Source organism: Rhizobium sp. BK181, assembly GCF_014193305.1.
Lineage (GTDB): Bacteria > Pseudomonadota > Alphaproteobacteria > Rhizobiales > Rhizobiaceae > Rhizobium.
Genome location: NZ_JACHZA010000002.1, coordinates 1 through 57671, shown reverse-complemented (window position 1 = coordinate 57671; position 57671 = coordinate 1). Strand labels below are relative to the sequence as shown.

At 60.1% G+C, this 57671-nt stretch carries 49 protein-coding genes and 1 tRNA gene (1 of these 50 running past the window's edge); 27 read left to right on the top strand and 23 right to left on the bottom strand.

Going from position 1 to position 57671, the window contains the following annotated elements; translation table 11 throughout:
* On the bottom strand, positions 1-2838 hold the 5' portion of the coding sequence (locus tag FHT77_RS07715; RefSeq protein WP_183754008.1) for a response regulator. The gene continues 18 nt to the left of window position 1, outside the view; 2838 of the gene's 2856 nt are visible here — the first part of the coding sequence; its start codon is at positions 2836-2838; its stop codon lies off the left edge, out of view.
* Positions 2839-3124: 286 nt separating this feature from the next.
* Between FHT77_RS07715 and FHT77_RS07710 the strand changes: the two genes are divergently transcribed.
* The 3 genes from FHT77_RS07710 (at position 3125) to FHT77_RS07700 (ending at position 6393) form a co-directional block, all read left to right on the top strand.
* Positions 3125-3541: a hypothetical protein gene (locus tag FHT77_RS07710; RefSeq protein WP_183754006.1), complete on the top strand. Its 417-nt coding sequence runs from the start codon at positions 3125-3127 to the stop codon at positions 3539-3541.
* Positions 3542-3873: 332 nt separating this feature from the next.
* Positions 3874-5556 (top strand): DEAD/DEAH box helicase, encoded by a 1683-nt coding sequence (locus tag FHT77_RS07705; protein WP_183754005.1) that lies wholly within the window; start codon positions 3874-3876, stop codon positions 5554-5556.
* A gap of 195 nt (positions 5557-5751) precedes the next feature.
* Positions 5752-6393, top strand: coding sequence for a bleomycin resistance protein (locus FHT77_RS07700; RefSeq protein ID WP_183754003.1), 642 nt, complete (start codon positions 5752-5754; stop codon positions 6391-6393).
* Here the strand turns inward: FHT77_RS07700 and FHT77_RS07695 are convergent.
* The gene (locus FHT77_RS07695; protein WP_183754001.1) at positions 6390-7301 is read right to left on the bottom strand and encodes a DMT family transporter; all 912 of its coding nucleotides are present in this window, start codon (positions 7299-7301) and stop codon (positions 6390-6392) included. The genes FHT77_RS07700 and FHT77_RS07695 overlap by 4 nt on opposite strands.
* 355 nt (positions 7302-7656) lie before the next feature.
* Here FHT77_RS07695 and FHT77_RS07690 point away from each other — a divergent pair, with 355 nt between their 5' ends.
* From FHT77_RS07690 to FHT77_RS07680, 3 genes are read left to right on the top strand one after another with little or no spacing between them, the layout of a single operon-like run.
* The gene (locus FHT77_RS07690; RefSeq protein ID WP_183754000.1) at positions 7657-9066 is read left to right on the top strand and encodes a circularly permuted type 2 ATP-grasp protein; all 1410 of its coding nucleotides are present in this window, start codon (positions 7657-7659) and stop codon (positions 9064-9066) included.
* Complete coding sequence (locus FHT77_RS07685) at positions 9066-10007, top strand: alpha-E domain-containing protein (RefSeq protein ID WP_183753997.1); 942 nt, start codon at positions 9066-9068, stop codon at positions 10005-10007. The genes FHT77_RS07690 and FHT77_RS07685 overlap by 1 nt, the downstream gene beginning before the upstream one ends.
* An 11-nt stretch (positions 10008-10018) precedes the next feature.
* On the top strand, positions 10019-10843 hold the full coding sequence (locus tag FHT77_RS07680) for a transglutaminase family protein (RefSeq protein ID WP_183753994.1): 825 nt from the start codon (positions 10019-10021) through the stop codon (positions 10841-10843).
* A gap of 66 nt (positions 10844-10909) precedes the next feature.
* Here the strand turns inward: FHT77_RS07680 and FHT77_RS07675 are convergent, their stop codons facing one another.
* The 5 genes from FHT77_RS07675 to chvE form a co-directional block, all read right to left on the bottom strand.
* On the bottom strand, positions 10910-12343 hold the full coding sequence (locus FHT77_RS07675; protein ID WP_183753991.1) for an aldehyde dehydrogenase family protein: 1434 nt from the start codon (positions 12341-12343) through the stop codon (positions 10910-10912).
* 73 nt (positions 12344-12416) lie between these two features.
* Positions 12417-13412: an AraD1 family protein gene (gene araD1 / locus FHT77_RS07670; RefSeq protein WP_183754751.1), complete on the bottom strand. Its 996-nt coding sequence runs from the start codon at positions 13410-13412 to the stop codon at positions 12417-12419.
* Positions 13413-13524: 112 nt separating this feature from the next.
* Positions 13525-14733, bottom strand: a complete 1209-nt coding sequence (gene mmsB, locus FHT77_RS07665; RefSeq protein WP_114713454.1) for a multiple monosaccharide ABC transporter permease — start codon at positions 14731-14733, stop codon at positions 13525-13527.
* The gene (gene mmsA / locus FHT77_RS07660; protein WP_183753989.1) at positions 14730-16268 is read right to left on the bottom strand and encodes a multiple monosaccharide ABC transporter ATP-binding protein; all 1539 of its coding nucleotides are present in this window, start codon (positions 16266-16268) and stop codon (positions 14730-14732) included. The genes mmsB and mmsA overlap by 4 nt, the downstream gene beginning before the upstream one ends.
* Before the next feature lie 99 nt (positions 16269-16367).
* Entirely contained in the window at positions 16368-17432 is a 1065-nt protein-coding gene (gene chvE, locus FHT77_RS07655; RefSeq protein WP_016554829.1) for a multiple monosaccharide ABC transporter substrate-binding protein, read from the bottom strand.
* 273 nt (positions 17433-17705) lie between these two features.
* Here chvE and FHT77_RS07650 point away from each other — a divergent pair, with 273 nt between their 5' ends.
* Both FHT77_RS07650 and FHT77_RS07645 read left to right on the top strand, forming a co-directional pair.
* Positions 17706-18713, top strand: a complete 1008-nt coding sequence (locus FHT77_RS07650; protein WP_183753987.1) for a LysR family transcriptional regulator — start codon at positions 17706-17708, stop codon at positions 18711-18713.
* Positions 18714-18767: 54 nt separating this feature from the next.
* A complete protein-coding gene (locus tag FHT77_RS07645) occupies positions 18768-19250 on the top strand; it encodes a hypothetical protein (protein WP_183753985.1) in 483 nt (160 codons plus the stop codon).
* Here the strand turns inward: FHT77_RS07645 and FHT77_RS07640 are convergent, their stop codons facing one another.
* The gene (locus FHT77_RS07640) at positions 19251-19514 is read right to left on the bottom strand and encodes a hypothetical protein (protein WP_183753983.1); all 264 of its coding nucleotides are present in this window, start codon (positions 19512-19514) and stop codon (positions 19251-19253) included.
* A 154-nt stretch (positions 19515-19668) separates the two neighbouring features.
* On the opposite strand from FHT77_RS07640, the gene iolG reads away from it, so the two are divergent.
* A complete protein-coding gene (iolG, locus tag FHT77_RS07635) occupies positions 19669-20661 on the top strand; it encodes an inositol 2-dehydrogenase (RefSeq protein ID WP_183753981.1) in 993 nt (330 codons plus the stop codon).
* 92 nt (positions 20662-20753) lie between these two features.
* Here iolG and FHT77_RS07630 read toward each other — a convergent pair whose 3' ends face one another.
* Positions 20754-21977, bottom strand: a complete 1224-nt coding sequence (locus FHT77_RS07630) for an ROK family protein (RefSeq protein WP_183753979.1) — start codon at positions 21975-21977, stop codon at positions 20754-20756.
* Positions 21978-22205: 228 nt separating this feature from the next.
* Between FHT77_RS07630 and xylF the strand changes: the two genes are divergently transcribed.
* The 4 genes from xylF (at position 22206) to FHT77_RS07610 (ending at position 25803) form a co-directional block, all read left to right on the top strand.
* Entirely contained in the window at positions 22206-23246 is a 1041-nt protein-coding gene (gene xylF, locus FHT77_RS07625; RefSeq protein WP_016554835.1) for a D-xylose ABC transporter substrate-binding protein, read from the top strand.
* 254 nt (positions 23247-23500) lie between these two features.
* Positions 23501-24811 carry a sugar ABC transporter permease gene (locus FHT77_RS07620; protein ID WP_183753977.1) on the top strand — a complete coding sequence of 437 codons (1311 nt, stop codon included), beginning with the start codon at positions 23501-23503 and terminating at the stop codon, positions 24809-24811.
* Between the two features lie 14 nt (positions 24812-24825).
* Positions 24826-25608, top strand: coding sequence for an ATP-binding cassette domain-containing protein (locus tag FHT77_RS07615; protein ID WP_016554837.1), 783 nt, complete (start codon positions 24826-24828; stop codon positions 25606-25608).
* A gap of 118 nt (positions 25609-25726) precedes the next feature.
* Positions 25727-25803, top strand: a tRNA-Arg gene (locus FHT77_RS07610).
* 165 nt (positions 25804-25968) lie between these two features.
* Here the strand turns inward: FHT77_RS07610 and FHT77_RS07605 are convergent.
* Positions 25969-27162, bottom strand: a complete 1194-nt coding sequence (locus tag FHT77_RS07605) for a succinylglutamate desuccinylase/aspartoacylase family protein (protein ID WP_183754750.1) — start codon at positions 27160-27162, stop codon at positions 25969-25971.
* A gap of 328 nt (positions 27163-27490) precedes the next feature.
* On the opposite strand from FHT77_RS07605, the gene FHT77_RS07600 reads away from it, so the two are divergent.
* Complete coding sequence (locus FHT77_RS07600) at positions 27491-27784, top strand: hypothetical protein (RefSeq protein ID WP_183753975.1); 294 nt, start codon at positions 27491-27493, stop codon at positions 27782-27784.
* Between the two features lie 56 nt (positions 27785-27840).
* Here FHT77_RS07600 and FHT77_RS07595 read toward each other — a convergent pair whose 3' ends face one another.
* From FHT77_RS07595 to FHT77_RS07570, 6 genes are all read right to left on the bottom strand, one after another.
* Entirely contained in the window at positions 27841-29160 is a 1320-nt protein-coding gene (locus FHT77_RS07595; RefSeq protein ID WP_183753973.1) for a glucoamylase family protein, read from the bottom strand.
* Positions 29161-29318: 158 nt separating this feature from the next.
* Positions 29319-31766 (bottom strand): phosphoketolase, encoded by a 2448-nt coding sequence (locus FHT77_RS07590; protein ID WP_183753971.1) that lies wholly within the window; start codon positions 31764-31766, stop codon positions 29319-29321.
* A gap of 60 nt (positions 31767-31826) precedes the next feature.
* The gene (locus FHT77_RS07585; protein WP_183753969.1) at positions 31827-33506 is read right to left on the bottom strand and encodes an ABC transporter ATP-binding protein/permease; all 1680 of its coding nucleotides are present in this window, start codon (positions 33504-33506) and stop codon (positions 31827-31829) included.
* A 31-nt stretch (positions 33507-33537) separates the two neighbouring features.
* Positions 33538-33777, bottom strand: a complete 240-nt coding sequence (locus FHT77_RS07580; protein ID WP_246719761.1) for a DUF982 domain-containing protein — start codon at positions 33775-33777, stop codon at positions 33538-33540.
* 103 nt (positions 33778-33880) lie between these two features.
* Positions 33881-34225: a hypothetical protein gene (locus FHT77_RS07575; RefSeq protein WP_183753967.1), complete on the bottom strand. Its 345-nt coding sequence runs from the start codon at positions 34223-34225 to the stop codon at positions 33881-33883.
* Between the two features lie 288 nt (positions 34226-34513).
* Positions 34514-35707, bottom strand: coding sequence for an MFS transporter (locus FHT77_RS07570; protein ID WP_183753965.1), 1194 nt, complete (start codon positions 35705-35707; stop codon positions 34514-34516).
* A gap of 435 nt (positions 35708-36142) precedes the next feature.
* On the opposite strand from FHT77_RS07570, the gene FHT77_RS07565 reads away from it, so the two are divergent.
* From FHT77_RS07565 to FHT77_RS07510, 12 genes are all read left to right on the top strand, one after another.
* The gene (locus FHT77_RS07565) at positions 36143-37285 is read left to right on the top strand and encodes an alpha/beta hydrolase (RefSeq protein ID WP_246719737.1); all 1143 of its coding nucleotides are present in this window, start codon (positions 36143-36145) and stop codon (positions 37283-37285) included.
* A 196-nt stretch (positions 37286-37481) separates the two neighbouring features.
* Positions 37482-39095: an arylsulfatase gene (locus FHT77_RS07560; protein ID WP_183753961.1), complete on the top strand. Its 1614-nt coding sequence runs from the start codon at positions 37482-37484 to the stop codon at positions 39093-39095.
* 51 nt (positions 39096-39146) lie between these two features.
* Positions 39147-40124, top strand: coding sequence for a MoxR family ATPase (locus FHT77_RS07555; protein WP_183753959.1), 978 nt, complete (start codon positions 39147-39149; stop codon positions 40122-40124).
* Positions 40125-40134: 10 nt separating this feature from the next.
* On the top strand, positions 40135-41085 hold the full coding sequence (locus tag FHT77_RS07550) for a DUF58 domain-containing protein (protein ID WP_183753957.1): 951 nt from the start codon (positions 40135-40137) through the stop codon (positions 41083-41085).
* Complete coding sequence (locus tag FHT77_RS07545; protein WP_183753955.1) at positions 41082-41612, top strand: DUF4381 domain-containing protein; 531 nt, start codon at positions 41082-41084, stop codon at positions 41610-41612. Before FHT77_RS07550 ends, FHT77_RS07545 begins: the two co-directional genes overlap by 4 nt.
* Entirely contained in the window at positions 41599-42585 is a 987-nt protein-coding gene (locus tag FHT77_RS07540) for a VWA domain-containing protein (protein ID WP_183753953.1), read from the top strand. Before FHT77_RS07545 ends, FHT77_RS07540 begins: the two co-directional genes overlap by 14 nt.
* Positions 42582-44141 carry a VWA domain-containing protein gene (locus FHT77_RS07535; RefSeq protein WP_183753951.1) on the top strand — a complete coding sequence of 520 codons (1560 nt, stop codon included), beginning with the start codon at positions 42582-42584 and terminating at the stop codon, positions 44139-44141. Before FHT77_RS07540 ends, FHT77_RS07535 begins: the two co-directional genes overlap by 4 nt.
* A complete protein-coding gene (locus tag FHT77_RS07530) occupies positions 44138-45448 on the top strand; it encodes a BatD family protein (RefSeq protein ID WP_183753950.1) in 1311 nt (436 codons plus the stop codon). The genes FHT77_RS07535 and FHT77_RS07530 overlap by 4 nt, the downstream gene beginning before the upstream one ends.
* 115 nt (positions 45449-45563) lie before the next feature.
* Positions 45564-46538 (top strand): formylglycine-generating enzyme family protein, encoded by a 975-nt coding sequence (locus tag FHT77_RS07525; RefSeq protein ID WP_183753948.1) that lies wholly within the window; start codon positions 45564-45566, stop codon positions 46536-46538.
* Positions 46539-46551: 13 nt separating this feature from the next.
* Positions 46552-47529, top strand: a complete 978-nt coding sequence (locus FHT77_RS07520) for an HAD family hydrolase (RefSeq protein WP_183753946.1) — start codon at positions 46552-46554, stop codon at positions 47527-47529.
* A 69-nt stretch (positions 47530-47598) separates the two neighbouring features.
* Positions 47599-48129 carry a DUF1269 domain-containing protein gene (locus FHT77_RS07515; RefSeq protein ID WP_183753944.1) on the top strand — a complete coding sequence of 177 codons (531 nt, stop codon included), beginning with the start codon at positions 47599-47601 and terminating at the stop codon, positions 48127-48129.
* A 123-nt stretch (positions 48130-48252) separates the two neighbouring features.
* Positions 48253-49275 carry a DUF4105 domain-containing protein gene (locus FHT77_RS07510; protein WP_183753942.1) on the top strand — a complete coding sequence of 341 codons (1023 nt, stop codon included), beginning with the start codon at positions 48253-48255 and terminating at the stop codon, positions 49273-49275.
* Between the two features lie 115 nt (positions 49276-49390).
* On the opposite strand, the gene FHT77_RS07505 is transcribed toward FHT77_RS07510, so the two are convergent.
* From FHT77_RS07505 to FHT77_RS07475, 7 genes are all read right to left on the bottom strand, one after another.
* On the bottom strand, positions 49391-51124 hold the full coding sequence (locus tag FHT77_RS07505) for a hypothetical protein (protein ID WP_183754746.1): 1734 nt from the start codon (positions 51122-51124) through the stop codon (positions 49391-49393).
* A 129-nt stretch (positions 51125-51253) separates the two neighbouring features.
* Positions 51254-51553: a hypothetical protein gene (locus FHT77_RS07500; RefSeq protein ID WP_183753940.1), complete on the bottom strand. Its 300-nt coding sequence runs from the start codon at positions 51551-51553 to the stop codon at positions 51254-51256.
* A 165-nt stretch (positions 51554-51718) separates the two neighbouring features.
* On the bottom strand, positions 51719-52927 hold the full coding sequence (locus FHT77_RS07495; protein ID WP_183753933.1) for an adenylate/guanylate cyclase domain-containing protein: 1209 nt from the start codon (positions 52925-52927) through the stop codon (positions 51719-51721).
* Positions 52928-53053: 126 nt separating this feature from the next.
* Positions 53054-53920 carry an HlyD family secretion protein gene (locus tag FHT77_RS07490; protein ID WP_183753932.1) on the bottom strand — a complete coding sequence of 289 codons (867 nt, stop codon included), beginning with the start codon at positions 53918-53920 and terminating at the stop codon, positions 53054-53056.
* Complete coding sequence (locus tag FHT77_RS07485) at positions 53917-54126, bottom strand: DUF1656 domain-containing protein (RefSeq protein ID WP_114713481.1); 210 nt, start codon at positions 54124-54126, stop codon at positions 53917-53919. Before FHT77_RS07485 ends, FHT77_RS07490 begins: the two co-directional genes overlap by 4 nt.
* Complete coding sequence (locus FHT77_RS07480) at positions 54123-56204, bottom strand: FUSC family protein (RefSeq protein ID WP_183753930.1); 2082 nt, start codon at positions 56202-56204, stop codon at positions 54123-54125. The genes FHT77_RS07485 and FHT77_RS07480 overlap by 4 nt, the downstream gene beginning before the upstream one ends.
* Positions 56194-56649 (bottom strand): MarR family winged helix-turn-helix transcriptional regulator, encoded by a 456-nt coding sequence (locus FHT77_RS07475; RefSeq protein WP_183754744.1) that lies wholly within the window; start codon positions 56647-56649, stop codon positions 56194-56196. The genes FHT77_RS07480 and FHT77_RS07475 overlap by 11 nt, the downstream gene beginning before the upstream one ends.
* A gap of 225 nt (positions 56650-56874) precedes the next feature.
* On the opposite strand from FHT77_RS07475, the gene FHT77_RS07470 reads away from it, so the two are divergent.
* On the top strand, positions 56875-57671 hold a 797-nt coding region (locus FHT77_RS07470; RefSeq protein WP_183753928.1), incomplete at its 3' end, for a TolC family protein.

The following is a 57671-nucleotide window of genomic DNA, read 5'->3' as shown; positions in this document are numbered from 1 at the left end:
CGCCGAGCCTACCTCTTGCTCGTTCCTCCCCAGCCACAATTCCAATTTCTCCTGGAGCAACTCAGGGCTGATCGGCTTCGACATGTAGTCATCCATGCCTGCCTCGATACAACGCTCGCGGTCGGCGTCCAGCGCATGCGCCGTGACCCCGATGATCGGCACGCGATGGCCATTTCCGCGCTCTCTTTCGCGTATCGCGCGCGTCGCATCATGGCCGTTCATCACGGGCATCGAAACATCCATCATGATAATCCGCGGCCTATGGCGGCCCCAGGCCTCGACGGCCTCTCGGCCGTTGCTTACGACAAGAAAGCTGAGGCCGGTTTCCTGCAATATCTGCGTGAAGACAATCTGGTTCACTTCATTGTCTTCCGCGACCAGCACGTCGATGAAGTCCGCCGGCGTTCTTCCTTCCGCCACAGGAGGCATGGACGTAGCGATCTCCTGACTCGCAGGCGAAACGGCCGCCGTCGCGGTCTTCTTCATTCTGCTTGCGCGAACGACGTCGACGATTGTGTTCCGCAGGACATTGGCCCGCGCCGGTTTCATCAGATAGGCTTGGCCGCTAAGGGCCGCGAACTCTTTCTCTGTACCGGAAATGTCCATCGAGGTCAGAAAGATGATCGACAGACGTTCGAAGCGGCTGTCGGCACGCAGCTTTCGCGCGATCTCAGCACCGTTCATACCGGGGATCTGATAGTCGAGCACGATCGCATCGATCTCGATGCCAAGCTCATCCGCCATATCGAGGATGGCAAATGCCCCTGGACCATCCTCGGCAGCCGCGCCATCGAAACCCCACAGAGCCAATTGCTCGGTCAATATCTGGCGGTTGACAGTGTTGTCGTCGACGAGGAGGACGCGCGCGCCCCTGACATTCACAGGCAGTGGTTTGGCAACCGGTCGCGCCGCAGCAACGACGAACGGCAGGTTCACCGTAAAGACCGAACCCTCCCCCGGCTGACTGTCCACTTCGAGATAGCCGCCGAACAGGTCGACCAGCCCCGCGGTGATCGCAAGTCCAAGTCCGGTTCCTTCGTGGCGTCGTGTCGAGGATGAGTCAATCTGCGAGAACTTGTCGAAAATGGACTCCAGCTTATCGCGCCGAATACCAATGCCGGTATCCTCGATCCGAACACACGCCATGATTTCGTCTTCAGCGCCCGGTGTGAAGCCTACGTCCACCAGAACGTGGCCGCGCTCGGTGAATTTCACTGCGTTGCCGACGAGATTGGTGATGATCTGGCGGAACCGGCCCGCATCGCCAATCACTGCGGAAGGCAAATCGGGGGCCGCGCGAACCAACAGCTCGATGTTTTTTTCCGCGGCCGGCGACGACAGGAGGGTCGCGACGTCCTCGATCGCCTCGACCAAATCGAACGTCGTGCGCCGGAGGGTCATCTGCCCCGCATCGATCTTCGAGAAGTCGAGAATATCATTGATGATCGTCACCAGCGCATTGCCCGATTTGACGATGATGTCGACAAAGGTTTTCTGACGGGTATCGAGATCGGTCTTCGCCAGCAATTCAGCCATGCCGAGAACGCCGTTCATCGGCGTGCGGATTTCATGGCTCATGTTGGCGAGGAACTCCGACTTGACGCGATCGGCGGCCTCAGCACGCGACAGCAGACGCTTGAGTTCCGCCTCGCGCTGCTTCGCTTCGGTGACGTCGGTGAACAGTGCGATCCAATGCTGCCGCTCGCTGATGGTAGCGTCCAGGTTGACCCACCGCTCTCCGGCGATATGGAACGGTGTTGAGATCGGCTTCTTGGCGGCGATGTTGTCGCGCCAACCGGTAAGGATCTCGTCCTCCTGACCATGGAAATCTCCTCGTTTGGCGCAGAATTGGAAGAGATCGATCCATCCCCGGCCAACGGCAAGGTATTCCGGCGGGATGGCAAGGATGTCGCTGAGCGGGTCGCTGGCGAGTAGGATAGTGCCGTCCTGAACAATCAAAAGACCCTGCGACATCGCTCGCGTCGCGTCATCCATCAAGTCACCGAGACGCGCGAGAGCCGCCCGCGTCTCATGGATTTCTTTCTCGCGCTGACGGACAGCAGTGACATCGGCATAGGACAGCAGCACGCGGCCGTTGGAAAGCCGGCGCCCCTCGAAGAGAACCCGCTTGCCATTGACCCAGCCGAGCTCCACCGGCTGCTCTTGTTCCGCAGCGACAAAATGTGCCTCGCGTCGGGCAAAAATCTGCTCCGGCGTCAGCCTGTCACCGTACCGTCCGAGCTGGTGGTTGCGACGGATGACGTCGATGAAGGCCCAGCCGTCGAATCGGTCGTCGCGCGGCAGATCCCAGACCTCGTAGAACTCGTCGTTGGCGTAGAGAACGTCACGCGCGTCGTCGAGGATCATGACGCCGACAGGAAGAGCGCGGAGAATGCTTTGCAGGTCCTCGGCCAGAGCCTGGCTGCGTGCTACCTCGGATGCCAATGGTGTCGGAATGGCGATCGACGGGTCGCCATTGTTGCGTGGAACCTTCCTTTCGAAGATGCCTAGGACATAAACGCGGCCTTCGGACGGCGAGAAGCTCTCGATCCGCGCACGCCGGTGCTCGACGCCGCCAGCGTCGAAACAAACAGCGCTTTCCTCGCTTGCGAAGACGAGAGCGCGCCTCTCCTTGTCCTCGCGAGTCTCCTCTTCCGGTGTTTCGATAAGTTCGCGGCTGCGGCGACCGATGAAATCGGAGATCGCCTTTCCGAAGAAGGACGCATAAGCCTCGTTGACTGCCACATAGCGCAGCTCGCTGTTCTTGACGTAGGCCGGGCAATCCAGATCCGCGATCCGGCGGCAGGCCAGTTCGAGAAGGTCCCCGTCCGCCGTCAACACTGTTCCCCGGTCAAGAGTGGCTTGTTCATCGAACGACAATAGACGAACCCTCTTTAACAACGCATTAACCATGATTCCCCGGCGGCGGAGAATAGGTCGCAAGCTTTCCAAACCCGGTCATCGATCGCCATCGTCCGCCGATGCGGACGGGGCAAGCAAACATCTCGGAACTGTGGTATAGTTTCACTCGTTTCTACGAGGAACTCGTTCAGTTGGCCCGTATACCCGAACGGTTTCGCCTGACGGCTTCGAGAATAGGCTTCGTCTACGAAAGGAGACGATCATGTCCGTACTTCATAAAAGCATGGCGGCGGGCTTCATGGCATTGACCCTGGCGAGTGCGCCCGTCATCCCGGCAGCGCCTGCAAACGCCAACAGCGACTTCTGGGGCGGCGTCGCCGCTGGAGCCGTCGGCGGCATCCTGTTGTCGCAAGTTGCACGCCCCTACCCGTATTACGGCGGCGGCTACTACCCCGGACCTTACTACGGCGGCGGCTATTACAGACCGTATTATCGGCCCAATTACGCATACGGGACATATTATGGTGGGTACAGGCCCTACTACCGCCCGTACTATAGGCCTTACTATCGGAGCTATTACCGGCCCTATTACTCGCGGTCCTACTACGCGCCGCGCTGCCATATCGAATGGCGTCGCAGCGGCTGGGGCGAAGCCTACAGGACAAGGGTCTGCTACTGATATCCGCACTGGGCTGGGGGCGTCACCGCCCCCTTTTGCTGATGATCCATCAGTAGGTCCCCTTGACTTTTCCCCTGAACTAGACCAAATGCAGGCCAGCTTTCACCTTCCGGCCGCCGCGTGAGCGTGCCCCTGCCAGTAAATAGGATGCAGGAAGAAGGGCAAAAGCGCATTTCGAATAGACCGCACCCCAAGACGCGGCAGAAGCGCTGGAAAGCTTTTTCCAACAAGACAAGTTCCCACTTCACGCGGGGTTCTTGACGCCAGAATGACACCGGGCCGCATTTTGCGACCCGGCCGATTTTTTTGGCGCGCCCTAAAAAGGTTATGACTTGACCAATTTTGAATCGCTTGGCATCTCCAAGCCGATCGTCGCCACACTTTTCCAGCTCGGCATCGAAACGCCGACCCCCATTCAGGAAAAGGCGATCCCGCTTCTACTCGAAGGCCGCGACCTTATCGGCCTTGCCCAGACCGGCACCGGCAAGACGGCCGCCTTCGGCCTGCCGATCATCGAAAAGATCATCCCTGAAGAGCGGCGTCCGGACAACCGGACAACCCGTACGCTGATCCTCGCCCCGACCCGCGAACTGGTGAACCAGATCGCCCAGAACCTGAAGAACTTCCTGCGCAAATCGCACCTGCGCATCAACGTCGTTGTCGGCGGCGTCTCGATCAACAAGCAGCAGCTGCAGCTTGAAAAGGGCACCGACATCCTCGTTGCCACGCCCGGCCGCCTACTTGACCTCGTCGCCCGCCGAGCCATCGGCCTGACCGCCGTACGCTACCTCGTTCTCGACGAGGCCGACCAGATGCTCGACCTCGGCTTCGTGCACGACCTGCGCAAGATCGCCAAGATGGTGCCGAAGAAGCGCCAGACGATGCTGTTTTCGGCAACCATGCCGAAGTCGATCGCCGATCTCGCCGGCGAATACCTGACGGACCCGGTCACCGTCGAAGTGACGCCTCCGGGCAAGGCCGCCGACAAGGTCGAACAGTATGTTCACTTCGTCAACGGCAAGAATGACAAGACGGACCTCCTGAAGAAGTCGCTCACCGAAAACCCTGACGGACGCGCCATCGTCTTCCTGCGCACCAAGCACGGCGCGGAGAAGCTGATGAAGCACCTCGACCACGTCGGCTATTCCGTCACCTCCATCCATGGCAACAAGAGCCAGGGCCAGCGCGAGCGCGCCCTCAAGGCCTTCCGTGACGGCGACGTCAAGACGCTGATCGCAACCGACGTCGCGGCCCGCGGCATCGACATCCCTGCTGTCAGCCACGTCTACAACTACGATCTGCCGGAAGTACCGGACGCCTATGTCCACCGCATCGGCCGTACCGCCCGCGCCGGCCGCGACGGTATCGCGATCGCCTTCTGCGCACCGGATGAAACCCGCCTCCTGCGGGATATCGAACGCCTGATGAACATCAACATCGCGGTCGCAAGCGGTGACGCGCCTGCCAACATGAACGCGACTCCCCGTCGCGGCAACGGCAATGGCGGCAATCGCGGCCAGGGTCGCGGTGGTGAGAACCGTGGTGGTGAGAACCGTGGCGGCGAGCGTCGTGGCGAAGGCCATCGTGCAGGTGGCCGCCCGGAGCGTCGCCCGCGCCCTGAAGCCGGTGACGAAGTCCGCGCCAACAACGAGGAGCGCCGCGAGCGTCGTCCCCGTCCGGAGCGCCAGACCCAGCGCAATGAAGACTTCCGCGGCCAGCGCCGTGGCGAGGCTACGCCGATGACGTCAGGCCCCGACAACGATCTGGCGGCAACGTCGGACTTCCGTCCGGCCCGCAAGCCGCAGCGCCCGCAGCATGGCAACCATGCCAACGGCGAGAACCGGCATCATCCCGGCGGTGGCGCCCGCAATGCGCACGGTCGCCCGGCCCGCAAGCACGGCGAAGATCGTGGTGCGCAGGCTCACGGTGGCGGCGAGCGTCGCGAAGGCAATAGCGGCAACCGTCGCGGCGGTCCGTCGCGCGGTGGCAACGGCCAGCGTCGCGAACGCGCCTAATTCTAAAGAAAGGGCGGGAGAAATCCCGCCCTTTGCAATACGCGTCTCACCGCGCCAAAGCGATCTCACAATCCTGCCTTGTGGCAATCGGCCCGCTGCATTAGCATGTTGGTGCTGCTGTAGGGCGCGTCGGCTTCGGGCCGGAGGGGCATTGCCCGCCTACGTACGACAAAGTCAAACGTAGGCCGCGCGCCCATGCCAAATATCGAAAACCTCAGAAAACAAGCCAAGTCGTACCTGCGATGGCATCGCGAACGGTACTATCCCGTTGCGGCCCAGATCAGGTGGATCCTGCCGAGATATCGGGATCAAAGCGATCGAGAGATATTGGACGCCGACTTCAAGCTCAGCGACGCACAGGAGCTTGTTGCCCGAAAGCATGGCTTTGCGGATTGGCCCGCACTGATCAAAGGGATCGAAACCGTGACGAAATCGACAGCATCGGACAACAGACGTCCGTTCGTCCTCTCCGCGGAGCCGCAACTCTTCGTCTCTGATATCAACGTTTCATGCCAGTTCTATGTTCGGAAACTGGGTTTTGAAGTGGCTTTCCAATACGGAGAGCCGCCATTTTATGCCCAGGTGTTTCGCGACGGCGCACGCCTGAACCTGCGAAAGGTCGGCGCGCCTGTCTTCGACACAGGCTTCAGAGCGCGAGAAGTCGACGCCCTCTCTGCAACGTTGACGATCGATGATCCGAAGCAGTTGTTCCTGGAATATCAGGCCGCCGGCGCCCCATTCCATCAGCCTCTGCGGGCCGAGCCATGGGGCGCCCGCACCTGCATCGTGCAGGACCCCGATGGAAACCTTATCGCCTTTTCAGGCGAGGCTACCTAGGCCCGCTGCAGCTCGGTCGTATCGTGTGGAGCGACCTTCGCTGGTCGGTTTGTCAAATAGACGCCCGTCACGACGACGATGGTGCCGAGGATCAGCGGAAGCGTCAGCGGCTCACCGAAGGCAATGAAGGCCTCGAGCGCCACCGTCGGCGGCATCAGATAGATGAGCGATGCCGCCCGCGACACCTGACCGCGGCGGATGAGATAGAGTAGCAGCCCAACGCCGCCCATCGACAGCCCGAAGACCGACCAGGTGAGCGCCGCGATGGCCTGTGCCGATCCGTCGAAATGCATGCGCTCGAATGTAAGCATCAGCGGCAACGTGACGATCAGCGCACCGACATATTGCAGCGTGGCGATCGGCAGGAGGTTGCCGGTCTGCAAACGCTTCTTCTGATAAAGCGTCCCGTAGGTGACGGAGCCCATGGCCATGAGGTTGATTGCCAGCGGCACGGCGGCATGCGCCAGATCGGCCGTCGCCGGATCGAGGAGCTTCGGCGATATCGCAATCGCAATGCCGAGGAAACCAAGCACTAGCCCTGCCTTCTGGATTCCCTGCAACCGCTCGCCGACAAGCAGCGGTGCGGCCATCGCCGTCAACAGCGGCTGCAGCGCAGCGATAATGCCCGATATGCCGGCCGGCACGCCGTTGGCAATCGCCCACCAGAGGCCAGCCAGATAGAAGCCGTGCAGGAAAAGGCCCGAGTAGACCGCCCTAAAGGCGACCGCCCTGCCCGGCCATGCGGCGCGCATGGCGAGGCAAAGCCCCAGGAATGCCAGCCCCGACAGCGCATAGCGTACGGCAAGAAAGGTGAAGGGCTCCGAATGGATAGCAGCATATTTCGCTACGACCCAGCCGGTCGACCAGAGCAGGACAAAGATGGCGGGAGCGAAGCGATCGAGCGACATGAAGCAATCCTGGGGCAACGGATGGGGCGCTGATAGCCGACCGACGGCCCCTTCGTCAAAAGCGAAGCGTTGATGCTTACCTGAAGTTTCGTTGATCGTCGCGCAGTCGGCCGCTGAGCGGGCGCGGGCCGAAAATGAATCGAACGCCGATCTGAAAATAGCCAGATGCTTACATTTTGAGCGACTGCCGGGCACCAATGGCGGCGGGACCTAGGTGCGACTTCCGTAAACGCCCAGTTTTTCGACTCTTTTTATCGCTTCCGAGGATTTTACGAATCTCACCTTCAAACTGTGCATGGTTCTTGCATTGCCATTTGCGTTGTATTCAAATGAAGAAAAAAGGGGAGCCACACCTTTGGCATTTGATGAAATGATCACCGGGGGCGAAAGTCCGCGAGAGCCATATGAAAAATACTTTGAGTGGTACAGTAACCAAGATCGGGCGCATCTGATCGCCAAGAGCCGGGATGCGGAGAACATCTTCCGAAAGACCGGCATTACCTTCGCTGTCTACGGACACGCAGACTCCTCCGAAAAGCTCATTCCGTTCGACATCATCCCCCGTATCATTTCCGGTCGCGAATGGCGCAAACTCGCCCAGGGCATCGAGCAGCGCGTGATCGCCCTCAACGCCTTCCTCGATGACATCTACCACAAGCAGGAAATCATCCGCGCCGGCCGTATTCCGCGCGGACTGATCGAGAGGAACGATGCCTTCCTGCCCGAGATGATCGGCTTCCGGCCGCCGGGCGGCGTTTACACCCACATCGTCGGCACCGATATCGTGCGCACCGGCGAGGATGAATTCTATGTGCTGGAAGACAATGCCCGCACGCCGTCCGGTGTCAGCTATATGCTGGAAAACCGGGAAACGATGATGCAGATGTTTCCGGACCTGTTTCATGCCAACAAGGTTCGGCCGGTCGAGGACTATCCCTATCTGCTGCGCCAGAGCCTGGCATCGCTTGCGCCTCCTGGCTGCAAGGGCAAGCCGCGCGTCGCTGTGCTGACGCCCGGCATCTACAACTCCGCCTATTACGAGCACTCGTTCCTGGCTGACACAATGGGAGTCGAGCTTGTCGAAGGCTCGGATCTGCGTGTCATCGATGGCAAGGTGAAGATGCGCACGACCCGGGGCTACGAGGCGATCGACGTGCTCTATCGCCGCGTCGACGACGACTTCCTCGATCCCCTCACCTTCCGGCCGGATTCGGCGCTCGGTATTCCCGGCATCATGGATGTCTATCGCTCCGGCAACATCACCATCGCCAATGCGCCGGGCACCGGCATATCGGACGACAAGGCGATCTACTCCTATATGCCGGAGATCGTTGAGTTCTATACCGGACGCAAGCCGATCCTCGAAAACGTCCCGACCTGGCGCTGCTCCGAACCGCAAAGCCTCAAGTACGTGCTCGAGCACCTCGAGGAACTGGTGGTAAAGGAAGTCCATGGCTCCGGCGGCTACGGCATGCTGGTCGGCCCGACGGCGACCAAAAAGGAACGCGCCGATTTTGCCGAGAAGCTGAAGGCCAAGCCCGCCAACTATATCGCGCAGCCGACGCTTTCGCTCTCGACCGTGCCCATTCTCGTCAACAAGGGAATTGCGCCGCGCCACGTGGATCTGCGCCCCTATGTTCTCGTCTCTGACAAAGTGCAGATCATCCCGGGCGGATTGACACGCGTGGCCCTGAAAGAGGGTTCGCTGGTTGTCAATTCCAGCCAGGGCGGCGGCACGAAAGATACCTGGGTATTGGAGGACTAATGCTCGGAAGAACTGCAAACGGACTCTACTGGATGTTCCGTTACATCGAGCGCGCCGAAAACATCGCGCGCCTTATCGATGCCGGCCTGCGCATGTCGCTGACCAGAAGCGGAACCGGTGACGACGACTGGGACGGCGTCCTGCAAAGTGCTGGCGTCCGGGAGACCTTTGACGAGGGCCACAGCAAGCTGACGAGCGCCGATGCCATCGACTACTTGCTGCGCGACCGCACCAATCCGTCGAGCGTCATGTCCTGCGTCGACTACGGGCGAAACAACGCCCGCATGGTGCGCACGGCACTGACCAGGGAAACCTGGGAAGCGACGAACGAGTTCTGGATCGAACTCAAGTCCCTCCTTTCGAAGCGGCTGAAGCCGGCGGAGCTTCCGGAAGCGATCGATGCCATCAAGCATCGCGCCGGGCTGATCCGTGGCGCCTTCCATGGCTCCATGCTCAGAAACGAGCTCTACAATTTCGCCCGTATCGGCACCTTCATCGAGCGCGCCGACAATACCAGCCGCATTCTCGACGTGAAGTACTACGTACTCCTGCCGTCGGTCTCCGCTGTCGGGACGTCGATCGACAACATCCAGTGGGAATCCATCCTGCGCTCCGTCTCCGCGCACCGGTCCTACAGCTGGGCCTATGACGGCGAGTATCGCGCGATGAATATCGCGGACTTCCTCATCCTCAACGGCCAGATGCCGCGTTCGCTCGCCTACTGCTACGAAAAGATCGTCAGCGAGCTCGGCTATCTCGCCAAGGACTACGGCGAACGGCTGCCGGCGCACGACACTGCCGATTCCATCCGCACGACGCTGCAAACTCGTGCCATCAAGGAGATCATGGATCAGGGCTTGCATGAGTTTCTGGAAGATTTCGTCACACGCAACAACCAGCTCGGCATGGAAATTTCCGACGGTTACCGGTTCTATGCATAGGCGGGCACGACATGAAGCTTAAGATCAGCCACGTCACGGAATACCATTATGAGGAACCGTCGGTCTTCTCGCTACAGCGGCTGCGGCTAACACCGCCGACGGTGACAGGACAAACGATCCTCAACTGGTCGCTGCATGTCGAGGGTGCCAAGCCGGAGGTCGAGTATGACGATCAGTTCGGCAACCACATCAACCTTGTCTCGCTCGAAGGCGAGCAGCAGGCGACACGGATCGTCGCCGAGGGCGAGGTCGAAACGGAAGATCGAAATGGTGTCCTTGGCCCTCACAGCGGCTTCTGCCCGCTGTGGCTTTTCCTGCGGGAGACGCCAAGGACGAAACCAGGAAAGCTGATCAAGGAGCTGACCAAAAACGTCAGCGGCGACAACGAGCTGGCACGCATGCACGCGCTGATGTCCGGCATCCACGAAATGGTGGCATACCGACCCGGCACCAGCGATACCGAAACGACAGCGGAGCAAGCGCTGGAGAAAAAGAGTGGTGTCTGCCAGGATCACGCCCATATCTTCGTCGCAGCCGCGCGGAGCCTTGGGGTGCCGGCTCGCTACGTCTCCGGCTATCTGATGATGGAAGAGAAGGTGGAGCAGGCTGCAACCCACGCATGGGGCGAGGCGCATGTGGCCGGCCTCGGCTGGGTAGGCTTCGATCCCGCCAACAACATCTGCCCCGATGCACGCTATGTGCGCGTCGCCTCCGGTCTCTGCTACCGCGATGCCGCCCCCGTTTCGGGCATGCGCATCGGCACGCCGGGGGAGAAACTCTCGGTCGTCGTCAAGGTAGAGGATCGGGGACAGATGCAGAGCCAGAGCCAGAGCTGATCGGCTCACATCGGCAGGGTAAAGAATGCGAGCCGCCGATGGCGGCTCGCATCGTCCTTGCAATCACTAGGCCAGCGTATAAGCGGTCTTGACCGACGTATAGAATTCGGCCGCGTACTTGCCCTGCTCGCGCGGGCCATAGGACGATCCCTTGCGGCCGCCGAACGGGACGTGGAAATCCACACCCGCCGTCGGCAGGTTGACCATAACCATGCCGGCTTCGGAATTGCGCTTGAAATGCGTTGCATGCTTCAGGCTTGTCGTGGCGATACCGGCTGACAGGCCAAACGGCGTGTCGTTCGCCGTTGCCAGTGCCTCTTCGTAGTCCTTGACGCGGATCAACGAGACGACGGGTCCGAAGATCTCCTCACGGCTGATGCGCATCTGGTTGGTCGCTTCCGTAAATAGCGTCGGCTGCAGGTAGAAGCCAGGCGTTTCGCGGGTGATGAGTTCACCGCCGAAGGCAAGCTTGGCGCCTTCCTTCCTGCCGATCTCGATATAATCGGTATCGGTCTTCAGCTGCTTTTCATCGACGACAGGGCCGATATGCGTGCCCGTCTTCATTGCGTTGTCGACGACCAGCGTCTTCAGCTTTTCCGTCAGCGCCGCGACGAACTTGTCGTGGATGCCTTCGGTGACGATCAGGCGCGAGGACGCCGTGCAGCGCTGGCCGGTGGAGAAGAAGCCCGAGTTGGCGGCAGCTTCGACGGCGACGGTGAGGTCCGCGTCATCGAGAACCACCATCGGGTTCTTGCCGCCCATTTCCAGCTGGAACTTGCGGTTATGCTCGATCGAGGCGCTCGCGACGCGTCGGCCGGTGCCGGTGGAACCTGTAAAGGTAATGCCGGTGACGTCGGGGCTGTCAAGCATCGCCTGGCCGACCACCGAGCCCTTGCCCATGACGAGGTTCAAGACGCCCTTCGGCAGGCCGGCGCGATGCAGGATGTCGACGATCGCCCAGGAGCAGCCCGGAACAAGTTCGGCCGGCTTGAAGACGATGGTGTTGCCGTAGCACAGCGCCGGTGCGATCTTCCAGGCCGGGATCGCGATCGGGAAGTTCCAAGGCGTGATGATACCGATGACGCCGAGCGGATCACGGGTGATCTCGACGCCGATGTTTGGCCGAACCGACGGGATAACCTCGCCGGCAAGCCGCAGCGCCTCGCCCGCAAAGAATTCGAAGATCTGCGAGGCGCGGATGGTCTCGCCGATCGCTTCCGGAAGCGTCTTGCCCTCTTCGCGGGCAAGCAACGCCCCAAGCTCGTCCTTACGAGCCATGATCTCGTCGCCAGCCTTCTTCAGGATGACGTGGCGTTCCCAGATGCCGGAACGCGACCAGGCAGGAAACGCTGCCTTGGCGGCTGCGATAGCATTTCTGGTGTCTTCAGCGGTGCCGTCAGCATAGAGGCCGACAACCTCGTTGGTGTCAGACGGATTGATGTTCTTGGTCGCGTCCGAGCCGACCCATTCGCCGGCGATGAGATTTTGATAGATGGTCATGGCCGATGAGGCCTCCTTTACCGTTTCTTGAAAAACGGTCCGGCCGCCGAAGCGGCGGCCGGGCCTTGCGAAATCAGAGCTGCTTGACAGCAATCTCTTCTTCGGCGGCAATCTTCAGAGGGTTGCGCAGCGGCAGGCCGAACTCGGCGACTTCTATTTCGAAGACATCGCCCTCTTCCGCCTTGATGCCTTCAGCGAAGGACAGCGTCGCGGTGCCGAACATGTGGACGTGAACGTCGCCGGGCACACGGAACAGGCCGTACTTGAAGTGGTGGTATTCGAGGTTCGCGAAGGTGTGCGACATGTTCGCCTCGCCCGACAGGAAGGGCTTCTCGAAGATCACCTTGTCACCACGCTTGATGCGCGAGGTGCCGCGGATGTCGTCCGGCGCGGCGCCGATGCGGATTTCCGGGCCGAAGCTTGCCGGGCGCAGTTTGGAGTGCGCGAGGTAGAGATAGTTGATCCGCTCGGTGACGTGGTCGGAGAACTCGTTCGACAGCGCAAAACCGATCCGGAAAGGCGTGCCATCTTCAGCGATGACATAGATGCCGGCCATCTCAGGTTCTTCGCCACCGTCGAGCGCAAAGGACGGGGAAACGAGCGGAGTGCCAGGAGCAGCCGAACCGTAGCCGTTGCCCTTGTAGAACCACTCAGGCTGCACGCCCTTCTCGCCGGCTTTCGGCTTGCCGTTCTCTAGACCCATCTTGAACATCTTCATCGAGTCGGTGAGCGCTTCTTCAGCCGCCTCGGAGGTCTTCTTGTGCATGGAGTCACGCGTTGCAGCCGAGCCCAGATGCGTCAGACCGGTGCCCGTCAGGTGCAGATGCGCAGCGTCAGGATGCGTCATCGGCGGCAGGAACTTGCCTTCGGCGTAGGCCTTTTCGAGATCGACGGCGTCACCAAGGCCATGCGCCTCGATCACCTGCAGCAGCGACTTGCCGCCATTCGCGGCTTCCATGGCCAGCGCATAGACGCTGCCGGCGTTCTTGACCGCTTTCGCGGTACCGCCCGGCTCGCGCACGGCGACGATGATCTCTCCGTTCGAACCCTTGATCTGCGAAATGAGCACGGTCTTCATCCTTTTTTCGATTGCGCGGAAAATGCTCCGCCAATCCGGCTCCCTGAAGGCGCCGGATTGGTAAGTTCACATGACTGCGAATGCCTGGGCAGCGCCGAAGCGCTTAGCCCTTGTTCTTGTTGTAAACGTCGAAGAATACGGCAGCGAGGAGCACCAATCCCTTGACCATCTGCTGGAAGTCGATGCCGAGGCCGACGATCGACATGCCGTTGTTCATGACGCCCATGATGAACGCGCCGATGACGGCACCGGTGATCTTGCCAACGCCGCCGGATGCCGAAGCACCGCCGATGAAGCAGGCTGCGATAACGTCCAGCTCGAAGCCGACGCCCGCCTTCGGCGTTGCCGAGTTCAGGCGGGCCGCGATGATCATGCCGGCGAGACCGGCCAGAACGCCCATGTTGACGAAGGTGAAGAAGCTCAGGCGCTCGGTGTTGATGCCCGAAAGCTTGGTGGCCTTTTCATTGCCGCCCATGGCGTATATACGGCGACCGATCGTGGTGCGGCGCGTCACGAAGGCGTAGGCCGCGATCAGCACGAGCATGACGACGAGAACGTTCGGCAGGCCCTTGTAGCTGGACAGCTGATAGCCGAGGAACAGGATCGCCAGCGAAAGAATGAGGTTCTGACCGATGAAGAAGCTCATCGGCTCCACATCGATGCCATGGCTCTCGTTGACCTTGCGGCGACGCCAGGCGAGATAAAAGAGCACGACAGTTCCAAGAACGGTCAGGACTAGCGACGTCGAATGCAGCGGAATTCCGCCGATATCGATCATGTCGCCCGGCAGGAAGCCCGTCGAGATGACCTGGAAATCCTTCGGGAACGGGCCGATGTTCTTGCCGCCGAGAACGAACAGCGTCAGGCCACGGAAGACGAGCATGCCGGCGAGCGTGACGATGAAGGCCGGAATCCGGTGATACGCGATCCAGTAGCCCTGCGCGGCGCCGATGGCGCCACCGATGATCAGGCAGAGAATGCCCGCAAGCACGAAGTTCATCTGCCAGTTGACGGTCATGATAGCCGCCACCGCGCCGACGAAGGCGACGATGGAGCCGACCGACAGATCGATATGCCCCGCCACGATGACGAGCAGCATGCCGAGCGCCATGATGACGATAAACGAGTTCTGCAGAACAAGGTTCGTCAGGTTGACCGGCTTGAACAGGATGCCGCCCGTATAGAACTGGAAGAACACCATGATCGCGACAAGCGCGATGAGCATGCCGTACTCACGGATGTTACCGCGGATGTAGTCCGCAACGGAAACGACGTTGCTCTCTTCGGTGGCGGAAGGATTGACCGGGGTCATTGTTTCTTCTCCCCTGAGCGCATAATAGCGCGCATGATGGTTTCTTGGCTCGCCTCTCCCTTTGGCAGTTCCGCAACGATACGCCCTTCATTCATGACGTAGATGCGGTCGCACGTGCCAAGGAGCTCCGGCATTTCCGATGAGATCATCAGAACGCCTTTGCCATCGGCGGCGAGCTGGTTGATGATAGTATAGATTTCGTATTTTGCACCGACATCGATACCGCGAGTGGGCTCGTCGAGGATCAAAACGTCGGGATCGGAAAACAGCCACTTCGACAGCACGACCTTTTGCTGGTTGCCGCCCGAAAGATTGACCGCCTCCTGGAAGATGCTGGAGCTGCGGATGCGAAGCTTCGAGCGATAATCCGACGCGATCTTGGATTCCTTGATGGTGTCGATGACCGTACCGCTCGATACGCCAGCCAGATTGGCAAGCGTCGTGTTGTGCACGATGTTTTCGCCGAGCACGAGACCGAGATGCTTGCGATCCTCGGTTACGTAGGCGAGGCCGGCATCGATCGCCCTGCGAACGGTGCTGACATCTACGGACTTGCCGTGCATAAAGACGTCGCCGTGGATCTTGTGCCCGTAGGACTTGCCGAACAGGCTCATGGCGAATTCAGTGCGTCCGGCGCCCATCAATCCCGCGATGCCGACCACCTCGCCCTTGCGGACGGTGACGTTGATGTTGTGGAGGACCTGGCGGTCACGGTGATGCTGGTGGTAAGCGTTCCAGTTCTTCACCTCGAGGATCGTCTCGCCGATCGGCACGGAGCGCGGCGGATAACGATCGGCGAGCTCGCGACCCACCATGTTCTTGATGATGATGTCTTCGCTGATCTCTTCGGTCTGACAGTCGAGTGTCTTGACCGTCATGCCGTCGCGCAGAACCGTGATCTGGTCGGCGACCTTGCGCACTTCGTTGAGCTTGTGCGTGATGATGATCGACGTCAGGCCCTGGTTGCGGAATTCGATGAGGAGCTCGAGCAGCGCATCGGAATCCTTTTCGTTGAGCGACGCTGTCGGCTCATCAAGGATGAGCAGCTTCACGCTCTTCGAAAGCGCCTTGGCGATTTCGACAAGCTGCTGCTTGCCGACGCCGATGTCGGTAACAAGCGTTTCCGGCGACTCCTTGAGGCCGACCTTGCTCAGCAGCTCTTTCGTGCGCTTGAAGGCTTCCTGCCACTTGATGATGCCGTTCTGGGCGACTTCGTTGCCGAGGAAGATGTTTTCGGCGATCGACAGGAGCGGCACGAGCGCCAGCTCCTGGTGAATGATGACGATGCCGATTTCCTCGGAGTCCTTGAGCGCCTTGAAATGACGGACGTCGCCTTCATAAACGATGTCACCGTCGTAGGTTCCGGCCGGGTACACGCCGGAGAGAACTTTCATCAGGGTCGACTTTCCGGCCCCGTTTTCACCCACCAATGCGTGGATTTCACCTTGCCGAACCTTGAGGTTCACATTCTCAAGCGCCTTCACGCCTGGGAACGTCTTGGTGATGTTCCGCATTTCGAGGATTGTATTGTCCATGGTCAAAATCCAGCGCCAGCAGCCGAAAGGGGCGCGGCGATCATAAAATTGAAGACCGGAACCCGCAAGCAGCAGGTTCCGGCCAACGTGGTACAATTATTACTTCAGCTGGTCAGCCTTGTAGTAACCGCCTTCGACGAGAATCTTCTCGTAGTTGGTCTTGTCTACTGCGACCGGGGTCAGCAGGTAGGACGGAACGACCTTGACGCCGTTGTCGTAGGTCTTCGTGTCGTTGACTTCAGGCTCTTTGCCTTCCATCAGAGCGTTGACCATGCCGACGGTAACCTTTGCGAGGTCACGGGTGTCCTTGAAGATCGTGGAGTGCTGCTCGCCAGCGATGATCGACTTGACCGACGGAACTTCAGCGTCCTGGCCGGAAACGACCGGGAGCGGCTGATCGCCAGAGCCGTAGCCGACGCCCTTCAGCGACGAGATGATGCCGATGGACAGACCGTCGTAAGGCGACAGAACTGCATTGACCTTCGCGTCGGTGTAGTTAGCCGAGAGCAGGTTGTCCATACGAGCCTGGGCCGTTGCCGGATCCCAACGCAGCGTACCGACCTTGTCCATGCCGGTCTGGCCAGACTTTACGACGAGCTTGCCGCTGTCGATGTAAGGCTGCAGAACGGACATTGCGCCGTCATAGAAGAAGAAGGCGTTGTTGTCGTCCGGCGAACCGCCGAAGAGTTCGATGTTGAACGGGCCCTTGCCATCCTTGAGGCCGAGGGCGTCAACGATAGAAGTTGCCTGCAGAACGCCAACCTTGAAGTTGTCGAACGTCGCGTAGTAGTCGACGTTGCCCGAGTCGCGGATCAGACGGTCATAAGCGATGACCTTGATGCCTGCGTCGTGAGCCTTCTGGAGCACGTCGGAAAGCGTCGTGCCGTCGATAGCGGCGATGACGAGAACCTTGACGCCCTTGGTGACCATGTTCTCAATCTGAGACAGCTGGTTCGGAATGTCGTCGTCAGCGTACTGCAGATCGGTGCTGTAGCCAGCGTCCTGGAGCTGCTTGACGATGTTGTTACCGTCATCGATCCAGCGAGCGGACGACTTCGTGGGCATTGCAATGCCGACAGTCCCCTTGTCGGCTGCCATAGCCGGCATTACGAACGAAGCGACGCCAAAGGCCGCCGCTGCCATCAACGAGATAATGGATTTCATATCTCTCTCTCCCTTAGTTAATAAACGCACGGACGAAAAATCGCCCGCCCCGAAACTGTGGCAGGTTCCGTCTTGGATAATACTTCAGATGGTGAGAAACGAAGTAGGTCTCCTCCACGCTCTCACACGTGTTGAGTGCCAACCAGCACACGGCGGCAAACTGGTATGGATTCCTATAACTGTCAAATAGAATAACTGGCAAAGTGCATAACAATTTTGGTATATCGTTAAAAAGTATTACTTTTGATGGAACACGGTTGGGAGGCCGCAACCATGACGATTATTTCGGACCCGCAGACGCATGCCCATGTGGACATTCACACGGATATTTTCGGTGATGACGCCCTTCTGAGATCGGGGCTTAAACTGAATCACCTGCGGATGATCGTCGCAATCGAAGATAGCGGTCAAATTTCAGCCGCGGCCGAAGCGCTGAACATTTCGCAGCCGGCCGCCTCGCGAATCCTGTCGGAAATGGAGTCGATCGTGAAGACGCCGCTCTATGAGCGCGTAGCGCGTGGTGTGGTTCTGACGACCTTCGGACAGGCGCTCGCACGGCGCGCGCGAAAGATCATGCTGGAACTGCGCGAAGCTGGCCGCGAAATTGCAGAATTGAAGACGGGCAAGGGCGGCGCGGTCTTCATCGGCGCGGTTACGGCGCCAGCCATGAGCCTTGTCGTGCCGGCGATCAAGCGTGTCAGAACGGCTCTCCCCGGCATCGAGGTGACTATCCAGGTCGAAACGAGCAACGTGCTGGCGCGGGAGCTGCTCGCCGCCCGGCACGACTTCATCATCAGCCGTATTCCTGACGACCTCAATCCGCGCTTGTTCCAGGTGCAAGAGATCGGCGTGGAGAAGGCCTGCCTGATCGTCCGGGGCGGTCATCCGCTGCTCAAGAAGAAGGTGGCGTCCCTCGATGACCTCCCGCGCTATGATTGGGTCTTCCAGCCTGCAGGTACTTTGCTGCGCCGGACGATCGAGGACCTGTTCCTGGCGCGCGGTGTGTCGCTGCCGGAAAATATCGTCAACACCTCGTCGCTGCTGCTTACCTGCGCGACAGTTTGCCAGACCGATGCAATCGCACCTATCGCGCTCGACGTGGCACAGTTCCTGGCGTCCCACAAATCAAAGGCTTCGGATGTCCGGGTGCTGCCGATCGACTTCGACATCAACGTCAGGCCGTACAGCCTGATCACAGTGAAGGAGCGCGCCCTGCCCCCGAGTGCACGGCTGCTTTATGATCTGGTGCTGGCCGAGAGCAAAAACGTCGCCGCCGCGTGACAAGCTCGGCACCACCTTGCTCGGGTCTAATGCGCGCCTCCAAGGGAGGCAATCATGCTGTTTGGCCAATCCGTGTTCCAGTCCGTCCTCGACCGCCTGAAGGCGGAGGACGATGAGGCAGCCGAGCAGGATGCACCCACCGCCCGTGTGAGCGGTCTCAACACCGGTCTTGCCTTCGATGTCATGGAAGGGGTCTCGGCCCAGTCAAACAGGGCCGATCAGGCGTACGTGGAGACAATGGGATTTGCCCCACCGGAGACTGCGCCTGAGTCCTCACCCGTATCCCCGACCTCGCCTCAGCCAGAGCCAGACCCTGTGATGCCAGATCACCTCACGCGCGTAGCGCCAGAGGATATCGCTGCAGAACTGGATATTTCCATGCGCGATACAGCTCACGGCCTCAGCGAAAAGCGTCGTGCCTTTGCCAAGAAGAACCACCCCGATCGTGTTCATCCGCTATTCCGCGAGAACGCCACCAAGCGGATGACGACCGCGAATTTGCTGATCGACCAGGCGCTGCGGCGCCTCGGTCGCTGACTAGTCAGCGTCCTTCTTGTCTTCTCGATCTTCTTTTTCTTCCTCGTCATCGGAAGGTGCCGGCGTGACGCTCTCTGCCGCTTGCGGTTTGTAGCTCCAGAACAGCATATAGGCGGCATAGACGCCCGCACCGCCTGATAGAACCGCCCAGAACGGATCACCGGTGATGATCTCGACCAGTGCCCAGCCGAAGCAAACGGTCACGATCAGGACGCGAGCCCAGAGCGGGCGATAGGCCGGATGGTTCGGATCTATAAGCTGCATAATTGTCCCGCGCCGTATTTCGATCACATGTCTTTAGGATGGATTCTGAAAATGTGAAAGGGCGCCGGGCTTGACGCGGCAACCATTAAATGGAATGAAAATTCCACATGCATCACAATTCGGTTTATTTGTTCCGAATCCAAGGGAGGTTCTCATGACAGTCAGATTTGGTCTTCTCGGCGCCGGCCGCATCGGCAAGGTTCATGCGAAGGCCGTCAGCGGCGATGCCAATGCCAAACTCGTTGCTGTCGCCGACGCATTCCCGCAGGCGGCCGAAGCCATCGCCTCGGCGTATGGCTGCGAGGTCCGCACGATCGAGGCGATCGAAGCCGCCAAGGATATCGACGCCGTCGTCATCTGCACCCCGACCGATACTCACGCCGACCTGATCGAGCGTTTCGCCCGCGCCGGCAAGGCCATCTTCTGCGAAAAGCCGATCGATCTCGACGTTGCCCGCGTCAAGGCGTGCATCAAGGTCGTCGACGAGACCAAGGGCAAGCTGATGGTCGGTTTCAATCGCCGCTTCGACCCGCACTTCATGGCCGTTCGCAAGACGATCGACGACGGCCGAATCGGCGACGTTGAAATGGTCACGATCACCTCGCGCGATCCGGGCGCCCCACCGGTTGATTACATCAAGCGTTCGGGCGGCATCTTCCGCGACATGACGATCCACGATTTCGACATGGCCCGATTCCTGCTCGGCGAAGAGCCGGTTGCCGTCAGCGCCACCGCCGCTGTCCTTGTCGACAAGGCGATCGGCGAAGCCGGGGACTACGACAGCGTTTCGGTGATCCTGCAGACCAAGTCCGGCAAGCAGGCGATCATCTCCAACTCCCGCCGCGCCACGTATGGCTACGACCAGCGCATCGAAGTGCATGGCTCCAAAGGCATGGTATCCGCCGAAAATCAGCGCCCTGTTTCGATCGAAGTTGCCAACGGCGACGGCTACACCCGCCCGCCGCTGCATGACTTCTTCATGACCCGCTACACCGAAGCCTACGCCAACGAGATCGCTAGCTTCATCGCGGCGATCGAAAAGGGTGCGACGATCGCGCCGTCGGGTGCCGATGGTCTCGCTGCTCTGGCGCTGGCAGATGCTGCCGTGCAGTCCGTCAAGGAAGGCAAGCTCATCAAGATTGGCTGACGGCCCTCTCCCGACCGAAAGCCACCTGTGAAATGGCCGGGTCCCTGCCCGGCCATTTCTCGTTTTACGCCTATTTCGCCCTGGCCGCATGGCTAGTCGGCCCCCTGAATACCCGACAGAACCAACTCCTGATCGATCACCGACAATGCCCGGTCGAGATGCCCCTCGAAGACAAGGATCGATTCGTCAGGCGCAACGCGAATCTCGGGCATTCCTTCCATCCGCACGATATGCGCCTGGCCAAGTCCATCCTCGATGCCCTGACGCAACAGATCATAGTAACGCGTTCCTGGACCCGTGATTGCGATCGGCATGCGCTCCGTCAGGCTAAGCAGACGTGAAAGTCCGTTTCCGAGCGCGATGCCGGCCTGCCTGAACGCAAAGGCAGACATGCGATGCCCGTGGCGCGCTTGCGCTGCGATCTTATCGAGCTCGGCTACAGGCACGAACTTCGCCGGAATGGTATCGAGCGGCACCTCGAAGGCCATACGCAGAATGGCGTAGAAGCCAGCATAGGCCTCGATGCATCCCCTGCTGCCGCAGCGACAGAGGCCACCATTCGCCATGTGTAGCATATGTCCGAAATTCGGCGCCGAGATTTCCCGCTCGCCCTGCCCCGTGCGCCGGACGATGCCAAGGCCGATGCTGTGTCCGAGCGACAATGCGGCAAGAGCACGAAAATCTGTCGGCCTCGTATTTTCCTCATGCGCACCGAGCGCCGCTGCAACAAGCTGCGTCTCATTGCCGAGAAGGATCCTGGCTTGCCAATCTGGCCGCAACGCTGATTCGAAGTCGATCTGATTGCTGCCGAAAATCGGCGACCAAACCAGCACCGGTTCTGTGGGATGCACGAGCCCCTTGCTACTAATCGATATCAGCAGCACTTTTTCCCGGGGAAGCTTTGAGCGTGAAAGAATGCGCGCGAGCCCATCCCTAACGGAGGCGACAAACCGCTCGGCGCCTGCGGGATCATGCGACCTTTCCTCGCTGAATCGGTCGATGAGCTTGCCGGCGTAGTCGACCAACGAGTACTGCACGCCATCCGACGAAATGATCACAACGACAAGGTAGCCGCAGTCGCGTCGCTGCCGAAACATGACGCGCGGGCGCCCCCGTCCGCTCGCTGCCTGATGCTCGGATTTCTCGATGATCTGCGCCTTCTCCAGATCGGCAGTGATCGCCGAAACCGTGGCGGAGGACAGCTTCGTAGAGTCGGCGATTTCAGTGTGGGCGAGCGCTCCATGCCTTCGAAGCGCGGCGAGCACGAGGACGCTATTTCTCTGCCGGACCAACTCCGTGCTCGACTTGGTCAGCATATATGCCGGCCCTCTCCCCCTCGCATTCCGCCCTCGTTCACACTGTATCCCCGACAGGTTTTCCCTAACGAAAATTCCGTCGGTAGTGCAGTGTTGACAGTTGAAAAAATCTCTGACACTAAATTTCTCGACTGTCGAGAAAATAATTCGAAGCTTCTCGTCAGCGAACCGCGGCGGCCGGAGGAACCACTGGCTGGGGCTGGCCGCTATTCACTCGGGAGGATATTTATGAAGTCTGTTTTGAAGCTGATGGCCGGCGCGGCCATCCTGGTGTCGGTGCATACCGCCGCAATGGCTGCCGACCTCGTCGTCGGTGTTTCCTGGTCGAATTTCCAGGAAGAGCGTTGGAAGACCGACGAAGCCGCCATCAAGAAAGCCCTCGAAGCCAAGGGCGCAAAGTACATTTCTGCTGATGCACAGTCGTCTGCCGCAAAGCAGCTCACCGACGTTGAATCGCTGATCTCGCAGGGCGCGAACGCACTCATCGTTCTAGCTCAGGATAGTGACGCGATCGGCCCTGCCATCGAAAAGGCTGCCGCTGAAGGCATTCCGGTCGTCGGCTACGACCGCCTGATCGAAAACCCGGCTGCCTTCTACATCACTTTCGACAACAAGGAAGTCGGCCGCCTGCAGGCTGAAGGCGTGTTCAAGGTCAAGCCTGAAGGCAACTACGTCTTCATCAAGGGCTCTTCGTCCGACCCGAACGCGGACTTCCTGTTCGCCGGCCAGATGGAAGTCCTGAAGGCCGCTGTTGACGCGGGCAAGATCAAGAACGTCGGCGAAGCCTACACCGACGGCTGGCTGCCGCAGAACGCTCAGCGCAACATGGAACAGTTCCTGACCGCCAACAACAACAAGGTCGACGCGGTTGTTGCTTCCAACGACGGCACCGCCGGCGGCGCAGTGGCTGCTCTCGACGCACAGGGCATGGCTGGCACCGTTCCGGTTTCCGGCCAGGACGCCGACAAGGCTGCTCTGAACCGCATTGCGCTCGGCACGCAGACGGTTTCCGTCTGGAAGGACAGCCGCGAACTCGGCAAGCGCGCTGCTGAAATCGCGCTCGACCTCGCTGGCGGCAAGACGATGGACAAGATCGAGGGCGTAACTTCCTTCGAAGGCGGTCCGAAGAAGGTGAAGATGCAGTCGATCTTCCTGAAGCCGGAAGCAATCACCAAAGACAACCTGAACGTCGTCATCGACGCCGGCTGGATCTCCAAGGCTGAAGCTTGCCAGGGCGTCAAGGCTGGCACCGTCAAGGCTTGCGACTAATCCTCGCCAGCTAAACCAACATGCCGGCGCCGCAGCGGTCACGCTGCGGCGCCGGACGCGGATGGAGCCGTCCACGAACGCTCCCCGCCTCGCAACGCACCGCGAACGCTTTGATTCCCTGCCGGAACAATGCCGCCCCTTGAGCGGCCGCTTCGGAAGTCTCTCGGTGGTCGATTAGAAGAACAGGGCACCTCGGCAAGGGCTTTCGGGCGCCCGCGCCAAAAAGCTCAAACAGTGGGGGAAACGGCAAACCCATGGCAAACATCACGCAATCCTCATCGGGCCATCCGCGCTCGGCGGAGGGTAACGCTTTCACGCGCTTCCTGCGCGCAACCGAGATCGACACGCGCCTGCTCGGCATGGTCGCCGCGCTGCTGGTCATCTGGATCGGCTTCCATCTCTACACCGGCGGGCTCTTCCTGACGCCGCGCAACCTCTGGAACCTCTCGGTCCAGACCACCGAGATCGCGGTTCTCGCGACCGGCATGGTGCTCGTCATCGTCACCCGCAACATCGACCTGTCGATCGGCTCGATGCTTGGCCTCGTCGCCATGATCATGGGCGTCGTCCAGGCGAAATTCCTGCCGCAATATCTCGGCTTCGACAATTCCTGGACCTGGCTGATCACGCTGGTCTGTGGCCTGATCGCCGGAACGCTGATCGGCCTCTTCCAGGGCGTCATCATCGCCTTCCTGGGCGTCCCCTCCTTCATCGTCACGCTCGGCGGCTTCCTCGCCTGGCGCGGTCTTGCCTGGTACGTCACATCGGGCCAGACGGTCGCTCCGCTCGATACCACATTCCGGATCATGGGCGGCGGTGCTGAAGGTGCCGTCGGCGCGACCTGGAGCTGGATCATCGGGCTTGTCGCCTGCGTGCTGATTATCGTCGGCATCATCGGCTCGCGCCACCAGCGCAAGCGCTTCAACTTCCCGCGCCGGCCGCTCTGGGCCGAATATTTCCTGGCCGTCCTCGGCTGTGCGCTGGTGCTCGGCGCCATCTGGGTCTCGACCATCTATTACTGGCCGGTGGCGATCGCCAAGAAATACGCCGAGGCCAACGGTATCGCCTGGCCGGAAACCGGCCTGTTCATCTCCTACGGCATCGCTGTGCCGGTCCTGATCGCCGTCCTCGTCGGCATCGTCATGACCTTCATCGCCACCCGCCTGCGCTTCGGCCGCTATGTCTTCGCGATCGGCGGCAACCCTGAAGCGGCAGAACTCGCCGGCATCAAGACCCGCTGGGTCGCGGTCCGCATCTTCGCGCTGATGGGCTTCCTGGCAGCCGTTGCCGCGGCGATCTCGACCGCCCGCCTCAACGCCGCCGCCAACTCGCAGGGGACGACCTACGAGCTTTACACGATCGCGGCAGCCGTCATCGGCGGCACCTCGCTTGCCGGCGGCACCGGCACGATCGCCGGCGCCATGCTTGGCGCGCTGGTCATGCAATCGCTGCAGTCGGGCATGGGTCTCGCAAACGTCGATACCCCCATACAAAATGTCGTCGTGGGCGCCGTGCTGGTCGTTGCCGTCTGGCTCGACACCGTCTATCGCTCGCGGTCGAAGTAAGAGGAGTCCTAGATATGACTGATCAACGCGCTCCCCTTGTGGAACTGAAAAACATCTCGATCTCCTTCGGCGGCATCCACGCCGTGGACAATGCTTCGGTCGATCTCTACCCCGGCGAAGTCGTCGCCCTTCTCGGCCACAACGGCGCCGGTAAGTCGACGCTCATCAAGATCCTCTCCGGCGCCTACAAGCGCGACAGCGGCGAGATCCTGATCAACGGCGAACCGGCCGACATCCGCAATCCGCGCGATGCCAAGAAGTACGGCATCGAGACGATCTACCAGACGCTTGCCGTCGCCGATAATGTCGACGCCGCCGCCAACCTCTATCTCGGCCGCGAGATCCGCACCAAGTGGGGCACCCTCGACGACGTCGCCATGGAAGCCTCGACTCGCGAAGTGATGGGTCGTCTCAACCCCAACTTCCGCCGCTTCAAGGAGCCGGTGAAGGCACTCTCAGGCGGCCAACGGCAATCGGTGGCGATCGCCCGCGCGATCCTCTTCAATGCCCGCATCCTGATCATGGACGAGCCGACGGCTGCCCTTGGCCCACAGGAAACGGCGCAGGTTGGCGAGCTGATCAAGCAGCTGAAGAAGGAAGGCATCGGCATCTTCCTGATCAGCCACGACATCCACGACGTCTTCGACCTCGCCGACCGCGTCTCGGTGATGAAGAACGGCCAGGTCGTCGGCCATGCACGCACCGAGGACGTGACCAAGGACGAAGTCCTCGGCATGATCATCCTCGGCAAGGTCCCGCCAAAGGCCATCCCCGGCCCCGGCGCCATGCAGGTCTGACAACAATCGGTGCGCCGTTTGTAAGAACGGCGCACTTTTCAATTTTGGAGATTGATGCTGGCGAGAAGCTAGGCTAAGAACCACGCATCGGACAGGCGATTCAAACCGCCTCAGGCATGCACCCGTAGCTCAGCTGGATAGAGTGTTGGATTCCGATTCCAAAGGTCACAGGTTCGAATCCTGTCGGGTGCGCCAATCAGCCCTATATCGCCAGTCTCCTCATCATTCCAGATCAAAGTCCACTCAGGCCACGTTTTTGAGCGGACAATAACACTGCCGCTCTCGCCCCTTTAACCGCTGGACATCCGGCGGCAACGGCATGATCCGCTAAGGCATTGAAAGAATAGGTCTTACGGTGGTTTACTCGGGATAAGACTCAACGCCCTCCAGCGCCGCTTTGTGGAAGAGGATGAACACCAGCGGATTGCCCGGCTCGGACATGGCGTCGCTGCGCTGGCCCGTCACCTCTCCGGCCACGCCGCTTGTATACTCCGCGACCACCTCGCCGAAGCTGTTGCGCTGAATGGCGACCTTCTGTCCGGGTTCGACCTTGTCGTTGAGCTTGACCAAATGCTCGACGATACCGCCCTGGGTTGCCAGGATCGGGAACGCACTGTTGCCGATGAATACATTCACGTCCTTGGCCGTCCGGCCCATAGGCCCGCCAACGATGCCATAATGCTTGAGAACATTCATCGTGCCTTCCACGAACAGCGAGATCATCTCGAGGTCCAGAATGCGAGCAGCGCCAATCTCCGGCGTGAAGGACGGGATGCCCACGTCCATGAATGCGTTGTGCAGAACACCGGGATAGACATGGTTGTCGAAGATCTGGCCGACGGGATAGAGCTCCAGCATTGCCTTGACCTCGGGCACATCCATGCCGCCAATATTGAATGCGGTGACTTCGAAACCGGTTGTTCCGGTGTGAAAGTCGATCGCGAAGTCGGCGTTCGGCCGCAGCAACCGGTTGAACAGCAGCCCCGCGTGTCGGCTGGGCGCCGTGGCGCCGTTCTCATTCCCGGGCCATTCCCGGTTCATATCGATCAAATCTATGCCTCTGCCCTGATTGGGCCATCTGCGCTGCATGCTTTCAATGGCCGGGCGCGCCACGTCGGTGACTGCCATCACTGTGCCCGACATCTGCGCGGGATCGAGCTGGTTCATCACCGTCTGGACAGTATGAATGTTACTCATTTCGTCGCCATGCACACCGCTGGTCAGAACGCCGCGCTTGCCGGGCTTTGCCCCCTTTGCGACCGTCACGGATACGTTCCAGTGCTGCCCCGTTGGCATCTGCGCCCCCTGAAAATACAAGAGGTGCTTTTGCCCCGGCTCCAAGTCATCGACGTCGAGCGCACTGACGACCTTTTTTCCATCGATAACATCGCCGGTATAGACAGTCCCCGACGCGGCACGGGCAGCAGGCGCCGCTGCCTCCTGGGCACTCGCGGTACGTGCGCTCACAGCTAGGGCAGCCGACGCGCCAACCGTGGCAATAGATGCGATTAGGAGATCACGGCGATCAATGCCTGTGTTCGATTTGTCCGACATGATGGGGGCCCTTTGTGATTTGAAAAATTGCAATAGAACAACGGCATGCACATCGGTCGCGAGAATCCCGCGCGATTTCAACTAGGGTACGCTGCTGCACTGGCAAGGTTGCACAATTTCCGCAAAACTCTGACGACCTCGCAAACCTGCGTGTCGCTCGACAATTCCGGAGGTAGTACACAAAGCCGGCCTCCCGACAGCCGCCAGAACGGCCTCTTTCCTGTCTCCCGCATAGGCGTTCTTTCGGCGCAACACCAAAATATCGAGTCGACTGCGAGTTTGACTTCCGACATTGTAGTATTGCTGCAGTTCAAGCGGGATGCATGTCATGTCGTACTCGCAAACGTTCCCAGTCTATGCCTCCGTGCTCATGACGGGCATTGTCGCGCCGCTATTCGCATTGTCTGCGGCCGAAACGGCCGCGATAAAATCGTCTCGGGCCCCGTCGATATCGATCCTCGTGACGGCGAGCCTGGACCAGAGGGAGTTGTCGGCACCCGGCAGGTCAATCGACTGGTGGCTGCGGGACGATATCGTGCATACGTCGGAGGCCACGGACGCTGCAAAGAGCGTGTTCAACCGAAATTGGCTGAAGGACGATCAGCTCCGCGGCTCCCATTGAACTGATCCACTGACGATCCGTTCGAGATCGAACTGCAGAGTTCGCCGTGCGCCCTCCTAGAGCCAGCCACCGTCGAAGCCCGCCCGGCGCAATCCGCGGACGATCGGCTCGCAATCGCGCATCAGCTTCCACAGGAAGCCGGTGCGGTAATTTTCGATCATCAGGGCCACCGGCCCCTGATCGATGCCGAAATGGTAGGGGCTGATCCACCACCCTGTGGGACTGCTCGGGTCCTTGAAGCTCTGATTGAAGGATGGCTTGAATCCGTAAAGCCGCCTCATCCCCAGCTGCATGCCCTTGAAATTGCGAACGGTTGGAATGACGATCTCGGGTGCGAAAGGCAGAGACGCCACGACGACCCAGGGGGCTACCGTCCCGTCATCAGGCCCGAACGGTGCGCCGCGCGCTATGTAATCGAAGAACTCCCGGCGATATCCGCCAGTTTCCAGGGTTCGCCAGCCGGGACCATCACAGGCGGTAAAGCCCCAGCAGTGCTCGCCATAGCCCTCGAATTGCATCGGATTTCGGATCGCATATTCCTGCTGCACAAAGGTAGCCTGGCGGCTGTTCTGGAAATAGTCACTGCCGTGCTCGCGCATGAATTCGTCGCGGATGTCGCGGAAATCGATCCACATATGTGAAAGCTGATGCGTAAAGAGTGGGCCCGAATAGAGCAGTTCACGCCCGAAGATGTTCCGCCACTCGTAGCTCTCCGTGTAGGCCGCGTAGCTTTCCGGGGGCAGCGGGTGCGTTGGTGACCCGAGCCCCAGTATGTAGAGAAGCAGCCCCTCGTCGTAGCCACGCCAGCGATAGGGAATGAAGCCGTTTTCCGGTCGCCAGCCATGGGTCAGCGTCGGGCCATGGTCACGCGCCCAGTTCCAGTCCGCCCGCTCGTAGAGCGCCGCCGCAAGCTCCCTGATCTTCGCCTCGTCAGCCGTGTCCCGATCGAAATAGGTTGCGGCCGTTAGCGCACCGGCGAACAGAAACGCCGAGTCGATGGTCGACAATTCGCACTGCCAGACCCGCCGCCCCGTCTCGATGTCAAGGAAATGATAGAAGAAGCCCTTGTAGCCCAACGCATCCGATTCAGGGCCTTGATGGCATCGCATCAAGAAATGCAGCCGTCGTCGGGCGATCTTGGCGGCAAACTCGCGGATGATGATGTCGCACTCCACCAGGACCGGAATGGTAGCAAGCGCCATGCCAATGGCGGCAATACTTGCTGGTGCGCCGTCTTGGGTCTTGTCGCGCACCAACCCGTTGTCCGGGTTGGTGCAATGCAGGTAATAGAGCAACGTCGTGAACTGCAATCGCTCGAAGTCCTCGTCGCTCGGAGGGGCATCCGGATTTGGCGCGGTCAAAGGCACCTCGACCATGGCTTCACCTATTAAAAAGCTTCGCGCTCCATTTTCTGGCAGTGCCGCATGCTGCCAAATCCAAGTCACTGCCTGAGCGTCGCCCGCAGTGACCTGGATATCGTGGGCTTATCGCAGCCTGCCCGTCCGAGCTCCCCCAGATATGCAGGCTGGACGGCTCATGTATTGTCGCCTTCCGTCGACGTCCTTCGCGCTCCGGAAGACTGGCCCCGCACACCCCATTTCCAGCCGCTGATTTCGGGCATGTCATCGCCATGCTTCTGGATGTATTGCCGGTGTTCGATCAGCTTTTCGCGGATTGCCTGCTTGAAGTAGGCGGCACTGGCGCCAAGCTGCGGCAGTCGATCGATGACGTCCTCAACCAGATGGAAGCGGTCGAGCTCGTTCAGGACGACCATGTCGAAGGGCGTCGTGGTGGTCCCCTCCTCCTTGTACCCCCGCACATGCAGATTGTCGTGGTTGGTGCGCCGGTAGGTCAGGCGATGAATCAGCCAGGGATATCCATGGAACGCGAAGATGACCGGCTTGTCCTTGGTGAAGAACGCATCGAAATCACGATCGGACAGGCCATGCGGATGCTCGCTCGACGGCTGCAGCTTCATGAGATTGACGACATTGATGACGCGGACCTTCAGATCCGGCAAATGCTCCCGGAGCAACTGCACCGCGGCCAGCGTTTCCAGCGTCGGAACGTCGCCGCAGCATGCCATGACGACATCGGGCTCGCTGCCCTTGTCGGAGCTGGCCCATTCCCAGATACCAAGGCCTTCCGCGCAATGCTTGATCGCCTCATCCATCGTCAGCCACTGCGGTGAAGGCTGCTTGCCGGCAACGACGACATTCACGTAGTTGCGGCTGCGCAGGCAGTGGTCAGTGACGGAAAGCAGCGTGTTGGCGTCCGCCGGCAGATAAACGCGGATCACTTCGGCTTTCTTGTTGACCACATGGTCGATGAAACCGGGATCCTGGTGGCTGAAGCCATTGTGATCCTGGCGCCAGACATGCGAGCTCAGGAAGTAGTTGAGAGACGCGATCGGCCGCCGCCACGGAATCTCGTTGCAGACCTTCAACCACTTGGCGTGCTGGTTGAACATCGAGTCGATGATGTGGATGAACGCTTCGTAGCAGGAGAAGAAGCCGTGCCGTCCGGTCAGGAGGTAGCCTTCCAGCCAGCCCTGGCACTGATGCTCGCTCAACACCTCCATGACGCGCCCGTCGGGCGACAGATGATCGTCCTCAGGGTAGATCTCCGCCATGTAGCAGCGGTCCGTAACCTCAAGCACGTCCTGCCAGCGGTTGGAGTTGTTCTCGTCAGGGCTGAATAGCCGGAAGTTCTTGCTGTTCAGGTTCAGCTTCATGACGTCGCGCAGGAATTTACCCATGACTCGCGCGGATTCGGTCGTGGTCGCGCCGGGGCTCGGCACCGAGACGGCGTAGTCGCGGAAGTCGGGCATCTTCAGATCACGCAGCAGCAGCCCACCGTTTGCGTGCAGGTTGTCGCTCATCCGGCGATGACCCGTCGGCGCCAACGCAGCGAATTCTGCCCGCAGCTTGCCGCCCTCGTCGAAGAGTTCCTCTGGCTTGTAGGTATTCATCCAGTGCTGCAGGATCTCGATGTGCTCGGGCTTGTCCATTTCGCCCATCGGGACCTGGTGGGCCCTCCAGTAACCCTCGCACTTCTTGCCATCGATTTCGCTCGGGCAGGTCCAGCCTTTCGGCGTCCGGAAAACGATCATCGGCCATGCCGGACGTGTCAGATTGCCTTTCTCGCGCGCCTCCGCCCAGATCCGTTTGATCTCTGCGACGGCTGTATCCATGGCGGCAGCCAATTGCTGCTGCACCTTGTCGGGCTCATGTCCTTCGACGAACAGCGGCGCATAGCCCATCCCTTCGAAGAACTTCCTCAGTTCGGGTTCGGGAATGCGCGCCAGGAAGCACGGGTTGGCGATCTTGTAGCCGTTGAGGTGCAGGATCGGCAGCACACATCCATCGCGGGCCGGATTGAGAAACTTGTTGCCGTGCCATCCCGTGGCGAGCGGGCCGGTTTCCGCCTCGCCGTCGCCGACGACACAAGCGACAATCAGGTCGGGATTGTCGAAGGCCGCGCCGTAGGCGTGGCTCAGAGCATAGCCCAGTTCGCCACCCTCGTGGATGCTTCCAGGCGTTTCGGGAGCGACATGGCTCGGAATTCCGCCAGGGAAGCTGAACTGCTTGAACAGAGCCTTCATCCCTTCGGCGTCCTCGCCGATATTCGGGTAGACCTTGCTGTAGGTCCCTTCGAGGTAGGCGTGTGCAACAAGTGACGGTCCACCATGGCCGGGACCGATCACGTAGATCATGTTGAGGTCGTCGCGCTTGATCACGCGGTTCAAATGCACGTAGAGCATGTTCAAGCCCGGCGTCGTGCCCCAGTGGCCCAGCAGCCGTGGCTTGATGTGCTCACGCTTGAGCGGCTCTTTCAGGAGCGGATTGTCGAGCAGATAAATCTGTCCGACCGAAAGATAGTTCGATGCGCGCCAGTAGGCGTCCATCAAGCGCAGTTCGTCGGCTCCCAGCGGAGTGGCTTTTGCCTGATAATCGTCGGTTGAAAGAGCGGCATTCGTCATCGTCAGCCTCCTATCGACTTTCTCGTCGTCTCGGTTTTCGTGCCGCCACCGTTTGGACGGCTATGCGGCTTTCCTCCACTGCCATGCGCCATTATCGCCGAGGTCCAGGATGGCATCATAGGCCGATATGCTGGCAGCGCTCCCGATGTGGACGCAGGCAATGCCGTCATTCGTGAAGCGCGTGATAATCCGGAAAAGCGTATCCCAGCCCACCACAACCTCAGTCCTCTCAAGCAGGACGACACGCGGTTTCGCTGCGCATACGCTCGCCAGCATCAGCAGGTGCTGCTCCCTTTGCGTCAGAAACGTGTGCCACTCCACTTCTTGTTGAAATCCCTCTGCCCTAGAAATGCGCTCGAGTCCGAATTCGGCAAGTAGCATTGAAATTCGTTCGTCCAGTATTTCTTCGCTCGCCGTCGGCGGAACAATCACTTGTCGAAGCGTACTCGGGGGAAGATAAGACTGCTGCGGAAGGAACCGTATTCCATCATCCGCGGGCCGTAGAATTCCGCCGGAACCTGAATAGGTAACGCCCGCGGTCGCCCTGAAAAGCGCGCTGCCTTGTTCCTCCCGTAAGCAGGTCACGAGGACACGGGCCCGAGGCGGAATGGTAACCGTCAGCTCACGCAACAACGGCGAACCGCCCAGCTCCGGTCGTATCGTAAGCTTCTCGTAGGATAGTCCCTCCCCGCTTTGATCGATCCGAATTTCGGATCCGGCCTGCTGCTGCGAGTTCTCTATTGCTTCCGAGAGCGTGCTCAAACGTGCCACGACGGCGGCAAAATTTGAAATCGACGTGAATTGATTGATGATAAGCGAAAATGCACCGACCAGCATCGCGAAGGCAGCCGCCGATTGCGTAATCACGCCAAACTCTATGTCCCCCCGGAAGAACGCCGGCGCAACGATGAGGGCGGGGATTATCTGGATCAACCAATTGTAACCGGTCGTGGAGAAGCCAACATTGCGGTTCACTGAGGTTATGACGCGGAAGTTCGCAATCAGATCATCAAGTCGGCTTGCGAGGAAGGATTTCAGCTGCGGCCCATTGCCGGTGAGCATGATCTGCTCGGCATTTTCTCTGACTTGAAGAAGGCCCGCGCGAAAGCTCGCTTCCTTATCGAGCTGGTCGTAGTTCAGTTTGATGAGCCGCCGCCCCAGCCCGATCGTAAGAAAGGAGCCACCGGCGGCATAAAAGACGGCAACGGCGAAGAGCACGGGATTGATGGAGAGAAGCACGCCGGAAAATGAAACGATCGTCAGACCGCTGTTGAGGATCATCAGCAGGAAAGACAGGGTCGTCACGGTAAAGGCGCGAATATCTTCCGAGATGCGCTGGTCGGGATGCGAAAGCTTGCCCGAAACATCGAGGCGATAGAACGCTCCATCCGTCAGATAGAGATTGACGACCCGGCGTGTCAGGAATCCCCTCCAAAGCAACGCGAGGCGCTCCTCGGTAAAGCGAGCGAACACCGATACAGCGGTGGAGCCGGCAAACACCAGGACGTAGAAGACGGCCTGGCGAGCGAACTCGCTAACCTGGCGGTCGGCAATTGCCGTCATGAAGTTTCGGCCGACGAAACTGTTAAGCACGTTGAGCCCATTGATCGCGAAGAACAATATCACAAGGCCTGCCATCAGCAGCTTTGCCGCGCCTCCAACCTCGGAAGAACTGAAAATCCTCACTGAGCGAAGAAAGCGGCCCGCCGTTACCCTAAAGGGAGTTCGCAGCTCTTCCATGCTTCTCCTCTTTGCGTCACGCCAGCCCCACCTACAGATGAAGCCCCGCCTCCCGAACAGCCTCCTCAAAGGCTATGCGTGCGAGATAGCTTGGAGCCCAACTCCGCACGACATCCTGGCAGCTTTCCACCGCCAGCGCGAAAGCCGGCCCAGGTCGAAACCAATTGCTCTTTAGCTTCCTCAATGCCTCCTCGGCCGTACCGATGAACTCAAGGGCGCCGTTCTTACCCGTGCGCGCGAGCACACAGACGTTCCAAGGGCCAGGACACATGTCGTCCATGAATTCCCCCGTTGGATTGACGGAACCCATCAGCAGCCAGCCGATTCATCGGTCTACTGAACAAAAATCGCCCAGAAATCTCAACGTTGAGGGGCTAAGATTTGAGGTCGTGCGCCTGCCCTGACGCTCGCAGTTCGTCGAGGGTCTTACCTCCGCAGGTTCCTCCCTCCAATCCGCCAATGGCCTTTGCTTTGCCGTCCAGCGTAATCGTACCCGCAATCCGGTCCGAAGCTGTGTAAGTCGCGGTACCGTCCTTCGTTACCCTAGACAAATAGAAGGCATGATAAGTGCCCTTCACTTCACAGCTGATAACCACCGGAAAATCGGCAAAAGGATCTTTTGCGTAGGCGGCTCGGTTGGGCAAAAACGAGGCCCAACAAGAGACGGCAATCAATAACTTTAAGAACGAAGTAGTTGCCCCAGGCGGCAGATACACCATTGATCGAACCTCAGCTCCGAGAAAACGGGAAATCGCAAGGTATTTCGATGCGTGCTTTCAGGTGGTGTCAGCTGCATAAGTATGTCGCAGTATGTCGCCGCTAGGCAAGGGAATTGTGATCCCTCACGAGAAAATTCTACTGCGAGAAGAAGTATTTGGCAGCCTCGCGAAAAGCACCTGACTGCACTTCCCGCTAGCCCCGATGCTTCCTAGGAAAACAGCAGCGGCCGACGCGATTGGCTCGCGGCGACCGCCCTTCTCAGAAAACCAGCAAGTCCATCGCCGTGGTCAGGCGGCCTGCGTCACAGTGCCGGCGTCGGATGCGGAGCGGTCGTCCAGGGCGCTGCTCCAGAGTGTCAGAATAAGGGCGCCGGCAACAAGTATTGCACCGACCCATGGAGTTGCCCCAAGGCCGAGGGGTGACTCGACCACCAGGCCACCGATCCATGCGCCCGCGGCAATACCGAGGTTGAAAGCCGCTATATTGAGGGCCGAGGCGACATCAACGGCCGCCGGACGAACCTGCTTTGCCAATTGAACCACATAGATTTGCAGACCCGGCACATTCGCGAAGGAGAGGAAACCCAAAGCGGCAAGTGTCGGAACGACCAGCCAAGGCGATGCAGCTGTGAAGCTGAACAGCACCAGCACAATCGCCTGGGCGATGAACAGTCCGGTCAAAGCGCGGACTGGGCTGCGGTTGGCAAGCCTGCCGCCGGCGATATTGCCGATGGCGATCGCGATACCGTAGACCACGAGGATGAGGCTGACCGTACCGGCCGCAAAGCCGGTGATGTCCTGCAGGATCGACGCAAGGAACGTAAAGGCGACGAAGGTGCCCCCATAACCGAGCGCGGTCATGGCAAAGACGATGAGCAGGCGTCCGCTCCCGAGCACCCGGATCTGGTCACCAATGGTAGCAGCCGGCGCCTTTTTCAGGTTCGACGGCAGAAGCACGGCAATGCCAAGAAAAGCGATCGCACCGAGACCAGCAACGGCGGCGAAGGTTGCGCGCCAACCGAAGATTTGGCCGATCAGCGTGCCGAGTGGAACGCCGGTGACGATGGCGACTGTCAATCCCATGAACATCATCGCAATGGCCGAGGCCCGGCGGTTTTCGGGAACGAGATCGGCTGCAATCGTCGAGCCGACCGAGAAGAAGACACCGTGAGCAAACGCCGATAGCACGCGTGCCACCAGCAAGGGCGCATAGCTCGGGCTGAGTGCTGCCATGCCGTTGCCGATGATGAACAGCGCCATCAGGCCAAGAAGCAGCGGCTTCCTTTCGATGCGTCCGGTCAAGGCCGTCAGCACCGGTGCCCCGAACGTGACGCCCAGCGCATAAACACTGACGATCAATCCCGCCAGCGGCAGGCTGATATGGAGATCTGAAGCGACGGTCGGCAACAGGCCGACGATGACGAATTCCGTGGTTCCGATCGCATAGGCCGCGATCGTCAAAGCAAAAAGAGCAATTGGCATGATGTGCCTCGAATGACTGCCGGTCCGCCGGCATGGTTGACTGGCGAACATATGGAGGCATCGGACTTCAGTGATAAGCAGTCACTTGCTCCATGCATCTGTGAACTGAATTCACAAACACGCCAAAGGACGGTAACGGAAGAGGGGCGCAAGGACGGCGGCGGGTGGCGCTGAGAAATCGATCGATCCTAAAAGGCTCGTTGCCGTTCGGTAACACCAGCTCAAAACTCTTAGTGTGGTCTGGGCATCTCGCGCGAATTGCACGTAACATCTGTGTGGTTACTGTAAAGTACTTTCACTTTAACCCGGCCACCGTAAGGTGCTTGCGTTTTCAATGAGGGAACCGGAAACGTGATTGCTGCCCGCACTGTTCGGACACTTGTACCGTTGCTCGTCGCCGCACTTCTTGCAGGCTGTGGTCATCCAAGCGGGGTCATGACGCCTGTTGCACTGACAGCGGCAACACCCAACACCACCAAGGTCAGCATGCTGGTCGCGACCACTCGCGAGCCGTCCGGCGATCCCGCAACACTGTTTAACGGCGAACGCAGTCCAAAGCCCTACTTGACGGCGGTCGATGTGTCGATACCACCGAAACGCGCGTCCGGCACCGTGCAATGGCCGAAGCGCCTGCCGCCGAATCCGGCGACCGACTTTGCCGTGACCAGCGTCAAGGAGATCGATACCGTTCCGCAGGGGCGTGCATGGTTCCGCCAGAATATCCAAGGCGGTCACGCGCTGGTCTTCATCCATGGCTTCAACAACAAATACGAGGATTCCGTTTTCCGCCTCGCGCAGATCGTCCACGATTCCGATATGCACGCGACTCCCATCCTCTTCACGTGGCCCTCACGCGCTCAGCTCACAGCCTACGAATACGACAAGGAAAGCACCAACTATTCGCGCACGGCGCTCGAGCAAGCGTTGCGAACACTGGCCGCCGACCCAGACGTCAAGGACATCACCATCCTCGCTCACTCCATGGGCACCTGGCTGACCATGGAATCGCTGCGGCAGATGGGCATCCGCGATGGACACGTGAACAGCAAGATCCACAACGTCATTCTCGCCTCGCCTGATATCGACATCCAGGTCTTCGCCAAGCAGTTTGCCGAGATGGGCGAGCCGAGGCCGAAATTCACGATCTTCGTATCGCAGGATGACAAGGCCCTTGCCGTCTCGAGCTTCATCACCGGTAAAGTTTCACGCCTCGGCGCGATCGACCCGACAGTAGAGCCTTATCGCTCGAAGCTCGAAGCCGCGGGCATTACCGCGATCGATCTTACCAAGGTGAAAGGCGAGGGCCTGAACCACGGTAAGTTTGCAGAGAGTCCTGAGATCGTTCAGCTGATCGGCCAACGCATCATCACCGGGCAAACGCTGACCGATTCCAATGTCTCGCTCGGCCAGGGTCTGACCGCAGTGGTCGGCGGTACTGTGACGACGATCGGCAACGTCGCGGCCACAGCGGTCGCAGCACCAGTGACGGTCCTCGAGCAGCCAATACAGAACGCAAAGAAGCGCCCGGCTGACGAAACGCTGCAGGGAGACCTCAAACCTCAGCCGTTAACCCAATAGGCCCCACACATTTCCGCTCACTGTTACGTTTTGGTGCCCGTTTGTTACCGTAACGTACTTACCGAGTGATGCTCTTCAATGGGAACGTAAGCTCGTCGAAAAGTCCGACGAGCTTTCTGCAGCGCCGAGGACCGGCCTGCCCCACGATCAGGAGCGTGTAAATGTTGAACGACCTGAAAAGACAAGGGAGATCACGATGAGTGCGTCTCTCTCCAAACGACTTCGGCGTGCGGGCGCGGCACTTGCGATGGCCCTGGCCTCCACTTCGCTCAGCTATGCAGCCGCTCACGCGCAGCAGGCGGCGCCAACCCAGAATACGGCAAAGCCGAACATCCTCGTCATTTTCGGCGACGACATTGGCCAGACGAACATCAGCGCTTATTCGATGGGCGTCATGGGCTACAAGACGCCCAACATCGACCGCATCGCCAAGGAAGGCATGCTGTTTACCGACTACTACGCCGAAAACAGCTGCACTGCCGGTCGCTCCACATTCATAACCGGCCAGGTCTGCCTTCGTACCGGTCTTTGCAAAGTCGGCATCCCGGGGGCGACAGTCGGCCTGCAGGCGCGCGACATCACGATCGCTCAGGCCTTGAAGCCGCTCGGCTATGCCACGGGCCAGTTCGGTAAGAACCATCTCGGCGACCGTGACGAATTCCTCCCGACGCAACACGGGTTCGACGAGTTCTTCGGCAACCTCTATCACCTGAACGCCGAGGAAGAACCCGAGCGTCCCTATTATCCGAAGAACGATCAGGCATTCGTGAAGGCGAACGCGCCGCGCGGAGTCCTGCATTCGTTCGCCGACGGCAGGGTCGACGACACCGGCGCCCTCAACCGCAAGCGCATGGAAACCATCGACGATGAAACGACGGCGGCTGCGATCGATTTCATGCAGCGGCAGGCCAAGGAGGGAAAGCCGTTCTTCACATGGATGAACACGACCCGCATGCACGCGTTCACACACGTTCGCGAATCCATGCAGGGCCAAAGCGGTATGCCCGGCAATGAATACGCCGATGGCATGGTCGAGCATGATGGTGACGTCGGCAAGCTCCTCAAGGCGCTGGACGACCTCAAGATCGCCGACAATACGATCGTCGTCTACACAACCGACAACGGCCCGAACCAGTGGTCTTGGCCAGATGCGGCGACGACCGCCTTCAGAAGCGAGAAGGATACCAACTGGGAAGGCGCCTTCCGCGTTCCGGCAATGGTTCGTTGGCCAGGCCACGTCAAAGCGGGCGAAGTGTCCAACGAGATGATGTCCGGACTCGACTGGTTCCCGACCCTGGTTGCCGCAGCCGGCGATCCCGACGTCAAGGAGCAACTCCTCAATGGCGCAAGCATCAACGGCAACCAGTTCAAAGTCCATCTCGACGGCTACAATCAGCTGCCGTACCTGACGGGACAGCAGCCGAAATCGGCGCGCGAGGACTTCTACTATTTCAATGATGACGGCGAAGTCGTCGCCTATCGCTACAACAACTGGAAGATCGTCTTCTGCGAACAGAGAGAGCCGGGAGGCTTCGTGGTCTGGGCAAATCCCTTCACCTGCCTCCGCGCGCCCAAGGTCTTCAACCTGCGCATGGATCCCTATGAACGGGCCGATGTCGTCTCCGATCAGTACTACGACTGGCTGGCGAAGAACGCCTACCTCATTCAGTACGGCGTATACCGGGTCGCTCCCTTCCTACAGACTTTCAAGGACTACCCTCCGAGCCAACGATCGGCGAGCTTCAGCATCGACCAGATGGTCGATGCGTTGATGCGCTCGATGGAGCAAGGTCCCTCGACTGGAAAGTAGCAACCACCAAGAGCGGGTCGATCTCTCGCTCGATTTGCCCAAGGGGGAGCCATGACGGCACGCGACGATATTCTCGACCTCGGCAAACGGGTCGGCCAATCGATCATCGGGCAGGATACAATGGTCGAGCGCTTGCTGCTCGGCCTCCTTGCCAACGGCCACCTTCTCGTCGAGGGACTGCCGGGACTCGCGAAGACGCGTGCCATCAAGAGCTTGGCAAAGAACCTTGATGCAGAGCTTTCGCGTATCCAGTTCACCCCTGACCTGTTGCCCGCCGACATTACCGGCTCGGAGATCTATTTCAGTGATGGCGGCAAGGGGGAATTCAAGTTCCAGCAAGGGCCGATCTTCGCCAGCCTGATCCTCGCCGACGAAGTCAACCGCGCACCGGCCAAGGTGCAGTCAGCGCTTCTCGAGGCGATGGAGGAACGGCAGGTGACGGTCGGCGGACAGAGCTATCCCTTGCCCGACCTCTTCATGGTCATGGCAACGCAAAATCCGATCGAGCAAGAGGGCACCTACCCCCTTCCCGAAGCGCAACTCGATCGCTTCCTCATGCATGTCGAGGTTGGCTACCCCGATGGCAAGTCCGAGGCGGCGATCATGCGTTTGAACCGGGACGAGGAGAATGCTGCCCATGGCGGAGCAAAGCCTGCCGAGCAGCAGAAACTTAACCCGCAATCTGTCTTCGATGCCCGCAAGGAGATTGGCGCAGTCACAGTCTCCGATCCGGTCGAGGCTTACATCGTCGCGCTGGTGCTCGCCACGCGCTATCCCGACAAATACGACAAGGACCTGGCGAAGCTTCTGCAGGTCGGCATCAGTCCGCGCGGCGTCATCAGTCTCGACAAGGTCTCGCGGTCTTACGCCTGGTTCAAGGGGCGGGATTACGTGACGCCCGATGACGTCAAGGCGATCGTCAAGGACGTCTTTCGCCACCGCCTCATTCTATCCTACGAAGCGCATGCGTCGAACACGACGCCTGACCAGGTGATCAATCGCATCGTCGAGCTCGTGGCCGTCTCGTGAGGATCGCGCAATGCCGGCAAATCCTGATGCAGAAGGCGTCCATGTCTCTACTAGCCAGTTGGTGGCCCTGGAAGGCCGCGCCCGTGATCTGAGCTTCGTCCACAAGGCAAAGAGCCACCGCCTGCTCGCCGGTCGCATGCAATCCTCAATGCGTGGCCGTGGGCTGACCTTCGAGGAATTGCGGGACTATCTGCCGGGTGACGACATCCGCACGATCGATTGGCGCGTCACCGCACGCACGACCAAACCAGCCGTCCGAGTCTATTCCGAAGAAAAGGAGCGGCCGGCACTGGTCGTCGTGGATCAGCGCATCAACATGTTCTTCGGCAGTCGGCGGTCGATGAAGTCGGTGACGGCGGCGGAGGCGGCCATGCTCTGCTCCTGGCGCATTCTCGGCTCGGGCGACCGTGTTGGAGGCTTCGTCTTTAATGACGAGCGGATCGACGAAATCCGCCCGCATCGCAGCCGGGAGGCAGTGATTGGCTTTGCCGACCGGATTGCGACCCAGAATGCCCAGTTGAATGCAGATTTTGCCGGAACATCATCTCCGACTGCGCTCGACGCTGTTGTCGAACGCGTCACCAGCATCGCACATCACGATCATCTCATCATTGTCATCAGCGACTTCGACGGCCACACCGCGGCAACCCGCGACAGACTGCTTCGCCTTTCCGCGCACAACGATGTCATCTGCCTTCTCGTATACGATCCCTTCATGCTGGAACTGCCGCAATCCGGCGACATCGTCGTTAGCGGCGGCAACCTTCAGGCGGAACTCGCACTGCGGAAGGGCAGCGTACGCCAGGCGATCGATCGCTTCGCACGCGAACGCGGTGAGGAACTGCGCGCATGGCAGCGCGAACTTGGGCTTCCCATGCTGCCGGTCTCGACGGCGGAGGAGACAGCCCCGCAACTTCGTAAGCTGCTGGAGCAGGCGGCCTGGCGCCAGAGGAGGCGATGACCATGGAACCCGCCGGCATCCCGTTGGACCCAATGACCGAAACCGCGCTGCGCTCGCTCAAGGACATATCCTTGCCGCCAGCAATCTCCTGGATGCCTCAGACATGGGGCTGGGCCGTCCTCGCGGCGATCCTGCTGCTGATCCTTGTCACAGTGTTTCTACTATGGCTTCGCCGCTATCGCGCCAACGCCTACCGGCGCGACGCGCTGGCACTACTTGCCGGCGTGGAGGCGAAGATCCGTGATCCCGAGACACGGCAGTCAGGCGTTCAAGACCTCGCAGTGCTCTTAAAGCGTGTTGCCCTGGCCGGCTGGCCGCGCAACGACGTTGCATCCCTCGCCGGGGCCGCCTGGGTGAAGTTTCTCGAAGTCCATGGTGATCGTACCAGCAGCCAGGCACTGCAAGCCGTGCTTGACGATCTCGAATATCACGCCAGCAAAGGGATCGGCGCGACGCAACCGAATACCGGGGCCGAATTGATTGCCGGTGCGCGCAACTGGATCGAGCGGCATCATGTATCAGCTTGATCATCCATGGCTGCTGGCGTTGCTGCCACTGCCCCTGATCGTCTGGTGGTTGTTGCCCGCCCACCATGAAACGTCGGCATCCGTTCGCTTGCCTTTCTTTGACCAGGTCGCCAGCGCGGTCGGTATCACGCCGACCTCCGGCTCGGTGATCGCCCGGCGCAGTTGGCCGCAACTGATTGCCGAAGCCCTCGCCTGGTGCCTGGTCGTCCTCGCCCTCACCCGCCCACAATTCGTCGAGCCGCCGATCGAGAAGGTCGAACCCCAGCATGACCTGATGCTCGCTCTCGACCTTTCGCAATCGATGGATACCCGCGATTTCCGTGCCCCCGATGGGACGACGCATCCACGCGTCGATGCAGTCCGGAGCGTCGTCGCCGATTTCGTTACAAAGAGGCCGGGCGATCGCATCGGTTTGATCGCCTTTGGTGACGCTCCCTACCCGCTGGTCCCCTTCACGATGGACCATCGTACGGTTCAGGCCATGATTGCCGAAACCCTGCCCGGGATGGCCGGTCCACGCACCGCGCTTGGCGATACGATCGGTCTTGCCATCAAGATGTTTGAGAACACCACGGTGCCTGAAAAGGTGTTGATCGTGCTGACCGACGGCAACGACACGGCCAGCAAGATGCCGCCCGCAAAAGCCGCCGACATAGCCAAGCAGAAGGGCGTGGTTATCCATACGGTCGGCATAGGCGATCCGGCCGCAACCGGCGAAGAAAAACTGGACACCACAGCCCTACAAAAGATCGCCAGCGACACCGGCGGCCGCTACTTCTTCGGTGGCGACCAGAGCCAGCTTGCAGCGATCTATGACGAGCTCGACAAGATCACCCCGGAGGATCAGAAGAACCTCTCGTGGCGGCCGCGCATCGAACTCTTCCACTGGCCGCTCGGCGCGGCGATTGCGGTGCTCGCGCTCTATTATTGCGCAGCCGCAGCGGGCGGGCTTCTTCGGAGGTCCACTGCATGATCGAAGATTTCCATTTCCTTCGTCCCTGGTGGCTCCTTGCCATTCTCCTGCCGATCGGCATCGTGTGGCTCGCCTCGCGCTCGGGCAACGCCCGTAATCGCTGGAAGGACATGATCGCTCCTCACCTCCTGGAGAAGCTGATCGTCGATGCATCTGGCGGCACTCGCGTGCGCCCGTCCTGGCTGCTTGCGGCCGTCCTCGCTTTGGCCGTCCTCGGCGCCGCCGGCCCGACTTGGGAACGCGAGACGCCACCCTTTGTGGAAGATACCGCGCCGCTGGTGCTCGCCGTCGACTTGTCGCCGACGATGGATGCGATCGATCTCACGCCTTCCCGGCTTGAACGCGCCAAGTTGAAAATCAAAGACATCATTGCGCAGAGGCAGGGCACCAGGACCGCGGTCATCGCTTATGCCGGATCGGCCCATCTCGTGCTGCCGCTGACCGACGATTCCTCACTGATCGAAACCTACACGGACGCGCTGGCTACCCGCATCATGCCGGTCGACGGCAAGGACACCGCGGCAGCGCTTACCACGGCGGAACAGGCACTCTCCGAAGGCGGCATGGCCGGTACCGTTGTCTTCATCACCGACGGCGTCGAACAGAACGCTTTCGACGCATTCAAGCGGAAAACAGACAACGGCATCCTGATCCTCGGCGTTGGCACGGCCGAAGGCGGCCCTGTCAAGACGCCGGATGGGGGCTTTCTCACAGGGACTGGAGGCAGCCGCGTTTTTGCCAAGCTCGATGTCGACGCGCTCAAAAATCTTCACGCCTTGACTGGCATTGATGTCGCCACGATCACGGACGACGACGCCGACGTCCGCTGGATAACGCAACGAGTGGCGACAAACTTCGCGCAGAAGAAATCGGCGCAAGGCGACCGCTGGAAGGATGCCGGCTGGCTGCTGCTTGCACCGGCGGCGGTGCTCTTCGCGCTAACCTTCCGGAGGGGATGGGTCGTCCGACTCGGAACGGCGTTTATCTTGGCAAGACTCGTATTTATGCCGACTTCTTCACACGCCGCGGGCTTCGCTGACATGTGGTTGACGCCTGATCAACAAGGGAGGATCGCGTTCGAGCGTGGCAACTACGATGATGCGGCAACTCGCTTTCACGATCCGATGTGGCGCGGCGTAGCGCTCTATCGCGCCGGCAAATTCGCGGAGGCTGTCGATGCGTTCGCCGCGGTCGACAGCGCCGAAAGCTGGTACAATCAGGGAAACTCCCTGTTGTTCCTTTCGAAGTTTGAAGAGGCGGTCACGGCCTACAAGAAGTCGCTGGACAAACGAAAGGAGTGGCCGGAGGCGAAGGCCAATCTGGCGATTGCCGAGAACCTGCTGGCGACCCAAAAGGACGAAGAGCAAGAGCAGCAGCAGGATCCGAACCAGAAGCCGGACGAAGTCAAGTTCGACGACAAGGGAAAAAAGGGCAAGGCTGGGCAAGTCGATGTTGCCGAGCAGACCTCCGAGATGTGGATGAAAAATCTCCAGGTGAGCCCCGCCGATTTGATGGCGCGAAAGTTCGCGATCGAAATGCAGGAGAAGAAGCCGTGAGGATCATCTGGGCCGCATTGATCTTTGCTTCGACGGCATGCACCGCCTTCGCCGCCGAGCCCTTTGCACGTGTGTCGATCAACGACAGCGACAGCATCGTGCCGGGGCAGCAGGTGCGGGTCACGGTCGACGTCTTTGCACCGAATTTCTTCACCTCACCGCCGCAGTTTCCGTTGTTCGACGTTCCGAACGCGCTCGTGACGCTGCCTGACGAGCGTGCTCAGAACATCACGGAAACGATTGATGGCGTGCAATATTCCGGCATCCGCCGCGATTATGCGATCGTGCCCGAGGCGGCCGGCACGTTCGCCCTCCCTCCGGCAACGATCGAATTCAGCTATTCCGATGACGGCAAGTTCGTGCACGGCACAGCGCAACTGCCGCCGACGCAATTTACAGCTGCGTCTCCGACGGGCAGCGACGGCACGACGCTACCTTTCGCCGCCCGCGGTGTGACCATCGCCCAATCGTTCGATCGCGATCCTGCCAAGCTGAAGGCAGGCGAGGCCATCGTGCGAACCGTGGTCATCTTTGCCGAGAACACCCAAGCCATGATGATCCCGCCGCTGGAGATCGCGCAGGCGCCGGGCCTGCAAACCTATACGCAGTCACCGCAACTGGCGGATGGCGTCACCCGTGACAGGGCTGTGGGAAGCTCGCGAACGGAGACCGTCACCTACGTTGCCGCAGCGCCGGGATCCTTTCAGATCCCGCCAATCAGCCTCGGTTGGTTCGACACCGAGACCAAGTCGAGCAAAACTGCTTCGCTGCCTGCCGTTGCCCTGACCGTGGCCGACGCGCCCCCGACGACCGAGGGCATTGCGCCACAAGTTCAGACAAGCGATCCCGCAGCGCCCGTGCAGCAGCGTTCGATGCGCGCGATCGCCGTCACCGTCTTGTCACTAATCGCACTAGGCGCCGTCTTCATCTGTGTCCGCCATTGGTTCCCACCGGTGCAGCAGTGGTTCGCGCGGCAGCAGCGGATACGGGCCAGTTCCGAACCGCAGCTTTTCCGCCGGCTCATTCATGCCGTCAAGAACGGAGCCCCACAGGACATCTACGCCTCTTTTGACGGTTGGTGCCGAGCTATCGGCTATCGAACAGGTTCTGCATGGACAGCAGCCCGCGGCGACGACGATCTCTCGCGGCAGCTCCAACAACTCGACCGGCTGTTATACGCGCCTGGTTCGCACAACGAGACGCTTGATCGGGCCGCGCTTGCAGCGGCGATTACTCGAAACAGGCTGCCGCGGCAGCAACCACAGCGCCCTGCGCGTGGCCATCCCCTGCCCGAGTTGAACCCATAGGCTGAAGGATCAGATTTCCGGAAAATGTAACGTTTCACGGAAGGCGTGTTACCGTAACGTACTTACCGGGAAAGCAAAGCGCGGCGATACTCAAGACAAGCGCTCGGAGGCGAAGATGGCATTGGCATTTGACACGGGGCATCGGGCGCAACGTCAGGGCGACGACCAGGGCGACCTCGTATGGATACCCGGCCGAACTTTCGTCATGGGTTCTAACGATCACTATCCGGAAGAGGCGCCGGCCCATCCTGTTACCGTGGATGGCTTTTGGATCGAGGCGACGCCGGTCACAAACCGCAAGTTCCAGGAATTTGTGAAAGCGACTGGCCACATCACGGTGGCCGAGAAAGCGCCCGACCCCAAGGACTATCCAGGTGCCCTACCGAACATGCTGCGAGCCGGGTCACTGGTCTTCATGCAGCCCAAATCCGTGACCGGCAGCGACATCTCGCAATGGTGGAAGTTCAAGTTCGGAGCCAACTGGCGGCGGCCCTATGGCGGCTTAAGCGATCTTCGCGGCAAGCTCGACCATCCAGTCGTCCATGTCGCCTATGCCGACGCGAAAGCTTATTCGGAATGGGCCGGCATGGATCTGCCGACGGAAGCGGAGTGGGAACTGGCGGCGCGTGGCGGGCTTGAAGACACAGAGTTTGCCTGGGGAGACGAGCTGATGCCTGATGGCGTTGCCATGGCCAACACTTGGCAAGGCACGTTCCCGACACATAGCACGAAGCCCGCCGGCAAGGATCGAACGACAGCCGTACGCACCTTTCCGCCAAATGGCTACGGAGCCTATGACATGATCGGCAATGTCTGGGAGTGGACGACGGACTACTGGTCAACACGTCATCCGGAGCCGGCTGCGAAAGCCTGCTGCGTTCCTGAGAACCCTCGAGGCGGCGCAAGAGAGGCCAGCTACGATCCCAACCAGCCGAATATTCTTATTCCGAGGCGCGTACTGAAGGGCGGCTCACATCTTTGCGCCCCGAATTATTGCCGCCGCTATCGACCGGCGGCACGTCACGCCGAGCCGGAAGATACCTCAACCAGCCATGTCGGCTTTCGCTGCATCAAGCGCGTAGCAACCTGATCAGGAGCATCTCATGTCTCGGTCCGTGCGCTTCTTCTTGCTTTTCCTGTTGCTCCCTGTCAGCGCACTCGCGCAGGAACTCCCGTCCTGGAACGATGGCAAATCGAAGCAGGAAATTGTCGACTTCGTCAAGAAAGTGACGACGGAGGGCAACGCCGATTACGTGGCGCCCGAGGACCGCATCGCCGTCTTCGACAACGACGGAACGCTCTGGACGGAGCAGCCATTCTATTTTCAGCTGGGCTTCATTTTGGATCGGGTCAAGGCACTTGCTCCCGAGCATCCCGAATGGAAAGAGAAGGAACCCTTCAAGTCGATCCTTTCCGGCGACCTCAAGGGCATGGCCAAGAGCGGTGAACGGGGCATCGTCGAACTTGCGATGGACACCCATGCTGGCATGACGACTGACGAATTCCGCAAAATCGTCGTCGACTGGTTCGCTACGGCGAGACACCCGAAGACGGGCAAACCCTATAACGAGATGACATTCCTGCCGATGCGCGAGCTTCTGGACTACCTGCGCGCCAATGGCTTCAAGACCTTCATCGTCTCCGGCGGCGGTGTTGAATTCATGCGCCCCATTACCGAGAAGGCGTATGGAATCCCGCCCGAACAGGTCGTCGGCAGCACGATTACGACGCAATATGCGCTGGTCGGCGATACGCCTGTTCTGAACCGGCTCCCAAAGGTCGATTTCGTCGACGATGGCCCCGGCAAGCCGGTGGGCATTAACAAGTTCATCGGTAGACTCCCGATCTTTGCAGCCGGCAATTCCGATGGCGACTACGAGATGCTGCGTTGGGTCACAGCCGGCAAGGGACCGCACTTCGCGATGATCGTTCATCATACCGATGCAGATCGGGAATACGCCTATGATCGCAAATCGGAGTTCGGGAAGCTAGACAAGGCGCTCGATGAGGCGGCCGCCCGCAACTGGCTGCTCGTCGACATGAAAGCCGACTGGAAGAAGATCTACGCATTCGATCAATAGCCCGGGCGGCATACGTCCGCCAGCCGTCATGCTCCATATCCTCGCTGTTAAAAACGAAAGGAACGGACAATGTCAGAACTCATCGTTATCGGCTTTGATGCCATGGATGAAGCAGACAAGGTGCTGCTGAAATTGAACAACCTGAAGAAGGAATACCTCGTCGACCTCGAGGATGCAGTCGTGGTGGTTCGCGACGAGGCCGGCAAGGTCCATCTCAAGCAGAGCCTCAACCTGACGGCAGTCGGCGCCACTTCCGGCCTGCTGTCCGGCTCCCTTTGGGGCGGCCTGGTCGGCTTGCTATTCCTCAACCCCCTCGCCGGCTTTGCCATCGGCGGACTTGTTGGAGCCGGCACCGGCGCGATTTCCGGCTCGCTCGCCGACTATGGCATCGATGACGAGTTCATCAAGTCTCTTGCCGCAACGATACCGAACTCCTCTTCCGCTCTTTTTGTCCTCGTCCGCAAGGCGCAGCCGGAGAAGGTTCTCGCCGAACTCCACGGGCTGCGCGGCCGCGTCCTGAAAACGTCGCTGGCGCCGGAACAGGAGGAGCGGTTGCGCAAGGCCCTCTCGGACACCTCGGGCGCAGCTGCATCCACATGATCTAAATGCCCAGCGCGCCGATCGCAAAACGCGCCGGGTTCCCCCGATCGTTTGCGGTTCCTGCGAGCCCGAGCGATATTGCCCGCTCCCGATGATGAGCTGGCGCATCGCGAGGGGCGAAAAATGGCAATCACCTCCACCGAGGCTCCCTCCTCGAAATGGCAAGTTCTGGCGGTCACGGCTCGCCTCGCTTTCCGGTTGATGGTCATCGCCTTTATCGGGTGGTTTGCTCTCGCCGCCCATTATCAGGCGCCTTCCGGATGGAAATGGCCGATCATTGCCGCCGGCTCCCTCGTTGGCATGATCGCCATCCTGGCTGTCAGGCGGCGGCCGATGCTCGCCAGCGTGCTGTTGCTGGCTACGATGCTCGCCGTTTCCTTTTGGTGGAAAAGCATCGAGCCTAGCAACGACAGGGATTGGGCCGCCGATGTCGCCCATGGCATCACCGCAACCGTCTCAGGCGATCAGATCACGCTGCACAACGTGCGGAACTTTCAATGGAGGACGACAGAAGACTTCGATCCGGTTTGGCAGACCGAGCAGTACAACCTCTCCGCTCTCCAATCGGTAGACCTCCTGAATTCCGTCTGGAGCAACCCCGCGATCGCCCATACCCTCGTCAGCTTTGGTTTTGCGGACGGTCGCCACGTCGTATTTTCGGCCGAAATCCGAAAGGAACGCGGTGAAGCATTCTCGGAGATCGGCGGCTTCTTCAAGGAGTTCGAACTGGTTCTGATTGCGGCTGAAGAGAGCGACATCGTTCGCCTGCGAACCAACGTCCGCCGGGAAACGGTGTCGCTTTATCCACTCCGGCTCTCTCCGCAGGTCGCGCGCGCCCTGTTTCTGTCCTATCTCGATAAGGGTAATGCGTTGGCGGCACAGCCCGAATTTTATCAGACGATCACGGCAAACTGCACGACGATCGTCTTCAAGCTCGCCCGGCTGATCGATCCCGGCATCCCTCTCGACTGGCGCATCATCGTATCCGGTTACCTGCCGGACTATCTCTACGACCACCACCTGATCCGAAACGGCCTGCCGCTCGACGAAGTCAGGAAGCAAGCCAAGATCAGCAGCCGGGCGCAGGCGGCGCCAACGTCGAGCGACTATTCTAAGGTGATCAGGTCAGCATTGAATGGCGGCTGACAGCGCAAACGGCCTCGACCTTGGTAGCCGCGTCCAACGGCGCAGGGACGCTGACCGGATAGAATATCGCAATCGCACCTATGTCGTGGTTAGTGAGGCCGACTAAACCCGACTGTTAAAAGGCAGTCGCCAAGCCCTCGGTCTTGAAGCGAGCGCCTGCCTTGACGAGTCCATCTTCGATGGAGGCGGATAGTGCGGGCTGGTAGCGCTGCTGTGTCGTTTGTTCGCGGAAGGTCGTTTCAAACTCTGGCGCGAGCTTCCTCAGTTCCGCAAGGCCTGGCCCCGCTTCATCCGATCCCATTTGGCCAAGTGCCGCCACCCGCAAGGCGCTGATCAAGAATGTGGTATCGCTTACCTGGTCTGCAAGCAGCGAGGCCTCCGACCAATCCTTTTGCCGGTAAGCGTCGAGGGCGAGCACCAGAACCGCGTCGCGCGGAACGACATCGACAGACCTTTCGGCGTCTCGCGCAAGGGAAACACCCGCATCGAAATAGCCTGACGAAAACAGAACGAGGCCAAGCTTTGCCGCCACATCGGGATTGTTGGGGCTGAGCGCCAACGCACGATTGCCCGCAGCGAGCGCAGCGTCAATCCGGCCCCCGTAGAACTGAGCCAGCATCAGAGCGATGTATGCCCGGTCGGAGAGCGGCGCCAAGTGGACGGCCCGATTGGCAAGCTCGAGCGCTCGTGCCGTCGTGCTCTCCTCCACCTGACCCGCCAGCCGCGTCGCAAGCGCTGCCGTGGCGTCCGCATCATAGCGGTTTGCGGCGATTGTTCGCTCCAGGCAGTTGATCGTCCGTGTACCCGCTGCCCGGCCGTCGTCCGGCTCATACTCTGCTCGAAGGACGCATGCATTGCCAAGCGAATCCTCGGCAGCATCGTGTGCTTCGATGTTGTTGATGACCCCTCGCGTCGCCGCAAAGCGGCGTGCGAGTTGTGCAACCAGTTCGTCCCGAACCGCCGCGGGGGTCCTTCCGCTCGTATCAACCCTTTCAAGCCCGGATTTGAGGAGGTCGCCAGTCGCGGTGTCTACAATCTGCCACCAGATGGTGCGGTCGTCGCCATCACCATAATACTTCATGTCGATTGCGTAAGCGTTCGACTTCGCCGGACGAAGCACCGAGGCAAGCGGCCTTTCATTCTGTTGGGCTTGTGAAACCGTCAACGTCTGGAATTGCGTCAGGGCAGTCAGCAGCATGTCGCGGGTCACGGAAGCCTCTTCGCGCAAACCTTCATCGACTGCGGTTAGCGTGACTGCGACCGTAGGCTTCGCTGTCGTGATTGGGCGGGATGCATAGACAGCAACACCAGCGGCCATGGCCGCGACAATCAGCAGGGCTGAAGTGGCTACAAGCAGCCAGGTCGGAACGGACCTCGCTGGGACATCCGGCACAACCTTCAACGGATTCTGGTCAGCGACGGCAGCCAAGGACTCTGCGCCGGTGGAGACGGAATGTTCTCCATCATCGACCGGTGGAAGGCCACTCGAAGACCGCGTAAAAATCGCAATATAGCGCCCTCGCGGGAGTTGAACCGCAACCCGGCCTTCCTCCGCAAAAGCTTCGTAGTACTGGCTAAGCGAGGACCGCAATCGGCTAAGCTCAATGCGGACGATGGGGTCGAGCGATGGATCAAAATTGCTTTGCCGACCCAAGACATCAATGGCGATGGAATAGGCTTTCACACCATCGGCACAACCGGTGAATTGCTGGTCCGTGATATATCTGAGAATGCTCCGGCTTCTTTCGGTGGCTCTGAACCGCTCGTCGGCGAGCAGTCGCTCGAGCTCTGCACGGGCCTCTGGGCGCGAAACTTCGTGGGCCCAGCCTTCCTGTTCTTCAGCCTTCATCATTGCCGCCCCTGCTACGCAACGCTCAATGCCAAGTAGAACAAATGGGGTTATTGAGCAGAAAACAAGGGGTTGTAATATGAAATGCTAACAAAACCGAAACGGGATCAGTGCAGGCGCGTGTCAATCCTATTCCGGGACGCCGCCTCCGCGCTCGAGACAGTACTTGATCACGTCGGCTTCGATCTCGGCACAGACAATCTCATATTCATGGACCATCGCGCTGTCTGCGCCTCCCGCAACGCTTCTCAACCGGTCGAGCGTGGAACTTGCGTCCTCATATGCTTCGCAGAGGCTGCGAAGCGGCTCGGATTTCTCTCCGATCGTTTGAAGTCGTCCGCGGACAGCGGGCAGCTTCAGCATCAAGCGACGTAGCCCTCGCCGCTCGGCATCGGAAGGTGTTCTTACCTCGTCGTTTTCCTTGCCCATGAAGACCACCCCGGCCTCAGTCGGCTTTGTTTGAGCGATCTTAGCGAGCTGGCGGCACGGCGGAAGTACGTAACGGTAACAGACTGCGCTAACGACTGCCGTTGGGCTTTGTTACCTTGGCATTTACGTTGCGAATTGGGCCTGCTTGGGCGGCGGCAAGCGCGTTCAAGCAGCCGGTATCATCGTAAACAGCTCCTGGGCACGGTTGACGCCCCGAAGCATATGCAGACCGATCGAATGCAGATTGTCGATCTGCGACGGCGGAACGATCGCGGCAAAACTCGCCGACATCAGAAGCCGCCGCTGCAGCGCCCGACAGAGGGAAACGATGCGGCTGACCTCGTTTACCGCAGGTCCGATAACTGTGAAGTCGAGTCGATCCTCGCTGCCGATGTTGCCGTAAAAGACCTCGCCAAGATGAAGTCCGAGATAGACGTCGGTCACCGGCCTGCCCTCAATGCGACGTTGCGCATTGAGATCGAGCAGGCGCCTGTCGAGCAGCGACCGGGCGGTCAGCGCCGCGGAACAGGCCTCGCTCGGTCGCCTGCCCTTGAAGATCGCCAGCGTGCCGTCGCCCATCAGCTTGAGCACCTCGCCTCCAGCCTCCTGGACCGACGAGATCACAGCATCGGCGTAGTCGTTGAGCATCGGAATGATTTCTTCCGGATCTACGGTGTCCGAGATGTAGGTGAAATTGGCGAGGTCCGAAAACCAGAGGGCCGCCGAGATGCGGTCACTTCGACCGCGGGTGATCTTGCCGTGAAGGACCTGGTTTGCGGCATCCTGTCCGAGATAGACCTTGGCGATCGTGCCAGCCACGCCGCTGACCGTCACGCATTTGACGGCCAACGCCAAACAGGGAAGTAGATCCCGCAACACGGCAATGTCACCATCCGCGAAACCTTCCTTTGATCGGGTGGCGAAGTGCGAGAAAAAGCAGTCGATGTCACCGATTGTCCCGCCATCGCCGAACCGATGCGCCATGGCGATAAAGTCGGTGAAGCCCGCCGCCTTCAGATCGTCAAGCAGATAGAAGTCGGCCGGATCTTCCTTGGTCAGCCTGCTGCGGATCTCTCCCGACCCCGTCGTTTCCAAGTGATGGAAGGCCGAGCGAAGCCAATTGTCAGCCACCGCGCCGGGACCGGAAAAACCATACTCCGACACGCGTTCGACCGGCTCCCTGCTATCCCAGCGGAACGCTCTCCGCTCATAGACAGGATGAAGCGCGTCCATGACGGCGACGGAACGCTCGATCGGGAGCCCATTCGCGCGACACCGTTCGCAAAAGCCGGCGAGCAGGTCTGCTTCCGGCATGCCCTTAAGTCCGCTCTGCATCAGCCAGGCGGTGATTTCTATGACGTGGCGATCGTCCACGGCTGTCTCCTGGAACCGGGCGTCCATTTGTTTTTCTCGAGCCGAACGGCTTCGTTCCCAGTCATCGTTGGGACGCCCAGACCGGTGAACTTGCGGTATTCGAAGGCGGCTCTTCAGCCGCCCCAATCAATTGACGATGGTGACGCTTGCCGTGCGGCCGGCAACCAAGGCTGTGTCATCAGGCAGGGTATCGAGCGCCACGCGAACGGGAACGCGCTGCGCAAGCCGAACCCATGTGAAAGTCGGAGTGACGTTGGCGAGTTGGGCGCTGGTATCGCTTCGCTCCCGATCCTCGATGCCGCCCGCCACCCCATCGACGTGTCCCTTGAGAGGTGTCTTGCTGCCCATCAGATAAACAAGTGCGGCGTCGCCAACCTGGATGCGGTCCAGCTTGTTCTCCTCGAAATAGCCCGCGACGTAATAGGAATCACTGTCGATCAGCGCCGTAACCGCTGTACCCGCCGTCACGTAATTCCCCGGCTTCATCGAGAAGTTGGTCAGCACGCCATTGACAGGCGCCCTCACCACGGAGCGGTCGAGGTTGAGCTGCGCAGTGTCGCGGCTGATCACGGCCTGGCTGTAGGCGGCCTCGTCCTGTTGGACGGTTGTTTCAGCTTGCTGGATCTTCTGGCGCGTCACCGAACTCTCACCCAATTTGCGATAAAGCTCGAGGTCGCTTCTTGCCATATCGAGTGCAGCCTTGCTGCTTTCGATCTGCGCTTCGGCCTGACGCAGTGCGAGCGCAAAACGGGCCTGGTCGATGCGGAAGATCACGTCGCCTTTCCGGACGGCCTGATTGTCCCTTGCGTCCACTTCGCTGACGATCCCGGAAACATCGGCGGCAAGCCGCACGACGTCCGCACGAACTTTACCGTCCCGAGTCCAGGGCTCGTCCATGTAGTAGTCCCAGAGATGCCAGCCAAGCACTCCCGCCAGGGCAACCATGACGCCGGTAAGCAGGAAGCGACCGGAATGAGCGAGAAACGATTTCATAATGACACCTTGTTCAGAGACAGCGCGATGGCGCCAAGCAGGCAGAAATACATGGCCGTGTCGAAAAGCGGTCGATGCCAGACCAACCGGTAGAAGCCGACGGACGCCAGTACCCGCCGCAGGACCGAATTGAGAAGGTAGGCTGCGAAAGCAATCGCGCCGAGCGTCGGGATGAAGACCCCGTAAATGTCGATATCAGGCCTCATGCGGCATGTTCCTTTGCAGTTCCCGCGCCCGCGACGACAGGGAGGGAGGCTGCGTCAGGGTAAAGGGTGTATCTGAGCGCCGTCATAGAGCGGCGTGCGCCCTCAATCGCCGAAGACTTGCCGGCCTCGACCAGTGCCGCCAGCGCCTGATCCAGGATCGTGAGCAGATTTTCGTCTGGCTGCGCATCCCGGCTCTTCTGCTTCTGCTGGTAGTAGGCCGCGATACCGGAGAGCACCTTCTCGATCGGCTCGCATTTGTCCCGCGATACCAATTGCTTGTGGCGCTGGAGATCCAGCGTGTTGAGACCGTTGCGCAGGTCACGCATGATATCGGTCTGTGCGACTGCGGACTCGGCCGGAATCATCGCCAGACGTGGCGCAACCAGACCAAGCCGGTCTACCATGCGGTAGAGCAACCTCGTGAAGTCGATCTCTTCGGGTCGACGCGCTGCAGCAACGATATCCGTCCAGCCCGACCTCAGCACACGGTAAGCGGTCCACTCAGCACCGACCGAGCGAACGAGGACTGTCGTCCCGCAGGCAATCACCATGCCGATGATCATCGCCGCATTCGAATTGACGAATGACGCGAGATCGAGGTTCAGGCGGTCCTGCAGCGTCAGCATGTTCGGCAGGTTCACGCAGAAACCCATGCCATAGAGCGCAAGCGATGGCTTCGTCATCAGCAACCCGGCCGGCACAAGCATCAACCCGAGCGCGGCGGCGAGTTCGACGTAGCTGTGAATCAGTGGCATCAGGCCATACTCGAAGACGAAAGCTGCAATGACGGTCACAATGGCGACATTCACGAACTTGATCATCATCGGCGCCGGATCGTCCATCGACGAGAAGATGCAGCAGAGCACGCCGGCCATCATCGCAGCCGCGCTACCCTGAGGCCAACCTGTATAGATCCAGAAGGCTGTCGCGATGAACGTCGCCAGCATAACCGAAAGGCCGGAATGAATGGCCATGCCATAATCCTTGTGGATCGGAGCCCGGTCGAAGGACGTGCCGAACCGGCGCCAACGAAGGTCATGATGCGATCCGGATTCAATGTCTTGCCGGAGGCTGAGACAGTCGCCCCATATCTGCACGAGATCCCGGATGCGTGCGGTGAAGTTATGGGCAAGCAGCCCGTTCCACTCCTGTTGCGCGCGGCCCTCCTCCTCCGCCCTGGTCATCAGCACAAGGAGCTGCTGTCGTTTGTCCTCGGCAAGCGGTTTGCCACTCTCGAGCAATGCCGTGACTTCGCCTATCAACGTCGTGATGGCCGGCGTGAATTTGCCCGCCGTTGCCCTCTCGAGCGCATGCAGCACGTCGGCCAGACCCGAAACGATCGGCAGCATCGCAACCATGCGCTGCTGCAATATCCGGGTGCGACCGACGATGTCACGCAGCGCCGAGGTGTCATAGGCGACATGAGTGGTGAAGCTATGGAGATCGACAGCATCGGCAGCGAGCCGACGGGCTGCGGCAAGTAGCGCGGGATCGCGGCCCCTGCCCTTCAGCGTGCCGATGGCCAGGTCAGCGCCGTCGCGCAGCCAGGCATTGATACGACCAGCCAGAACCGGCCCGGCGTGTCGCGGAAAGAAGATGCGATTGACAACCGCCGCGCAGATGATGCCGAGCGCGATTTCCACGACACGGGCAGTTGCGTAGGTAAAGGCCGTATCCGGGTTTGCGACGATCGGGAAGCCGGTCAGAGCGGTCGTATATCCCGCCAGCATGAAACTGTAGCTGCGTGGTGTTCGGTCGAGCAGACTGACGCCAAGGCAAAAAGCCATCCACAGTGCGATCGCAAGCGTCAGCATCTCAGGCGAATTGACGAGGTTGGGGATCAGGATCACCGTAACCGCGCCGCCAAGCGCCGTGCCGATCAGTCGGTAGAGCGCTTTCGAGGTGCTCGCACCCGATAGCGGATGGGCCACGATGTAAACCGTACCGACCGCCCAATAGGGATTCTGCAGGTCGAAGCAAAGCGCAATACCAAGCGCCAGCATCGCGGCTATGAAGGTCTTGAGGGAAAAGACGACGTCTCCCAGGCTGGGATCGGTCGCGTTCTTGCTACTCGTCATTTTCCTGTGTTCCGGATAGGACCGCGGTTTTCGCCGCGATGGCGCGCAGGACCTCCAAGGCGGCCTCGACCTGTTCAGGATCAAGGTCGCCTAGGATCTGTGCTCGCAGCTCCGCCGCACAGCTTTCGGCGCGCTCGGCGACCGCTGTGCCTCCTCCGGTGAGTTGCACCAACTTGATACGGCGGTCCGCCTCATCGGGAACCCTGCAGATCAAGCCGTCATTTTCCAAACTGTCGAGAACCCGCACGAGGGTCGGCCCTTCCACACCGACCCGTTCAGCCAGAACACCCTGCGGTATCCGGTCGCCATGCCGAAGCAGCGCAATCAACGGCGCTGCGCTGGCGTCGGAAAGGTTATGCTCGGTCAGGACGGAGTTCAAAGCCCGACGCCATCCGCGCCCGCAGATCATAAGCAAGGGTGCGAACTCGGCCCAGGTTTGCTTCAAATTCGTTGTCATGGAATTAGATAACATCCTATCGATTAGAATGCAATGATATTATTTAGCGACGCGATGCTGTGGTTAGCGGACCGTTTCCTACCGATCGCCTCCCTCCCCATGAGGCACGCTTTCCCGTTGGACTGCCGTGAAAAGCCTATTGAGGAAGTGAAAAATTAACCATACGCCGTAATAGTTTCTTAGAGAATCGCCGAGCATCCCGTTGGAGACCCTATGCGCCGATATGCAATCCTTGCCGCACTGTCTGTTCTGTCAGGCTGTGTGAGCGGTCCGGACCATGTTCCCCCGGAGATGCCGCTTCCGGCGAAGTTCAGCGAGGGTGGCGCCAAGAACATTGGCGACGTGTCGACGACGGCCTGGTGGACGGCCTATCGCGACCGGAAGCTGGACGGCCTGGTCGTTCAGGGCCTGAATGAGAACCTGTCGGTGCTGCAGGCGCTGGAGCGCATCAATGCGGCCGCCGGCGGCGTCACCGTGGCCGGCGCCGGTTCGCTGCCGAGCCTGCTAGTCGGCGCCAGCCACACCACCAGCGGCACGATGGGCGAACGCCGTACCTCGATCGGCGCCACCAACGTCAGCGCCGGCGAAGCCAACGTTTCCTGGCTGCTCGACCTGTTCGGCCAGTACCGCCGCGCCAAGGAAGGCGCCCAGGCCTCGCTTGACGCCGCCTATTCCAGCGCCGACGTCGCCAAGCTCACCTATCTGCAGGACCTGGTGAACTCCTACATCGACCTGCGCTTCTTCCAGGAGCGCCTGGCGCTGTCGCGCTCCAACCTGAAGTCGCGCCAGGAAACCCTGGACCTGACCAAGTTCCAGCTCGAGGCCGGTGCTGCCTCGCGCCTCGACGTCGTCCAGGCCGAAGGTCTGGTGCAGTCGACGCAGGCTGAAATCCCGGGGCTGGAGACCAACATCCGCGTTGCCGCCCACCACATCGCCACGCTGCTTGGCCAGCCCGCCGGCTCGCTGCTCGGCGAACTTCTGAAGGGCGCGCCGCAGCCGATCTTCCGCGG

Excerpts from the sequence above, each read along its gene's own strand:
- FHT77_RS07710 (WP_183754006.1), top strand. The coding sequence starts at position 3,125 with ATGTCCGTACTTCATAAAAGCATGGCGGCGGGCTTCATGGCATTGACC.
- FHT77_RS07700 (WP_183754003.1), top strand. The coding sequence starts at position 5,752 with ATGCCAAATATCGAAAACCTCAGAAAACAAGCCAAGTCGTACCTGCGA.
- FHT77_RS07695 (WP_183754001.1), bottom strand. The coding sequence starts at position 7,301 with ATGTCGCTCGATCGCTTCGCTCCCGCCATCTTTGTCCTGCTCTGGTCG.
- FHT77_RS07685 (WP_183753997.1), top strand. The coding sequence starts at position 9,066 with ATGCTCGGAAGAACTGCAAACGGACTCTACTGGATGTTCCGTTACATC.
- FHT77_RS07680 (WP_183753994.1), top strand. The coding sequence starts at position 10,019 with ATGAAGCTTAAGATCAGCCACGTCACGGAATACCATTATGAGGAACCG.
- FHT77_RS07675 (WP_183753991.1), bottom strand. The coding sequence starts at position 12,343 with ATGACCATCTATCAAAATCTCATCGCCGGCGAATGGGTCGGCTCGGAC.
- mmsB (WP_114713454.1), bottom strand. The coding sequence starts at position 14,733 with ATGACCCCGGTCAATCCTTCCGCCACCGAAGAGAGCAACGTCGTTTCC.
- mmsA (WP_183753989.1), bottom strand. The coding sequence starts at position 16,268 with ATGGACAATACAATCCTCGAAATGCGGAACATCACCAAGACGTTCCCA.
- chvE (WP_016554829.1), bottom strand. The coding sequence starts at position 17,432 with ATGAAATCCATTATCTCGTTGATGGCAGCGGCGGCCTTTGGCGTCGCT.
- FHT77_RS07650 (WP_183753987.1), top strand. The coding sequence starts at position 17,706 with ATGACGATTATTTCGGACCCGCAGACGCATGCCCATGTGGACATTCAC.
- FHT77_RS07645 (WP_183753985.1), top strand. The coding sequence starts at position 18,768 with ATGCTGTTTGGCCAATCCGTGTTCCAGTCCGTCCTCGACCGCCTGAAG.
- FHT77_RS07640 (WP_183753983.1), bottom strand. The coding sequence starts at position 19,514 with ATGCAGCTTATAGATCCGAACCATCCGGCCTATCGCCCGCTCTGGGCT.
- iolG (WP_183753981.1), top strand. The coding sequence starts at position 19,669 with ATGACAGTCAGATTTGGTCTTCTCGGCGCCGGCCGCATCGGCAAGGTT.
- FHT77_RS07630 (WP_183753979.1), bottom strand. The coding sequence starts at position 21,977 with ATGCTGACCAAGTCGAGCACGGAGTTGGTCCGGCAGAGAAATAGCGTC.
- xylF (WP_016554835.1), top strand. The coding sequence starts at position 22,206 with ATGAAGTCTGTTTTGAAGCTGATGGCCGGCGCGGCCATCCTGGTGTCG.
- FHT77_RS07620 (WP_183753977.1), top strand. The coding sequence starts at position 23,501 with ATGGCAAACATCACGCAATCCTCATCGGGCCATCCGCGCTCGGCGGAG.
- FHT77_RS07615 (WP_016554837.1), top strand. The coding sequence starts at position 24,826 with ATGACTGATCAACGCGCTCCCCTTGTGGAACTGAAAAACATCTCGATC.
- FHT77_RS07605 (WP_183754750.1), bottom strand. The coding sequence starts at position 27,162 with ATGTCGGACAAATCGAACACAGGCATTGATCGCCGTGATCTCCTAATC.
- FHT77_RS07600 (WP_183753975.1), top strand. The coding sequence starts at position 27,491 with ATGTCGTACTCGCAAACGTTCCCAGTCTATGCCTCCGTGCTCATGACG.
- FHT77_RS07595 (WP_183753973.1), bottom strand. The coding sequence starts at position 29,160 with ATGGTCGAGGTGCCTTTGACCGCGCCAAATCCGGATGCCCCTCCGAGC.
- FHT77_RS07590 (WP_183753971.1), bottom strand. The coding sequence starts at position 31,766 with ATGACGAATGCCGCTCTTTCAACCGACGATTATCAGGCAAAAGCCACT.
- FHT77_RS07585 (WP_183753969.1), bottom strand. The coding sequence starts at position 33,506 with ATGGAAGAGCTGCGAACTCCCTTTAGGGTAACGGCGGGCCGCTTTCTT.
- FHT77_RS07580 (WP_246719761.1), bottom strand. The coding sequence starts at position 33,777 with ATGTGTCCTGGCCCTTGGAACGTCTGTGTGCTCGCGCGCACGGGTAAG.
- FHT77_RS07575 (WP_183753967.1), bottom strand. The coding sequence starts at position 34,225 with ATGGTGTATCTGCCGCCTGGGGCAACTACTTCGTTCTTAAAGTTATTG.
- FHT77_RS07570 (WP_183753965.1), bottom strand. The coding sequence starts at position 35,707 with ATGCCAATTGCTCTTTTTGCTTTGACGATCGCGGCCTATGCGATCGGA.
- FHT77_RS07565 (WP_246719737.1), top strand. The coding sequence starts at position 36,143 with ATGACGCCTGTTGCACTGACAGCGGCAACACCCAACACCACCAAGGTC.
- FHT77_RS07560 (WP_183753961.1), top strand. The coding sequence starts at position 37,482 with ATGAGTGCGTCTCTCTCCAAACGACTTCGGCGTGCGGGCGCGGCACTT.
- FHT77_RS07555 (WP_183753959.1), top strand. The coding sequence starts at position 39,147 with ATGACGGCACGCGACGATATTCTCGACCTCGGCAAACGGGTCGGCCAA.
- FHT77_RS07550 (WP_183753957.1), top strand. The coding sequence starts at position 40,135 with ATGCCGGCAAATCCTGATGCAGAAGGCGTCCATGTCTCTACTAGCCAG.
- FHT77_RS07545 (WP_183753955.1), top strand. The coding sequence starts at position 41,082 with ATGACCATGGAACCCGCCGGCATCCCGTTGGACCCAATGACCGAAACC.
- FHT77_RS07540 (WP_183753953.1), top strand. The coding sequence starts at position 41,599 with ATGTATCAGCTTGATCATCCATGGCTGCTGGCGTTGCTGCCACTGCCC.
- FHT77_RS07535 (WP_183753951.1), top strand. The coding sequence starts at position 42,582 with ATGATCGAAGATTTCCATTTCCTTCGTCCCTGGTGGCTCCTTGCCATT.
- FHT77_RS07525 (WP_183753948.1), top strand. The coding sequence starts at position 45,564 with ATGGCATTGGCATTTGACACGGGGCATCGGGCGCAACGTCAGGGCGAC.
- FHT77_RS07520 (WP_183753946.1), top strand. The coding sequence starts at position 46,552 with ATGTCTCGGTCCGTGCGCTTCTTCTTGCTTTTCCTGTTGCTCCCTGTC.
- FHT77_RS07515 (WP_183753944.1), top strand. The coding sequence starts at position 47,599 with ATGTCAGAACTCATCGTTATCGGCTTTGATGCCATGGATGAAGCAGAC.
- FHT77_RS07510 (WP_183753942.1), top strand. The coding sequence starts at position 48,253 with ATGGCAATCACCTCCACCGAGGCTCCCTCCTCGAAATGGCAAGTTCTG.
- FHT77_RS07505 (WP_183754746.1), bottom strand. The coding sequence starts at position 51,124 with ATGAAGGCTGAAGAACAGGAAGGCTGGGCCCACGAAGTTTCGCGCCCA.
- FHT77_RS07500 (WP_183753940.1), bottom strand. The coding sequence starts at position 51,553 with ATGGGCAAGGAAAACGACGAGGTAAGAACACCTTCCGATGCCGAGCGG.
- FHT77_RS07490 (WP_183753932.1), bottom strand. The coding sequence starts at position 53,920 with ATGAAATCGTTTCTCGCTCATTCCGGTCGCTTCCTGCTTACCGGCGTC.
- FHT77_RS07485 (WP_114713481.1), bottom strand. The coding sequence starts at position 54,126 with ATGAGGCCTGATATCGACATTTACGGGGTCTTCATCCCGACGCTCGGC.
- FHT77_RS07480 (WP_183753930.1), bottom strand. The coding sequence starts at position 56,204 with ATGACGAGTAGCAAGAACGCGACCGATCCCAGCCTGGGAGACGTCGTC.